The organism is Corynebacterium sp. HMSC036E10 (genome assembly GCF_001836265.1).
Classification (GTDB): domain Bacteria; phylum Actinomycetota; class Actinomycetes; order Mycobacteriales; family Mycobacteriaceae; genus Corynebacterium; species Corynebacterium coyleae.
In genome coordinates this window covers 435,809-478,502 of record NZ_KV827977.1, presented here as the reverse complement: position 1 = coordinate 478,502, position 42,694 = coordinate 435,809, and the positions used below count along the sequence as shown (strand labels likewise).

The following is a 42,694-nucleotide window of genomic DNA, read 5'->3' as shown; positions in this document are numbered from 1 at the left end:
GGAGACCTCGAGCAGCGGCTCGTCGACCTCAACCGTGTCGCCGACTTCCTTCAGCCACGTCGTGATCGTGCCTTCGGTGACTGACTCGCCCAGCTCGGGCATCTCAACAGAGTGCGCCATGTTTAAAGTCTCCTCATTGAAACGTTGGAAGCTATACGGCACAAAGCGTACCTGCATCCACACACGTTCGTTGCCCAAGGGGTGACCTAATTGCTTAGACAGGCCCGTATGATGTGGGGCGTGTTCAACCTGTTCGGCAAAGGCAAGAAGTCCACGACGTTCAAACCGCCACGGGCACCGGGCGAGACAATCCGCCCCGACGACGCACAATACTTGCGCGATTGGGTCGCCGGCCGCACGTTCGTGGAAGGCTTTGTCGAGCCAGAAACCATGGTCAACGAGATGTCCGTCGTTCTTGTCGACGAGCACGGCAACTACACCCGACGCCGCATCGGCGGGCCCAAAGGCATCGACGCCGTCTCCGACATGTTGGGCATTCTGCTCTACGACGTCGAAGAGACCGGCTACCCCGACCGTATGCGCAAGAAAATGGAGCAAGAACGCATTCTGCGCAAGCGCGAGGAACAAAAAGAGCGCCGCGCCCGGTTCGAGCGCGGCGAAAACCCGTACAGCTAGACGGCTGGTGCCCCCCGCCCGGCCCATACGGCTAAACGGCACATCAAAGACGGTACATTTCACCGAAAAATAGCGAAATGTACCGTGTACGGTGTGCCGTTTAGGTGGGGAGGCCTAGCAGAACTATGCAGCGGCATAGTCCTGTCGGCTCGAGAGCGGGGGACTATGCAGCGGCATAGTGGCCGTATTGCCTCAAACGCCTACTTCGCAGCCAGGCGGTTGAGCGCCTCGAGGATTGTGCGGACCGGGGCGCCGGTTGCGCGCTTCGGGGTGTAGCCCCAGGCGCCGCCGCCGTTCCAGGCCGGACCGGCGATGTCGATGTGAGCCCACTCGACGTTCTCCGGCACGAAGCGGGAGAGGTAGAGGCCGGCGAAGAGCATGCCGCCGGTGCGGGCGTTGTGGGTGTTGCGGATGTCAGCGATGGGGGACTTCAGCTCGTCTTCCTGCTCCTCGAGAAGCGGCATAGCCCAAGCCTGCTCACCGACGGCACGGCCTGTCTCGGCGATGAGGTCGCGCAGGTCGTCGGACCCCATCACGCCGGAGGTGCGGTTGCCCAGGGCGACCAGCTGTGCGCCGGTGAGGGTTGCGGTTTCGATGAGGTAATCGGGGTTGTCCTCGCAGGCGCGGGCGATGGCGTCGGCAAGGACGAGGCGGCCTTCGGCGTCGGTGTTGATGACCTCGCTGGTGATGCCGCCGTAGTGGGTGATCACGTCGCCCGGGCGGGTGGCGGTGCCGGATGGCATGTTCTCGGCCAGGGGCAGCCAGGCGTCGATACGCACTGGCAGCTCAAGGCGGGCGGCAGCGGCGATGACGCCGAGCTGTGCTGCGGAGCCGCCCATGTCGGAGATCATGTCCTCCATGCCGGAGCCCGGCTTCAGCGAGATGCCACCAGTGTCGAAGGTGATGCCCTTGCCCACAAGCGCGACCTTCTTCGTCGCCCCGGACGGCGCCCACGTCAGGTGGACCAGGCGCGGGGTACGTGCGGAGCCGCGACCGACGGAGAGGATGCCGCCGAAGCCTTGATCTTCAAGCGCCTTGTCGTCGAGCACCTCGATGTCCAGGCCGGCCGCCGAAGCAACCTCGCCCATGACAGCGGCGTAGGACTCGGGGTAGAGGAAGTTTGACGGGGTGTTGACCAGGTCGCGGGCCAGGTTGACCGACTCGGCGACGATGACGGCCTGCTCGAACGCCTTCTCGTCTGCGCCGACCACGGTGACTTCGGTGGTCTGGGGGAGTTCGGCGTCGGTGTTGTCGTCGTCAAGCGTGTTGGCGGTGGACTTCAGACCGTTGTAAACGTAGCCGCCGAGCAGGAGGCCCTCGACGACCGGCTGGACGCCGAACTCGGCGGAGATAGCTGCCTTTTCCACCCCATTGAGGGTGCGGGTGGCGGCGCCGACGGCGCGGCGCACGGCTTCGTCGTCAATGTCGTTCGCGTCGCCGAGGCCGTACGCGATGACCAGCGTGCCGTCGACGACAACGCGGGTGACCTCGTTAGCCGTACCCTTCGCGCCGACCGCAACGAGGGCTTCAAGCAGGCCCTTCGGGGCAAGTTGGGTGACAGGAAGCTCGACTCCGTCATTGCCCTGCGCGACCGGAACCAGCAGCACAGCGCCCTCCGGGGCAGCAGATCCGGCTACCGCGCGCACCGTCGTACCGCGGGCAGGAAGTGTGACATCGAACGACATAAACAACACCTTTCTGACAATTGAACAGGATTGCCTCCCGAGGGTACATAGCCACGGAGTAACGTGGGCCACATGTCTAACCTCGAATTCGCAGTTACCCCGTCAGACCACCCCGCAACCGATGCTGAGCGTGAAAAGATCCTCGCTAACCCGGCGTTCGGCCAGGAGTTCACCGACCACATGGTTTCCATCGACTGGACCGAAGACAAAGGCTGGCACAACGCCCAGGTGCGCGCGTACGAACCGATCGCGCTCGACCCGGCCGCCAACGTCTTCCACTACGGCCAGGCGATCTTCGAGGGCCTGAAGGCGTACCGCCACACCGATGGGCGCATCACCGCGTTCCGTCCGGAGCAAAACGCTGAGCGTATGCGCAGCTCCGCGCGTCGTATGGCAATGCCGGAACTGCCGGATGAGGACTTCTTGGAGGCCGTGCGCCAGTTGGTCACCATCGACCAGAAGTGGGTACCTGAAGCTGGCGGCGAGGCGTCGCTGTACCTGCGTCCATTCATGATCGGCACGGAGAAGACCCTGGGTGTGAAGCCGTCCTCGTCGTACTCCTTCTACATCATCGCCTCCCCGGCAGGCGCCTACTTCAAGGGTGGCGTCAAGCCGGTCAGCGTGTGGATCTCCGAAGACTACGTCCGTGCAGCACCGGGTGGCACCGGCGATGCGAAGTTCGCCGGCAACTACGCGGCGTCCCTGCTTGCGCAGCAGCAGGCTGCGGACAAGGGCTGCGACCAGGTTGTGTGGCTCGACGCGATCGAGCGCAAGTACATCGAGGAAATGGGCGGCATGAACCTCATGTTCGTCGAAGGCTCCGGCAAGGACGCGAAGATCATCACCCCGTCCCTGTCCGGTTCGCTCCTGCCGGGCATTACGCGTAAGTCGCTGCTGCAGGTCGCAGAAGACTTGGGTTACACCAGCGAGGAGCGCAAGATCACCGTCGAGCAGTGGCGTGCTGGTGCCGAGGACGGCACCATCTCCGAGACCATGGCGTGCGGCACCGCAGCTGTGATCACCCCGGTTGGCCGCGTGCTCAGCAACGAGGGCGAGTTCACGGTGAATAACAACGAGGCCGGCGAGATCACCCTGGCAATGCGCGAGCGTCTGCGCGGCATCCAGACCGGCGAGGTCGAGGACACCCACGGTTGGAACCTCACGCTCGTCGAGGGCTAGTCGCTTATCGACGATCCCCCGGCGAGCACCTCGCCAACCATCTCCGCCGCCAGGTTTAACTGCGGCAACGCGGCCAGGGCCCCAGCGCCCTGGCCCGTTTTCATATCCAGGTGTTGCAACGGTCGAAGCCCGAGCGCTTCGAAGCAGCCAGCCTGCGCCGGCTCGTTCGCCTCCTGCGCTGCCATGAGCCAGTCTTTGGTGTCGGGTGCGAGGCGTTCGGCGACGTATGCGGCGACGGCGGGGTAGACGCCGTCGATAAGCAACGGCGTGCGGCGCGCGGCGGCCTGGGCGATGAAGCCGACCAGGCAGGCGAAATCCGGGCCGGTGAGTTCCGCGCAGACACGTTCGGTGTCGTCGCGGAATCTGCGCACGCGGAACATCGCGTCGCGAATAGCGGCGACCTTGATCTTCCAGACCTCATCGTTGATGCCGGAGCCACGCCCGATCGCCTTTGCGGGCTCAGTGCGCGTAAACGTGCCGTACACCGCCGCGGCGACGGTGGTGTTGCCAACGCCGATGTCTCCGGGGATCAGCAGGTCAGCACCGCCGTCGATTTCACTATCGGCGATCTCTGCACCCGCAGCCAACGCCGCATCCCACACGTCTTGCGACACGGCGGGTTCCACGTCGATGGCGCCGGTGGGGGTGTCCAGGTAGTCGTCGATAAGCCTGATGCTCGCTCCCGCAACCCGCGCCGTCGTGGAGGCAGGGCCGACACCGGCGCGCAGCTGCTCAACCTGAGCGGCGCCGGCATCCGATGTCCACGCCGACAAACCTCGCGTAGCAATGCCGTGATTGCCAGCGACGATCACGGCACGCGGGCGCAGAAACGGTGTGGGCACGTCACGGCCTTGTACGGAGGCAACCCACGCACCGATCGCCCCCAGCCTTCCAAGGGCAACGCCACTCGTGCCACCTGCCAACGCATCCGCCACCGCACGGGCATGCGCGCGTTTCGGCGGCTCAACCGGGGGAAACTGCATGGGCTATACCTTCGCGCCCAACGCCACCCGTGGCTTGGGGGAGCGCCAGTTACGCGGCTGAGTAGCGCGGGAGAACGCGTACATACCCAGGCTGAAACCAGTGTTCGCCTCTGGGAACTTTGCACGGACCGCACGGTTGGCGCGGATGCCGATGATGATGCCCTCGATGAAGATGGTGACGATAAACAACAGGCTCACCAAAGACAATGCCGCCGCGACGCGAGGCAGCCACGTGCCGATCAACATCACGATTAGCAGCACCAGCGCCATCGGCATGACGTAGTTGTTGAAGAAGCGCTGCGAGTCCACCCAGTCACGGATGAAGCGACGCTCCTCGCCCTTGTCGCGCTCCATGAGGTAGCGCTCGTCGCCCGAGTCGATCTTGGCCTGCATCTCGCGGTTGCGGGCCCGATTCTCCTCGCGCACCTCCTTCTTGTGCGCCTTCCACTCCTCTTTGGTCATGGACTTCTTCAGCTCTTTTTCGCGCTGACGGATCTGGGCCGGGGTAGCTGCATTCGGATCGCGCACGACACCGCGCTTGATTTCCTGATCAATGCGCTTCGGTGTCGGCTTGCCCTTCGGAGGGGTGTAGCCCTTCGGAAGTTTCGGCTCTGCGGGCGTATCTGCCGCGGGCGTGGTGTCGGTCTGAGGCAGTTCGGCCTTGGTCGAACCAGCCTTATCTGTCTGCTCGGATTTTTCCCAGGGTAGTTTCACGCCACCTAGGCTACAAGGCCACCGCGACATTCCTGTAACCAGTGGGAATAGATTGCGGGGGAGAACCGTTACACCGGCTATGAAGGGGCGCGCGTAGCATGGGCGCCACTCGAACGCGTAGCACGAAGGAGTACCCAATGACTGCACCTACTTCCGCAACTGGCGTGAACCTCACCGAGGCAGCGGCGGCGAAGGCGAAGGCCCTGCTTGATCAGGAGGGCCGCAACGACCTGTCCCTGCGCATCGCTGTTCAGCCTGGTGGCTGCGCTGGTCTGCGCTACCAGCTCTACTTCGACGACCGCGACCTGGACGGCGACAAGGCCGATGAGGTTGGTGGCGTGCGTCTTGTCGTGGACAAGATGAGCGTGCCGTACCTCACGGGTGCGACGATCGATTTCGCGGACACCATCGAGCAGCAGGGCTTCACCATCGATAACCCGAACGCAGGTTCCGCCTGCGCTTGTGGCGACAGCTTCAACTAAGCCGCTACTTAACGACGAAAGCTCCGCACCACCGACGGTGCGGAGCTTTTCGCGCCTTAGCTGCAGCCGTGTTCCTCGGCGAGCCACCGTTTGGCGGCGGGAAGTGCCTCGCTCAGACGGGCATCCACGTCTGGCGGGACGGACACGTACTCGAATGTCTCGCCGGTGCGGGCGACGAAATACCCGTCGGTGATGACAAGCGCGGAGCCGTCGGGGAAGTCGAAGATGGCGTTCGAGGAGGCGAGCCCGCTAGTGGGGGCGCCGAAGCTTTGCGAACGCTCAAGTCCGCGAAACGCCATCATCGCAAGCTCTCCCGCGGACGCGGTAGCCCCGTCCACAAGCACGGCTACGGGCGCGTCCCACTTGCCGGCGATGTTGTTTTCAACTTCCAGCGGTTCCCGGTCGAAGGTACTGTCCCACCAAATCACCGGGCCTTCCGGTAGGAGAGGGGACAGTCCCTGCATCATCGGGCTCGGGTCGCCGCCGTAGTTGCCCCGTAGATCCACAATGGCGCCGCATGCGCCACCGTCGCGGGCGTCGGCAAGGCCGCCCGCCAGCGCCTCCGCGTAGGATTTTCCGTCCATGTTCCGGCTGATCGCCGGGACGGTCGCGAGGGCGATCCCGCCGTCGCGAATCACCTCAGGCTGCGCTGGGGCGGCGGGGGAGGCGTCCCGGCTGGCTTCCGCACCCGGGCGCAACAGCCCGGAGTGCCTGCCGCCGGCTGCGCGCGCCGCCTCGTGGATCAGCGGGTAGAGCTCCTCGCGGCTGGATGCACCTTTTGCAGCGTCCTCAGCGGCTGCTCGCGCCGCGGCGTAGCGCTCCGTATCCGCGTAGACGCCATTGTCGGTCAGCTCGAGGGCCGTCTTGGCGTAGCGCGCGGGGGTGTCGGTGCCGAAAAATCGGGCCTGGCCGTCGAGTTTCGCCGTGTACGTCGGGCCCCACACGTACGCCACAGCAAGGACGGCGATGAGCACCACCGCCGTAACCGCCGCGAGGATCTTCCGCATGATGGCCTAGAGCTCGACCGGGTAATCCTTGTGCTCGATCTGGGGATCGATGCGCTTCTCCACGAAGATGCCGTGCCAAACCATGAACGCCAGCACCGTCCAGAGACGACGCGAGTGGTCGGACACACCATCGCGGTGCTCCTTGAGCATCTCCAGGACCTGGTCCTTGGCAAAGATGTCGTCGGTCTGCGACTCGCGGATCGTGTCCTGCGCCCAACCAAAGAGTTCGTCGCCGGCCAGCCAGTGGCGCATCGGCACCGGGAAGCCCAACTTCTTGCGGTGCAGCACGTGCGCCGGAACGATCTGCTCCATTGCTTTGCGCAGCGCGTACTTCGTGGTGCCGTTGGCAATCTTCTGGTCGTACGGGATCGTCTGCGCGACCTCGAAAACTTCCTTGTCCAGGAACGGAACGCGCAGCTCCAGGGAGTTCGCCATGTTCATCTTGTCGGCCTTGACCAGAATGTCGCCGCGCATCCAGGTGAACAGGTCCAGGTTCTGCATACGTGCCACCGGATCCATCTCGGTCGACGTTGCATAAATCGGTGCGGTGACCTCGCGGTGGTCCCACTCGCGCTTCGCCCACGGTAGGACGCGCTGGAGCTGCTCAAAGTTAAACGAGCGCGCATTGCCGTAGTAACGGTCCTCCATCGGGGTAGTGCCGCGCTCAAGCAGGCTCTTGCCCTTCATGCCCTCCGGCAACACGCGGCTGAGGCGGTTCAGCCCCTTGTTCAGTGCGCTCGGCAGTTTCTCAAACGGCGCGAGCGACAGTGGTTCCTTGTAGATGGTGTACCCACCGAACAGCTCATCCGCGCCCTCACCGGACAGCACAACCTTGACGTGCTTTCGGGCTTCCTGTGCCACGAAGAACAGTGGCACCAGGGAAGGGTCAGCCACCGGATCGTCGAGGTACCACATGATCTTCGGAATCGCGTCGGCGTACTCCTCCGGGGAGACAATCTTCACGATGTGCTCCACACCAATCGCCGCAGCAGACTCTGCAGCGACGTCCACCTCGGAATAGCCCTCCCGCTCAAAACCAGTGGTGAAGGTCAACAGGTTCGGATTGTGACGCTTCGCCAGCGCCGCGATCGCCGTGGAGTCGATTCCGCCAGACAAGAAGGAACCAACCGTCACGTCAGCGCGCATATGCTTTTCGACGGAATCCTCCAACGCCCGGGCAATCCTGTCGTACAGGTCCTGCTCCTTGCCCTTTGGCACAGGCTGGGAATTGAAGTGTGGCTTGAAGTAGCGGTCCGAGTGGACCTCGCCACCAGGCTTGATAGTCACGGTGCAGCCCGACTCCACGCGACGGATCTCGCGGTGCAGGCTCTCCGGCTCCGGGACGTATTGCAGATCCACGTAGTGCTCGATTGCACGGCGATCAAGGTCGAGGCCTAGACCCATCTCGTCTGCCATCTCCAGGATGGACTTCTTTTCGGAGGCGAAAACGGTGCCCTTGTCGGTCGTCGCATAGAACAGTGGCTTGATGCCAAACTGGTCGCGCGCTGCGAACATCGTCTTGGTCTCGGTGTCCCAAATAGCGAAGGCGAACATGCCGCGCAGATGCTCAACCACGTTGGCGCCCCAGTGGTGGAAACCGACCACGATCGGTTCGCCATCACCTGCGGTGTTGAAGGTGTATCCGGCCTTGGTGAGTTCCTCGCGCAACTCCACGTAGTTGTAAATCTCGCCGTTAAACGTCAGGGCGTAACGTTCGGGGTTTTCTGCCGGCCCCCAGCGCAGTGGCTGGTGGGAGTGCTCGATGTCGATGATCGCCAGGCGGTTAAAGCCGAAAACAGCGTCATCGTCGTTCCATGTTCCCGCAGCGTCAGGGCCGCGGTGATACATGCAGGAAAGCGAGCGACCGACCGCGTCGGTAAACACTGGGGCATCGCCGCGGGCAGTCAACAGTGCAACAAGACCGCACATCGTTGTGAAACCTCTCCTATATATAAGGTGCGCCGCCTCGAACCGTGCGGCACCGTCATGACGCATTCCACAATAGGGTTTTCAACGGCGAACTCGTGAACCGAACGCGTCGCGGAGTGTCCACCTTTTGCGGTGCCCCATAAGGGGGCCAACTAATGGTTGAGGGGTCAAAGCGAAGATTTCGACTGATCTTCGCAACGCCTTGCTTATGAACTTAATGCCCAGCACTGCGGGTTAATTTGCGGGGGAGAGGTGGTTTTGTTCGGAGGGGCGATCGTCGAAAAGCGTGAGGCTCGACAAGATTCCGTAGCGACGATCTGTTTGAACTATTCTGGCTCCGTAGGAATGTTCTGCCATCGGCATGTGCATTCGATGGTTCTAGTGTGGACAGGAAGGCAAACACACGTGGAAAAGGAAGTTAAGCGCGGATTCGCCAAGAAGGCTGCCGTCGCCGGTTCGCTGCTCCTCGGAAGCTTTGCGCTGACGGGCTGTGATGTAGCTCCGCCGGAGTCAGTCGCGCGCATCCTCGACATGGGCTGGCCGGACCCGGTCACCCCTGAAGGTACCCAGATGTACAACTTCTGGGTTTGGGTCTGGGTAGCAGCCTGGACAATCGGCATCATTATGTGGGGTCTGTTCCTCTGGTCCATCGTTCGGTGGAACCACAAGGCCCGCGAAAAGCAGGGTGCCGGCGAGTTCCCGAAGCAGCTGCAGTACAACGTGCCGCTCGAGCTCGGTCTGACGATCCTCCCGATCGTCATCGTTATGGTCCTGTTCTTCTTCACGGTTCAGGCACAGACCCGCACGACCGCCCTGGATAAGGATCCGAAGGTTACCGTTGACGTCACCGGCTACCAGTGGAACTGGAAGTTCGGCTACGCAGAGGTCGCAGGCGATCTGACTGCAGACGGTCGCGACTACGACGGTCTTGACGCTGAGCGCCAGGCTCTTGCAGAGGCAACGAAGTACGACGACGAGGACATGCACAACGCGAACCCGATCCACGGCACCTCGATGGGCGACCTGTCCTACCTCAACTTCAACGAGATCGAGACCGTTGGCTCCACCGAGGAAGTTCCGGTCCTGGTTCTGCCGACCGACACCCCGATCGCGTTCCGTCTCGCATCTGGCGACGTGAACCACGCATTCTGGGTTCCGGAGTTCCTCTTCAAGCGCGACGTCTACGCGCACCCGGAGTCGAACCAGCAGCAGCGTGAGTTCCAGATTGAGCGCATCGACAAGGAAGGTGCATTCGTCGGCCGCTGTGCTGAGATGTGCGGTACCTACCACGCAATGATGAACTTCGAGATCCGTGCAGTCACGCCCGAGAAGTTCCAGCAGTACATCGAATTCCGTCGCCAGAACCCGGAGGCACCGAACTCCGAGGCACTGCGCTCCATCGGTGAAGCACCGTACGCAACCAGCACCCGTCCGTTTGTGTCCGAGCGCGAGGGTTCTCGTGACGGCGTCAACACTGTCGATCCGAACGCGACCGTTTAAGAAAGAGAGAACGTAGCCATGGGAACCGGTTCAAAAGTTTTCTACGCCATTGGCACATTTCTTGCCCTGATGGCAGTGTTCTACATCCTCGCAACGGCGTGGATCGGCGAAGATGCATACCTCTTCGGTGTTGAGTGGATCGGCGCAGTGGGCCTCGTGCTTGCTACCGCACTCTGCTTCATGCTCGGCGGTTACCTCCACATTGCGGAGTCCCGCTCTGACGTCCTCCCGGAAGACTGGGAAGAGGCAGAGATTGAAGACGGCGCTGGCGTGCTGGGCTTCTTCTCGCCGGGCTCGATCTGGCCGTTTACGATGTCTGCATCGATTCTGTTCCTCGGTCTCGGCATTGCCTTCTGGCAGTTCTGGCTGATCGCCTTTGGTGCGGTCATGCTGATCTGGGCTACCGCCCAGCTGAACCTGCAGTACGGCATTCCGCGCGAGAAGCACTAGCGCAGAAAGAGTGGGTCGCGGCCTTCCCGGCCCACGACAATGCCCCTTCCGGGTTATCGGAAGGGGCATTTTTGTTGTTAAAGAGATTTCAATCAATCGAAAGTTTAGGCACGAAGCGGGGGTGTGCCACAATGTGATGTCGGGCACACTTGGGAACTATCTGGAACTCCAGTCCGACTCCTATTTGCTCGAGTAATTGGGGGAACTATCCTGCGGGGAAGCCGGCGACTTTGGGTGGCGGCGCAATGACCTGCGTTGATGTGCGTCGGATAGACGCTATAAAAAGTTCCCGAACTTCTAAAAATTATTTTTGCAACCAAAATGTTTTTAAATGCTGCTGGTTGGCCCCTGTCTCACAGGGAAATCGTGGGGGTGAATGAGATGAATATCAGGAAGAAATAGGGGATAATCGCATGCGTGACGACCGCAACTACTAACCCAAATATGGCGACTCCGCAGAATCGTCTTCCGGCGCTGAACCGGCCGAACATGGTCAGCGTTGGCACGATCGCGTTCCTCGCCCAAGAGCTCATGTTCTTTGCCGGCTTGTTCGCGATGTACTTCACATCGCGTGCAAACGGCCTCGCCGCAGGTGACTGGAGCAACCAGACGGACCACCTCAACGTCCTTTTCGGCGGAATCATTACCGTCGTGCTGATTGGTTCCTCTTTCACCTCTCAGTTCGGCGTGTTCGCTGCAGAACGAGGTGACGTATACGGCTTGCGCAAGTGGTTCACCGTAACCGTTGTGCTTGGCGTCATCTTCCTCGGTCTGGTGGCATTCGAATGGACCGAGATGGTCATGCACGGCGTGACCCCGCAGTCCAGCGTTTATGGATCGGTGTTCTACATCATCACCGGTTTCCACATGGCGCACGTGACTGCAGGCATCATCGCGTTCATCGTTGTGCTGATGCGAGTAGCCAAGTCGAAGTTCACCCCGGCACAGGCAACTGCTGCCATGGTGGTTTCGTACTACTGGCACTTCGTCGACGCCATTTGGATCGGCGTGTTCATCACCCTGTACCTCGTCCAGTAGCCGTGCCCTGGGTATAACCCGGGCTGCAGACGTGTTCTGAAAACTCGTTAATAAGGAACAAAATGGAAAACTCACCCAACAAGAAGCGTCGCGCACGCAAGGCGCAGCGCACCTTCGCAGGTGCTGCTGCGTTGACGCTGGGCTTGTCCGGCGCGGGTCTTCTCGCATCGGCGTTGGCCCCTAATGCACAGGTGGCCACCGCCCAGCGTGACGACCAGGCCCTTATCCAGGAGGGTAAGGAAATCTACGATGTCGCTTGCATCACCTGCCACGGTGCGAACCTGCAGGGCGTTGCCGACCGTGGTCCGTCTCTGATCGGTACCGGCGAAGGCGCCGTGTACTTCCAGGTCAACTCTGGCCGTATGCCGATGATGTCGAACGACGCGCAGGCTGAGCGTAAGAAGCCGCGCTACACGGAGAACCAGGCTCTCGCCTTGGCTGCATATGTCGCAGCCAACGGTGGAGGCCCGGAGCTCGTGTACAACCCGGACGGCACCCTGGCTAAGGAAGAGCTGCGCGGCAAGAACTACGACGGCAAGGTTCAGGAAGCAGACGTCGCACGTGGCGGCGAACTCTTCCGTTTGAACTGCGCCTCCTGCCACAACTTCACCGGTCGTGGTGGCGCATTGTCTTCTGGTAAGTACGCCCCGGTGCTCGACCCTGCGAACGAGCAGGAGATCTACCAGGCGATGCTCACTGGTCCGCAGAACATGCCGAAGTTCTCTGACCGTCAGCTCAGCGCTGATGAGAAGAAGGACATCATTGCCTTCATTAAGTCGACCAAGGAGACCCCGTCCCCGGGTGGCTGGTCCCTCGGTGGCCTCGGCCCGGTTTCTGAAGGTATTGCGATGTGGATGATCGGCATCTCGCTGGTCGCCGCTGGTGCTATGTGGATTGGATCCCGCTCATGAGTGATGTGAAGAAGAATTACACGAAGGAAGAGCTTGACCGCATGAGCAATGCGGAGCTCGCTGCTCTCGGCACGGAGCTTGACGACGTAACGGTTGCTTACCGTAAGGAGCGCTTCCCGGTCGAGGGTGACCCTCGCGAGAAGTCCTCTGAGCGTGGCATCAAGATTTGGTTGGCCATCTCGGTTCTCGCCGCGATTGCTTTCCTCGGTGTTTACCTGTTCTGGCCGTGGGAGCCGAAGTTCCACGGCGACGAAGGTCTCTGGATCTACACCTTCTACACGCCACTGCTTGGTCTGACTGCAGGCCTGGCCTTTCTCGGCCTGGGTGTTGCAATCATCCAGTACGTGAAGAAGTTCGTCCCTGAAGAGATCGCTGTACAGCGTCGCCACGACGGCCCGTCCAGCGAGCTGGATCGTCGCACTACGACCGCACTGCTGAACGATGCTTGGGAGACCTCGACGCTTGGTCGTCGCAAGGCGCTCAAGGGTCTGCTCGGCACCGCTGGTGTCCTCGCCGGTCTGATGGTCATCGCTCCGCTTGGCGGCATGATCAAGAACCCGTGGAAGGTCCGCCACGAGCTGAACTACTTCGGCGACGGCACCCTGTGGACCCACGGCTGGACCGTCCAGGATCAAGGCGTGAAGGTTTACCTCGGCCGCGACACCGGTGCGATTGCAGAACTTCACAAGGGTGAGGTCGGCTCGCACTACACCACCGCCGGCGTGTCCCGCCTGGTGCGTATGCGTCCGGAGGACCTTGCCGCCGCTGCGATGGAGACCGTGTTCCCGCTCTACCCAGAGGACGTCAATGACGGCAAGGAATACGACCCGAAGCGCGATGTGTATGAGAACCACATGCACTCCATCCACGGTCCGCGCAACGCTGTCATGCTGATCCGTCTGCGTTCTGAGGACGCGAAGCGCGTCATCGAACGTGAGGGTCAGGAAGACTTCCACTACGGCGATTACTACGCCTACTCCAAGATTTGCACGCACATTGGTTGCCCGACCTCGCTGTACGAGGCTCAGACCAACCGCATCCTGTGCCCGTGCCACCAGTCACAGTTCGATGCGTTGCAGCACGGTAAGCCGATCTTCGGTCCCGCCGCTCGTGCACTGCCGCAGCTTCCTGTGACGGTTGACGAAGACGGTTACCTCATCGCCAACGGGAACTTCATTGAGCCCGTCGGCCCGGCATTCTGGGAGCGTCAGTCCTAATGAGTACGAAACTTCAGCAAGCCGCAAACAATGCGGATTCCCGCTTTACCGTTGCGGGCGTCCTGCGCCCGCAGCTCAACAAGGTCTTCCCGACGCACTGGTCCTTCATGCTCGGCGAGATGGCGCTCTACAGCTTCATCATCCTGCTGCTGACTGGTATCTACCTGGCCTTGTTCTTCGACCCGTCGATCACCAAGGTGATCTACGACGGTGCATACCTGCCGCTCAACGGCGTCGAAATGTCCCGTGCATACGCAACCGCGCTTGACATTTCCTTTGACGTCCGCGGTGGCCTGTTTGTTCGTCAGATGCACCACTGGGCTGCACTGATGTTCATGATGGCAATGTTCGCCCACATGATGCGTGTCTTCTTCACCGGTGCGTTCCGTCGCCCGCGTGAGGCAAACTGGCTCATCGGTGTAACCCTTGTCCTCCTCGGCATGATTGAGGGCTTCATGGGCTACTCCCTGCCGGACGATCTGCTCTCCGGTGTTGGTCTGCGCATTATGTCCGCGATCATCCTGGGCCTGCCGATCATCGGCACCTGGATGCACTGGGCTATCTTCGGCGGCGACTTCCCGTCCGATCTGATGCTGGACCGCTTCTACATCCTGCACGTGCTGATCCTGCCGGGCATCATCCTGGCGCTGATCGCAGCTCACCTGCTGCTCGTGTGGTTCCAGAAGCACACCCAGTTCCCGGGACCGGGTCGCACCGAGAACAACGTTGTTGGTGTCCGCATCATGCCGGTGTTTGCAACGCACGCAATCGGCTACATGATGATCGTGTTCGCAGTGCTGGCTGCAATGGCTGGTCTGACCACCATCAACGGTATTTGGAACATCGGCCCGTACAACCCGTCGCAGGTGTCTGCTGGTTCGCAGCCTGACGTCTACATGCTGTGGACTGATGGTGCCGCCCGTGTCATGCCGGCTTGGGAGCTCTACATCGGTAGCTACACCATCCCGGGTGCATTCTGGGTCGCACTGCTCTGTGGTCTGATGGTTGCGCTGCTCATCGCCTACCCCTTTATCGAGAAGAAGGTCACCGGCGACGACGCACACCACAACTTGCTGCAGCGTCCGCGTGACGTTCCGGTACGTACCGGCATCGGCGTGATGGGTCTGACCTTCTTCCTGCTGATGACCATCTCCGGTGGTAACGACCACGTTGCTCACTTCTTCCAGATCTCGCTGAACGCGATGACCTGGGTGGGACGTATCGGCATCATTGTTCTGCCGCCGCTGGCATTCTTCATCACCTACCGTCTGTGCATCGGCCTGCAGCGCTCCGACCGCGCTGTGCTGGAGCACGGTATCGAGACCGGCATCATCAAGCGTTTGCCGAACGGTGCCTTCATCGAGATCCACCAGCCGCTTGGCCCAGTGGACGAGAATGGTCACCCGGTTCCGCTCGAGTACGCAGGTGCTCGTGTGCCGAAGCAGATGAACCAGCTTGGCTTCGCTGACTCTGAGACCATCGGTAAGTTCTCGCCCGCCGAGATCGGCGTGTCTGAGCGTGTACGCGATGCAGAGAAGCAGAAGCACGAGGAGGCTGTCGAGACGCTGCGTGCTCTCGAGGCCAACAAGGATCGCGACGACCGCGACGTATCGCCTCGCTAGCATGTAAGTAGTTGCGTGAATCGCCCCTCACCACACTGTGGTGCGGGGCGATTTTCTTTGTAACAATGAGGTTAACAAGCAAGTGTGAGTAAGATCACACAATCCGTTTTAATTGGATTGTCTTTAACTTTGCGGAGATCAACTTGCTTCTTGGTTTGGCGGATAAATGCGCAGCGTATGGCTGTGTTTTGAGGTTGTTGGACCGTTCTTAGTTTTCATTTAGAAACGCAGACTTCGACGCTGTTTCGCATCAAATCTTTTGATAACGGAACTGTAACGGCGTGTTGGCTGGACACTCTTGTTGCCGTTTCGTAACCTGTTCGAGACATTGCGACAACAGCCGTTGGAAGCATGGATCGAAAACAACATATGAGCCGTAACTCTGAAGTGGAGATCGGAAAAGCCGATCGAAGCCGAAGGGGACCGGGGAACCAGAGTGGAGCACCTGCTCCCGTGGGGCGTAGGTCGTTCGGACCGAGGGTCATTTCTCAACACCCCGCCCGACAGCTAACCCGGTTGGCGAAGAGAAGATATGGAGAAAATCTAAAGTGGCAAAGCACCGTCGCCAGACCAACACCGCAGCCCGCGCAGCAGCGGCCACCACCGCTCTCGCAGCAGGCGCTGCACTCATTGCGCCGGCCGCCGCCTCCGCAGCAGAGGTCCGCGTCCCCAACTCGCCGATCGCAGTACAGGTCCCGGGTATTGAGACCATTCCAGGCGTAGCGGCAATCCCGGGCATTGACGCCTGGATCCCGTCGCTGAAGGGCGCAGCCGCTACGGGCGACGCTCAGGCTGCTATCGCTCGCGTGAAGGCTCTGCCGGGCGTGAACAACGTTCCGGGCTTCAGCGCCTTCATCGCGAACGTCGAGAAGCAGGTTCTGCCGGCTCAGGCCGCAACCAACTACTCGGCACCGGCCGCTGCGCCGCAGCCGGCTCCGGCCCCGCAGCCGTCCTTCGCTGAGCGCGTCGTGTCCATCGCGCAGTCCAAGGTTGGTTCCCCGTACGTTTACGGTGCAGCTGGCCCGAACGCATTCGACTGCTCCGGTTTCACCTCCTGGGTTTACGCTCAGGCTGGCAAGTCCATCCCGCGTACCTCCCAGGCTCAGGCTGCTGCTGGCCAGCAGGTTGCGCTGAGCAACATCCAGCCGGGTGACATCGTTGTTTACTACGGTGGTGCATCCCACGTTGGCATCTACGTTGGCAACGGCCAGATCATCGATGCGCTGAACTCCGGTATCCCGGTGGGCTACCGCGATCTGCACCTCATGCCGATCCACTCTGTGGTTCGCTTCTAACGGCACGTTTTCAAGCCCCGACTCTGTTTTGGAGTTGGGGCTTTCGTGCGTTTTGGGGACCTTGACACCTCGTGCGTCACACCAGTGCTCTTGATTCACAATATGCTGTGTGGCCATGTTTTTTGCTTGGACGGTGGGGCCGATGTCGCTATAGTTTTTGTGTTCTCACAAGTATTGCGAAAAGGTTTTGGTCGTGGGTAAGCACTCTTTTCAGTCTCGTCGTCCTTCTGCTCAGAAGACTGCGGTGTCCGCGCTCGTCGGCGCCATTCTCGCCGGCGGCGTCGCGGCCCCTGTGAAGGCCGATGATGTCGATGCTCTCATCGATGAGATGGAGCAGATCTCCCACGACGCCACTGCGAAGTCGGAAGAAATTAAGGGACTCGAAGAGAAAATCGCCGATTCAGAGCGCAAGGTTGAGGAAGCCAATGGCCGCGCTGCAGAGGCGAAACAGGAACTTGCCGCTATTCAAGAGGTAAGCAACGAGCATCGCAGGAATGTCGGTGACATTGCGCAGTCCCGTTACCGTATCCCGAAATCTGACGCGATCCTGACCACCCTGGATTCGGGCAACCCGCAAGAGGCGATCGACCGTTCTGCTTATTTGGCGGCGCTCACTCGCAAGTCTCAACGCGCGTTGACCGAGTTGGAGGATGCCAACCGGATGGCGGCAGAGAAGTCCAACTCGGCCAATATTGCGGTGGCTGAGGCACGCCATGCGCGCAATGAGCTGGAGATTCAGCGTAAGAAGCTGGAGCGTGAACGTGAAGAGCTGGATGACAAGGTTCGTGACATCGAACACCGCGTAGACAACTTGAGCGAGGCCGATCGCCTGCGCTGGATCAATAAGGACAACCCGATCAGCGGCGCGTCGCTTCCGGGCGTGGACTCCGGAATCGTTGGTGCGGCGTTGGCGCAAGTGGGTAAGCCATATGGCTGGGGCTCTGCTGGACCGGATGCGTTCGATTGCTCTGGTTTGATGGTGTGGGCGTATGGGCAGAACGGCATTAGCATTCCGCGTACCTCCCAAGCGCAGCTTGCGGGTGGCACGCCGGTGTCACTGGATGCGTTGCAGCCGGGTGACATCATTGGTTACTACCCGGGCGTGACTCACGTGGGTATGTACATCGGTAACGGCATGGTCGTGCACTCGTCTGACTACGGCATTCCGATCCAGGTAGTGCCGGCGAACTCCATGCCGATTCAGGGGGCTGTGCGCTACTAGCGCGATTATGACCACGTTGTTGGTAACGAATGATTTCCCGCCCACTGTCGGCGGGATTCAGTCGTACTTGCGGGATTACGTCGACGAGCTCGTCAAGCGCGAAGGCCCGGAATCAATCATCGTGCTCGCCTCCGTCCAGGAAGCAGATGCTGCGCGCGAGTGGGACGCCGAGCAGAGTTTCGCGGTGATTCGTTGGCCTCGCAACATCATGTTGCCTACCCCGGGGCTTGCTCGGGAGATGGCTCGAATTATCAGAACGCACAGCATCGACACTGTGTGGTTCGGTGCGGCTGCACCGTTGGCAATTCTCGGTGCCCAGGCGAAACGTGCTGGAGCAAAACGTGTGGTGGCTACTACCCACGGCCACGAGGTGGGCTGGGCGATGATTCCTGTGGCCCGTCAGGTGTTGCGCCGGATTGGTCGTAGCGCGGATGTGGTGACGTACATTTCGCGGTTCACGATAGAGCGCTTGCAGGCGGTGTTCGGCGATGACGTCGACTATGTTGCGCTGCCGTCGGGGGTGGACACGGATTTCTTCGCGCCAGCGAGCGCGCACAAGCGGGATGAAACGCGGCGCTGGCTCGGCGTGGGTGATGCGCCACTTGTGGTGTGTTCGTCGCGGTTGGTCCCGCGCAAGGGACAGGATGTGTTGATCCGTGCGTTGCCGGAGATTCGTCGATACGCGCCGAATGCGAGATTGGTGATTGTGGGGGAGGGGCCGTACGAGCAGCGGCTGCGCAAGCTCGCCGCGTCTTCGCCGGGCGTGGAATTCACGGGCCGGGTGTCGCGCGAGCGGTTGCGCGACATTGTGGCTGCCGCCGATGTGTTTGCCATGCCCGCGCGGACGCGGTGGGGTGGTCTTGATGTGGAAGGTCTGGGGATTGTGTATCTCGAGGCGCAGGCGTGTGGGGTTGCGGTAGTCGCTGGCGATTCCGGTGGTGCGCCGGAGACGGTGGTGCCGGAAAGCGGTGTCGTCGTCAATGGTCGCGATGTGAATGAGGTCGCGCGGTCCATTGGGCAATTGCTTTGCGACGACCACCGCACCGCCATGGGCACCGCCGGGCGCAAGCATGTACAACGGGAGTTTTCGTGGGGCACTCTGGGGGAGCGCCTGCGCGACGTGTTGGCGGGTTAGGGCTGACCGCTGTCAGGGGCATAAACTGTCCGGCTATGACTTCACAACGAGGAGACCAGGCGCTGACAGTCGGCTTTGACATTGGCGGGACGAACGCTCGTGCATCTGTGGTCGCGCCGGATGGGTCGATCCTCGACACGGTGAGTACGCGGACCCCGCAGGACGCTGACGGGCTGACCCGCACGATCGTGCAGATGGTCGAGCAGCTCCAGGACAAACACGAGATCGGGGCAGTTGGCGCTGCCGTTGCGGGCTTCCTCGACCCGGAGTGTGAAATCGTGCGTTTTGCGCCCCATTTGCCGTGGCGTGATGATCAGCCGGTGCGCAAAGATTTGGAGAATGCGCTGGGGCTGCCGGTCCGGCTCGAGCACGATGCGAATGCGGCAGCCTGGGGTGAGTATCGGTTCGGTGCCGCTCGTGACGCAGAGACGTGGGTGTTTTTCGCCGTCGGCACAGGGATCGGCGCAACGCTGATGCACCGTGGCGAGATTTACCGTGGTGCGTTCGGCACCGCGCCTGAGTTTGGCCACATCACGGTGGTGCCGGGAGGTCGGGTGTGCTCGTGTGGCAAGCAGGGCTGTCTTGAGCGATACGCTTCTGGCACCTCGCTGGTCGATTGTGCGATCGAGATTGCCAGCAGGGGAGGGTATCGAGGTTCCGATTTGTACCGGGAGGTCGTCGAAAAGCGAGCAAGCGGGCACGACATTATGGCCGCAGCACGCGCAGGCGATGGGCTGGGTGTGGCGGCTCTGGAGAGTTTCTCCATCTGGCTGGGACGAGGCCTGGCAATGGTGTCCGACATTTTGGATCCATCGCTGATCGTCCTCGGCGGTGGTGTGAGCGAAGACGCTGATCTTTTCCTTGACGCTGCCAAAGCGTCCATGGCGTCGAACATCGTCGGCGCTGGATACCGTCCGCTGCCGGAGATCCTCTGTGCTGAGCTCGGAGCGAAGGCGGGTATGATTGGCGTTGCTGATTTGGCCCGCCAGCTGCGATAAAAAGGGGAGAAACAATGGCAAACAAGTGGTATTCCCTGTTCAAGGCTATTTTCGGGCCGCCGCTGTTGGTGTGGAACCGCCCGCGCATTTACGGTGTGGAGAACATCCCGGAGGAAGGTCCGGCCCTGTTGGTTTCTAACCATCAGGCTGTGCTGGATTCCTTTTACTTGCCGTTGATGGTTCGCCGACAGCTGAAGTTCCCGGCCAAAATGGAGTACTTCACTGGCACGGGGCTCAGTGGACGTTTGCAGCGGTTTTTCTTCACCGCCGTAGGCCAAGTTCCCATTGACCGAAGCTCCGACACCGCCGGGGACGTCTTGCTGGAAACGGTGAAGAAGATTTTCGACGACGGCGAGCTCTTCGGCATTTATGCCGAGGGAACCCGTTCGCCGGATGGGCGTGTGTACAAGGGGCGCACTGGCATGGCGCGCATTGCTATGCCAACCGGCGTGCCTGTGATTTTGGTCGGCATGATTGGATCTGGTCGCGCGAACCCGATCGGCACCAAGCTCATCCGGCCGGTCAAGGTGCAGATCAAGATTTCGGAGCCGATTGATCCGCGAGCTTGGGCGGTTGAAAATGGCTACGACCCTGACTCGCGCGAGGCCGTGCGTCCCTTTACGGACTACTGCATGCATCGCATTGCAGAGATGATCGGTGAGGAATACGCGGATGTCTACGCGACCGATGTGAAGAAGTCCCTCGAGCAGACGGGGAAGTACCCCGAAGGTGCTGAACCGAAAACTGGGCCGAAAGGTGTGCAGTAATGAATAAACCACTTGTTACCCGAATCGCGTTGGTATGCGTCGTTGTTGTGATGTTCCTGATTGCGTCTGAGCAGGGCTGGTACCCGAAACTGTCGGGCCCGCTTGCTGTCGTTGCGGTGGCTGCAGTGATGTTTTGGCCGAGGCGTGTTGAGGGTGAGAAGGGCCCTTCGCGACGCGAGGTGTTGGGGGATATTCGATCGGAGCAACGGAAGTAGTTCGACGCAGTGAGATTCTTCTACGACACCGAATTCATTGAGGACGGCGAAACCATCGAGCTGGTGTCCATCGGCATTGTTGCTGAGGATGGCCGCGAATACTATGCGGTGTCCGATGAGTTCGACCCAGCACGCGCCAACGCTTGGGTCAAAGCGCACGTGTTGTCGAAGCTCCCTCCGAAGAACCAACCAGTGTGGAAGTCGCTGGAGCGCATCCGTAACGAGGTCTATGAGTTTCTCACCTCGGGTGACACCAGGCCAGAACTGTGGGCTTGGGTTGGCGCCTATGACCACGTGGTGCTCGCGCAACTATGGGGTGACATGTCTGGTCTGCCGCGTTCGCTGCCGCGCTACACCTGCGAGCTGAAGCAGTATTGGCAGATGGCGGGCAAGCCGCGTCTGCCACGGGTGCCGGAGGGCAACCACGATGCTCTCGTTGATGCGCGCCATAATCTGCGGAAGTTTCGTGTGTGTGCGGAGCATTTGCCGTTGAACCGCGACGGCGCCGTATCCAAAATGTGAGACGATAAAACCGCCTTGTGAGAAGTTGCAGGCTGTACCGCCTGTACTGGGGCAGTAATCCGTGCTAAATATAGAACGGTGAGCTGGACTATTGATATCCCCAAAGAGGTACTGCCCGATCTGCCGCCGCTGCCGGGAGATTTAAACGCGCAGTTTGAAGATGTTATTTCCCGCGATGCGAAGCAGCAGCCGTCGTGGGACCCTGCCCAGGCTGAGTATGTTCGCAAGATTTTGGAGTCCGTCCCGCCGGTCGTGCTCGCGCCCGAGGTTGAGGGGCTCAAGTCGCATCTAGCGGACGTCGCCAACGGCAAGGCGTTCATGCTGCAGGGTGGCGATTGTGCTGAGACGTTCGAGTCCAACACCGAGCCACACATCCGTGCCAACGTGCAGACCCTGCTGCAGATGGCTGCGGTGTTGACCTACGGTGCGTCGATGCCGGTGGTCAAACTTGCTCGTATTGCTGGCCAGTACGCGAAGCCGCGCTCGTCTGATCTTGATGAGAATGGTTTGCCGAATTACCGCGGTGACATCGTCAACGGTGTGGATCCGACCGAGGAGTCTCGTCGCCACGATCCGGCCCGCATGGTGCGTGCGTACGCGAACTCGTCGGCGGCGATGAACTTGGTGCGTGCCCTGACGGCGTCCGGTACTGCGGACCTGCACAACATCAACAACTGGAACCGAGAGTTCGTGACTAACTCGCCGGCGGGTGCGCGTTACGAAGCACTTGCTCGCGAGATTTCGCGTTCGCTTGCGTTCATGGATGCTTGTGGCGTCAGCGACACGAACCTGCGTACGTCCAGCGTGTACGCATCCCACGAGGCGCTGTTGGTGGATTACGAACGTGCGATGCTGCGTTTGGCCACGGATTCGAAGGGTGAGACGAAGCTTTACGATCTGTCCGCCCACCAGCTCTGGATCGGTGAGCGCACCCGCGGTATCGACGATTTCCACGTCAACTTCGCCGCGATGATCAGCAACCCGATCGGTATCAAGTTGGGCCCGACCACCACTCCAGAAGAGGCTGTCGCTTACGCAGATAAGCTTGATCCGAACCGCGAGCCGGGTCGTTTGACCATGGTGATCCGCATGGGGCAGGACCGGATCCGCGAAGTACTGCCTGGCATTGTCAAGGCGGTTGAGGCCTCCGGCCACAAGGTCATTTGGCAGTCGGACCCGATGCACGGCAATACGTTCACGTCGAGCAATGGCTACAAGACGCGTCACTTTGACAAGATCATCGACGAAGTTCAGGGCTTCTTCGAGGTCCACCGCGAACTCGGCAGCCACCCGGGTGGTATTCACATCGAGCTCACGGGTGAAGACGTCACTGAGTGCCTCGGCGGTGCGCAGGACATCACTGATGTGGATCTGCCGGGCCGTTACGAGTCCGCTTGCGACCCGCGTCTGAACACCGAGCAGGCACTCGAGCTGTCCTTCCTCGTTGCAGAGATGCTGCGCTACTAAGACAGCGCTACTCGGCCAGCGCTACTCGGCCAGCGCTACCGCGGGATGACGATCTCCGGGATGTCGCCATACATCCCGGAGCCGAACCACCACGCGCCCAGACCAACCGCAGCTACCACGGCGATTGCAACAGCGGTGTAGAGCACGACACCGATCAGAGAGCGGTTAGTTACCGGCTTGACAGCGGGGCGCTTTGCCGGATTGGGAGCGGCAGGCCGGGGTGCACGTGGTGGCACGGGTGCGGGCACGGGGGCGGCTGCAGGCGGAACGGGGGCCGGAACCGGAGCCGCCTGTGCAGCGGGCCATTGGCTGCGTGACGGCAGTTCTGGGGACGCCTGCTTAGTTGGCCTCTCAACTGCAGGGGCGACTCGCGTTGGAGCCTCGTCATCGGGGAAGAGGCGTCGCTGTGCGGCGTTGTTGACCAGTCCGAAGTTAGTCGGGTGTGCTGCGGCTCGCGTGGCTGCGGCATTGCGCGGGGCAGGCACGGTGTAATCCGGCAGTGCAAGTTCGGCTGCTACGTCGTCGAGTGCGGCGAGGAATTCTCCCGCATCGCGGAAGCGCGCTTCGGGGGTGCGGGCGGTTGCGGTGGCGACGAGCTCGTCGAAAAGCATTGGCACCCCGGCAATGAGTGAGGACGGCGCGGGCACATCTCCATGGAGGCGTGCGTACGCGTGCGCGATGGGGGTGTCGCCGTGAAATGGCGTGCGGCCGGTGAGGAGTTCGAACAACACGATGCCGGCGGAGTACACATCCGACGCGGCTGTGATGGGGCTGCCGTCGACTTGTTCGGGGGAGAGGTAGGCGACGGTGCCCACGATTTGGTCGGTCGAATGTGTGTTTTCGGCGGCTGCGCGCACGAGGCCGAAGTCGGAGAGTTTGACGCGGCTGGAGGCGTCGATAAGCACGTTGTCCGGCTTAATATCGCGGTGCACCATGCCTTTCTCATGCGCGACAGAAAGTCCCGTGAGCATGCCGCGCATCACCTCCGCGGCTGCGTGGGGAGGCATCGGACCACGCTCGGCGAGCAATTCGCGCAGCGTGCCGCCGGTGATGAGTTCCATGATGAGAAACACGTTGTTGCCGGACGCGGAGAAGTCGTACACGTTGACCAAGTTAGGGTGGCTGAGCTGCGCCATCGCGCGGGCTTCGCGCCGGAAGCGGTCGCGAAACACAGCGTCGTGGACGTATTGCTCGTGCATGACTTTCGCAGCGACTTCCCGGCCCAGGCGGGAATCGATGCAGCGATACACCGTGGCCATGCCACCACGGGCGATGGCGCGGTCCACGACGTAGCGTTCGTCGAGAGTTGTGCCTGGAGCGAGTGTTGCCATGTACCCCAGGGTAGAATCGTGCGCCGTGAGCACACAAACGAATCTCGAGCAATTGCTTAGCGACGAAACCTTGCTGGCCTTTCCCGACGCCGCCGAAGCGTTGGGCGTTCCGGTCACTCGTGTGCACGACTATGTCGGTGCCCGCAAACTTGTCATGTACATCCGGGATGGTAAAAAATTCATCCCGGCTGGGCTGATCGGTGAGGATGGGTTGTCGAAGTTCGTCTCAGGCGCGATCACCGTGCTTGCCGATGGCGGCTACAACGACGAGGAGATCCTCACATTCCTCTACACCGAAGAGGATTCGCTGCCGGGGCGCCCGATTGACGCCTTGCATGGTCAGAAAGCGCGCGAGGTTATTCGTCGTGCGCAAGCGATGGCGTTCTAAACACCCAGCGAGTCGCTACCACGGCGACGATGAAGGCTGCGGCGAGGAACCACACGTCGTAGAGCCTGTGGTTGCCGCTGCCTGTAAACGCGAGTGCCACGACGATGGATGCGCCGGTGGTAATTCTAGCTACCCAGGCCGGTGCCCGGAACGTGCCCACGAGCGCCAAGATGGAGGCGTAGTACCACGGCAGCGTTACCGCGTTGGTGACAAACGCTGCCGTATACGCCACGGTGGTGCCCGCCAGCATCCGCGGCGCGTAGGCCTTGCCGCGCGCCGGGCGGAACCACCACCACGTGATCACGAGCGCGAGGAGCATTGCGAAGCTGAACACCGTGCGGGTGGCTGCAAGCGTTGTGTTGTAGCTGAAGTCGTCGTTGACCAACTGCACGAGCGGGGTAATCAGTTCTGCGGCGAACGTCGGACCGGCCAGCGGATTGATCACCTTCGAGTTACCGGTGATTTCCTCGAGCCAACCCCACGTTGAGCCGCAGACCCACGTCACCACCTGGATGACGGCGACCGAGACCGCCAGCGCCCAGGCTCCAGAGACGGCAAGCGCGGCGAGGTGGTGGGGCACATCGTGGACGCGGGCGCGACGCGTGACCATCAGCCACACCACAAACGGCAACGCGAACGCAGCCGTGGCCTTGAGCGACACCGCGCATGCGATGAGCACGATTCCGGGGGTGCACCACGAGTGTCGCATGCACAGGTACAGGCCCGCGCACACCAGGCCGACCATGACCGCCTCGTTGTGCATGCCGCCAATCAGATGCAGCAGCATGACAGGGTTGGCTACACCTACCCACAGTGCAAACCCGGGGCTAGCACCTGCGAGGCGCGCGATGCGCGGTACCGACCAGACAATGAGCGCGAAACCTGCCAGCGCGATCAGCCGGTAGGCAACGACGCCAAACGCGACGTGGTCGCCGACAATCGTGGTCACCGCTTTGCCAATGCCCAAGTGCAGTGGCCCGTACGGCGTTGTGGTGTTGCGCCAGTCGTGGGAGACCTCCCACAAATACGGGCCGGGGTTGATAGCGGCGCCTTCGGAGTAGGGGTCGAAGCCGTCGCGAAGCATTGCCCCCTGCATGAGGTAGGAGTACACGTCGCGCGACATGATTGGTGCGCTCAAGGCGAGTGGAGCGGCCCACGACCACACCGCACGGAGCACGGTCTGCTCGCCTGGGCGGGTGCGCCACAGCCACAGCCAGGCAAACACGAGAAGACCAGTGCCCGCCATCAGGAGGCCGTCCATCATGCCGCGGCCGTGGCCGTACGTGAGGAACTCAAGGCCTATCGAGCGCATGAGGCCGTCACGGTAACGCGTCGCTCCGGCACCAAAGGAACCGATCGCGATGAGAACGGCTGCGACAACGCCGAGGGGGATCGGCCGGATTTTACCGGCCATCACATACGCCGGTCTGTGGCCTTGTGGGCCAACTCGGACAGTGCCTGGCGAGCCTCAGCAGTAATACCGGCGGTATCCAGGTGAGCAATGCCGGACGCGGTGAGACGGTTAATGCGCTCTTCGACCGCATCCTCCGCACCACTTTGGCGGATGAGATCGGCGAGGCGCTGAAGCACCTTTGGGTCGGTGGCGGTACCTACACCGGCGCGGAGCTCGTCGGCATCGTTGGCGTCGAGAAGCTCAAGCGCCGTCGCGTAAAGGACAGTGCGCTTTCCTTCGCGCAGGTCATCGCCCGCAGGTTTTCCGGTGATTGCTGGGTCGCCGAAGACACCGAGGAGGTCGTCGCGAAGCTGGAATGCGATGCCAATATCGCGTCCGTAACCACGGAATGCCGCAATGGTCTCATCGTCGGCACCAGCAATAGTCGCACCAAGATGAAGCGGACGCTCGATCGTGTACGCGGCGGTCTTAAACCGGTTCACCCGATCCGCCATGTCCGCAGACTCGCTGCCACGGCTTTCCAACGAAATATCAAGGATCTGCCCACCGATGACTTCCGTGCGCATGCCCACCCACGGTTCCGCGGCGCGTTGCAGCGCCTCCAACGAAACACCGGAGTAGCGCCACATATCTTCCGCCCAGACTAAGGCGAGATCGCCGAGCAAAATCGCGGTGTTCACGCCAAACGTCGCAGCGTCGCCCAGCCAATGGTTTTCGAGGTGCTGGGCCTCCACACTGCGGTGCACCGTGGGGTTTCCGCGACGGGTATCGGAGGCGTCCACGATGTCGTCGTGGACCAACGCACACGCCTGGATGAACTCAAGCGCACTCATCGCGCGCAAGACCGCGTTTGGGTCCTCGCCGCTAGTTTCCAAACCACCGGCGCCGACAAAACCGGCCCAGCCGTACAGCGGACGCACTCGCTTGCCACCACCCAGTGTGAACGCGCGCAAGTGCGCGACTGCTTCCGAGACAGGCTCACCGATCGCGGAAATTGCCGGCCCGTGTTCGTCGAAAAACTGCTCCAAATGCTTTTCGACGACACCAGGCACCGCACTTAAGTTCCCAATCCCCAATTCGTGTGTAGCCACGCTGCTCCTCACCGTCGTCTACGAAAATCTCTCTGGAACGTACCCTAGTCAGCCTCGCCGACATGAGGTGTGCCCGCCATGTCGAGTGCGAGAATCGCAAACGGGCGAGGGTCGCTTCCGTAATAAAAATTGCGAGCAACGTCCTGGAACCCAAACTTGCGGTAAAGCCCAAATGCGTTATTAGCTTCGCCGTCTACCTCGGGAGTAGATAGGACAGCCCAACGAGCTGATGTCGATGCGAGCAGTTCCCTGAGCATCGCCGCACCAATGCCACGGCCCTGGTGCCTCGGATCCACATGCACTTCGGCGATTTCGAAGTAGTTGGCCAGTAGCGCACGGTCGTCGTCAAAAAGCATGCCGTCTGGACGTTGCTGAGTGAGTGCTTTGACGAGTTGTTGGTCCCACCAGCGCTCCCGCGCGCCGAGAAAACCGTAGGCCACTCCGATGACGCTGTTGTCCGAGATTGCGGCCACGGCGCAAAAGCCTGGCCAGGTGACCTCTCCACGCCACACGCGTAAACGCTGCGCGCGCATGGTTTGGGGGTACCCCATAGCTTCCATGTAGATGTCCACCAACCGTGGCACGAGGAAAGAAAACTCCGCCTTGGTCAGCCTTTGGATCTCAATGTGCACCCCACTATCGAACCACTTATGTGCCTGTTGCGGGGCTTGACCACACATCCTCGTTCGAACAGTCGAACAAACGTGCTAATTTTTGGTTGTGGTGTCGTGGGTGACTTCTAAGGTCATGGGCAATCAAGAGGCGACATGCACTGGTAACAGCGAAAGGGGAAAGTGTCATGGGAAGCGTAGTTTCAGCCACAACGGGCAGGGCGTACGGGGATATGGGGGCGCCGCGAAAGTTTGACTCGTTCATCTTCTCTGCGGAGGCACTGCTTGCACAGGCTCATGCTGACTTTGCGGCAAGGCGCTACGACCTTGCGATGGAAAACGCATACCGGGCTGCACTGCGCATCGCTGGCGCATGCAACGCTCGCAGCATTGTGCTCCGGAAGCGGAAGCGGCTGCCAACTAATGCGTGGGACAAGCTCGCGCTCACCGGGGAAAGTGGCCAGCACTGGGCGACGGTATTTTCTGCATACTCGGCGCGCCGGGCGAGGGTGGCGTCTGGGATCGACGACAACCCGTCGCCGGTCGTGGTCTCAAGCCTTATCGGTTCGGCTGAGGACTTTCTCCTGGACACCACTGGGGGTGATGCGCCAATGGCGGCGTAATAAGGCGCGGGAACAATGTGGGTACGATGTTCGTTGTATCCATACATTGTTCATTCATAGCTGGGATCTGGAGAGAAAGTAGTGTCTCTTTCTGAGCAGGAAATGCGCGCACTGCGCGAGATCGAGCAGTCGCTCCTTGCGGACGACCCGAAGTTCGGTTCCTCGGTCGCTCCGTCCTCTGAGTATGGTGCTTCGCGCCCGTCGGGCCGGCTGACTATGCGTAGCCTCGCCCTCATTGTGCTGGGCCTTGTCCTTCTTCTTGGGGGAGTGGCGCTGGCGTCGTGGAGTCTGTGGACTGTGGTGTTGAGCATCGTCGGCTTCGGTGTGATGTTCTATGGGGGGATCATGGCGCTCCGTACCCCGGCTGCCGCTGGTGTTTCGCTGCAGCGAGCGCAGGCTCAGTCCAAGTCGCGCTCGCCGCGCAGTGTTAGCCTGGAGGAGAGCTTCCGTCGACGGTTTGAGGATCGTCAGTAGCTTTTAGCTTTCCCTTCGCCCTCCCGGTCTCTTCGGGAGGGCGATTTTTTATCCCCACTTCGCCCCACATTCCCCACTTTGCCCCACCCGTTGGTTTGATCCGGCCATTTTGCCTGTTAAAGGACGTTCGGAGCGGGTTGCGTCTCGTGTGCCTGTAGGTGATTGATGGGGTTGTAGTGGGGGATGTGGCGGTAAGTGGGGGACATTGGCGGGTAATTGCCCCACGGGGATTGTGGCCGTTGACCTGCGTGTTCTTCTTGTTGTGGGAACTAAGTTGCTCAGAGTGTGGCGTTTGTGGGGGGAAGTGGGTTAAAGTGGGGCACAGCGGAGCACCGTGGTGCGCATCTTGACTACGTGCGTAATGCGGAGCGAAGCCGAGAAAACTGCAAATGCCAATCTCTGAAGGTGAAGGAAGGTAGGTCGCCGGATGTTTCTGGGAACCTACACTCCCAAGCTCGACGACAAAGGGCGCCTGACGCTGCCTGCGAAGTTCCGTGAGGACTTGGCAGACGGCCTGATGGTGACCAAAGGGCAGGACCACTCCCTCGCGGTGTACCCGCGGGACGAGTTTGCTGCACGCGCCCGCAAGGCCGCTGCAGCATCAAGGACGAACCCGAAGGCGCGCGCGTTTATCCGCAATCTGGCTGCCAGTGCGGATGAGCAAACGCTCGATGGGTCCGGACGTATCACCCTGTCGCCGGCACACCGTGAGTACGCAGGCCTTTCCAAGGAATGCGTAGTTATCGGTTCTGTGGATTTTCTCGAGATCTGGGATCTTGAATCCTGGAATAAGTATCAAGAAGAGACTGAAGCCGCGTTCTCCGCGGCGGATGACGACGACATTCTCTCCGGTCTGCTGTAGGACTGACTACCCAACAGCGGGCAACCAATTCGGAGAGTGTGTACGGACTCTGTCCGGGGCGTGAAGCATTCTGGTGTACTTCCCCGACATCAGAACAGCCGCCCCGGACAGGGCTCTACATACTCCCCGGCTTAGAAGGAGCCGACGACTAACTGACCGCGAGGGGTGAGCCCGGATGGTGTACCGCACACACGCTGCAGACCCTCATGGGCATGTGCCGGTCATGCGCGACCGCATGGCCGAACTCCTGGCCCCAGCTGTAGAGGCGTTCGGCGCCAACGCCGTCATTGTCGATGGAACTCTTGGCGCTGGTGGCCACACCGAATACTTTCTCAACGTATTTCCGCAAGCGCGCGTGATCGGTGTGGATCGCGACCCGAATGCGCTGCAGCAGGCGACTGAGCGCCTGGCTCAGTTCGGTGAGCGTTTCACTCCGGTGCAATGCCGGTTCGACTACATCGGCGACGAGATCGCATCGGGGGAGGGCGAGACCTTCGACCTTGTGAGGCAGCACGGTGTGGCTGGTGCGCTGTTCGACCTCGGTGTTTCATCGATGCAGTTGGACCAGGAGGAGCGTGGCTTTTCCTACCGCGGTGACGCACCGCTGGATATGCGCATGGATCCGACCACCGGCATCACTGCGGCCGAGGTACTTAACACGTACTCGCATGGAGACCTGGCGAGGATTCTGAAGTCCTACGGCGATGAACGTTTCGCAGGCAAGATTGCGTCGGCTGTGCTGAAGGAGCGCGAGCGTGCGCCGTTTGACCGTGCGGACCGGCTCGTGGAACTGCTGTACAGCACCATCCCGGCCGCCACGCGACGTACTGGCGGTCACCCGGCGAAGCGCACCTTCCAGGCGCTGCGGATTGAGGTCAACCGCGAGCTTGAGGCTGTCGAGCGAGTGGTTCCGGTGATTACGGATTTGCTCGGCGTCGGCGGGCGGGCAGTGTTCATGAGTTACCAGTCGCTCGAGGACAAGATCGTCAAATCTGCCTTCGCTGAACTGACAGCTTCAAAGACGCCGGCGGGACTTCCGATGGATCTGCCGGGCACCGAGCCAACGTTCAAACTCATCACCCGCGGGGCGGAAAAGGCTCCGCAGGAAGAGATTGAGCGCAACTCGCGTGCAGCACCGGTGAGGGTGCGCGGCGTCGAGAAGCTTAAGCACTCAACGACAACCACATAACCCACAACAAACCACGTACGACACACAACCATCTGAGGACGGACACCATGGCAGCACGAGACACACGAGGTGGCTCCCGCGCGATGACGCTGACGCGCGATGGCAGTGCCCGCACCAGCCGTACAAGCGCTCCGGCACGTCGTCGCACGATGCCGGGTGTGAAGCCGCATGTGCCGCACTCCCGTGGGCGGGGGCGCCTCGGCTCGCAGCAGGTTGTGTCTGTGCGTGGGCGTCGGGTTGGCACGGTCGCGGCGCCGTCGCGTTTTTCCGCAGTGTCCGCACTTGCGGTGCCTCTGCTGGTGATCGGTATTGCTATAGCGATGCTGCTGTCCGGCGTGGCCACGACACAAACCTTCACCATCCAGCAGCTGCAGTCGAAGGAGCGTGAACTTGCCAACGAGGTCGAGTCGCTCAACCGTGACTTAGAGGATCGTCGTTCTGCTGCGGAGATCGCACAGCGCGCTGCAGGCGCAGGCATGGTGGTCGCTGGAGAACCTGGCCTCGTGGAGGTCATGGAAGATGGTCGTGCTGAAGAGCGCCGGCCTTTCAACCCAGAAAAGGTTGCCAAGATTGTCGACGTTAACGGCGAAGCGTTGCGTCAGGGGCGTGCAAGCAGTGATGACCGTGCAACCCGCGAGCTGGCGGATGCGCTGACTCAGGTTCCAGGTGGCAATCAAGCTCCGCCTCGTCCGCAGCAAGCACCGCAGGTTGCCAACGTGGCGCCGTATCAGGCAAATGTGCCCGCCGGCGAATAGACGTTAACGGTGGGGGTTGTGCCGCAGGCGTGTGGCGCAACCTCGTTTCGCATTTGTGCGGGGCATGATAAACGAGTCAATGAGCAGTTTTGGTAGGTGAGGAGGGCACGTGACATCCACGGGCACACCCCGGAAGCGTCCGGCGCCACGGAAGAGTCAGCGTCACATCACCAACCACCGTGTATTCCTTTTGACGCTTGTGTTCCTCAGCGTCGCAGCCTTGCTGATCGCACGCCTGTTTTGGGTCCAAGTGATCATCGGCGGCGAGTTGCGTGAAGTTGCCAAGGTGCAACGCCAGCGCGAGTATGTTGAGCCAGCACGTCGCGGTGAGATCGTGGACCGTGACGGCAAGCAGTTGGCGTACACGATGCAGGCAAGGTCGTTGACGGTCTCGCCGAAGCAGTTGCGTGAGGAACTGCGACAGCAGCAAGAGCTGCAGATGCGTATCGACGGCGTCCCCAAGGCAGATATCGACGCGCAGCTCGACGCCCGCGTTGAAGACGTGCTGCGCACAATGGCGAATGAGATCCCCGGCATGATCGGTGGCGAAACTGATCCACAGCCTACGGGTACAGACACAGAGCAGTTGCGCACTGTGGGCAGTGTCAGTGCCAAGGAGATTTTGGACAAGCTCCACGCCGACACGTCGTACGAAGTTTTAGTGCGCAACGTTGACCCGGATGTCGCTGCGAAGGTGGCGGCGAAGTTCCACGGTGTGGCTGCTGACCAGCAGGACATCCGCCAGTACCCGAACGGTGCTGTGGGGGAGAACATCATTGGCAAGGTTTCCATGGACGGGCACGGTCAGTTCGGCCTTGAGGCCTCTAGCGATGCGGTGCTTACCGGTATCGACGGCCGCTCGACCGAGGACGTCTCGGGAGGTGGGCAGTCCATTCCGGGCTCCCTGCGCGATGTGGTGCCAGCGGTACCTGGTGCGCGCATTGAGCTCACGGTGGACCTCGACCTGCAGACGTATGTGCAGCAAGTGCTTGAGCAGGCAAAGGCAAACTCTTTGGCAAAGTCGGCTGAGGCTGTCGTCCTTGACGCTCACACGGGTGAGGTGTTGGCGATGGCCAATACGGACACCATCAACCCGAACGGGGATATTGAAAAGCAGATCAAGCAGGGTAAGGATTTTGAGAACCCAGCGATCTCGCACCCGTTCGAGCCAGGCTCGGTGGCAAAGGTCATCGCTGCAGCGGCTTCAATCGATCAGGGGGTGACTGACCCGTTCGAGGTGCACCAGGTGCCGGGCTCGATCGACATGGCCGGTGTGACAGTGAGCGACGCCTGGCAGCACGATGTTCTGCCGTACACCACCGCAGGCATCTTCGGTAAGTCCTCCAACGTGGGCACATTGCAGTTGGCGCAGCGCCTCGGCGAGGAGCGCTACTGGGATTACCTCAACCGTTTCGGTATCGGTGCTCCGACCGGCATTGAGTTGCCCAATGAGTCGCCGGGTCTGCTGCCGGTGCTTGAACAGTGGTCGGGCGGTACCTTTGCCAACTTGCCAATCGGTCAGGGCATGAGCTGGACTGCGCTGCAGATGGCGAGTGTGTACCAGGCGTTGGCCAACGACGGCGAGCGCATCCAGCCACGCATCATCGAGCGCATCGTCGGACCGGACGGGCAAGATATCCCGCAGGATGAGCCGCAGCGCAACCAAGTGGTGAGCAAGGAGGCGGCGCGTACAACGGTGGATATGTTCCGTGCCGCATTCCAAGAAGACCCGACCGGCAACCAGTCGGGTACTGCACAAGGAAATGCGCTAGAGGGCTACCAGTTCTCTGGCAAGACAGGTACTGCACAGAAGGTGAACCAGGAAACGGGCGCATACTCACAGAGCCAGTATTGGATTACGTTTGCGGGTATTGCCCCGGCGAACGATCCGAGATTTGTTGTGGCGGTCATGCTGGACGAGCCGCAGCGCGGTGTACTCGACGGCGGTGCCGGTGGCCAGTCTGCGGCGCCGGTGTTCCGCCAGATTGCGAGCTGGATGTTGGATAAGGAAAATATCCCGCCGAGTCCGCCCGCGGAACCGTTTGTTCTGCAAGCCCAGTAACGGCCCTGAAAGGAAGGAATTATCATGTCCTCAGCGCCCACGCTGACATCCCTCGCTGAGATTGCGGGGGCACGCATCGTCAATGCGCCGCAGGCACCGTTTGAGGTGTCGTTTATTGGTCTTGATTCCCAAAACGTGGAGCCCGGTGGCTTGTTTGCTGCGCTGCCTGGCACGCGGGTGCATGGCGCGTCGTACGCGTTCGATTCGGCCGCAGGTGCGGTTCTGACTGACGAGGAAGGTCTTGCGATCATCCAGCAGACGTCGGATCGCCGGCCGGTGTTGGTCGTCGATAATGTGCGCGCGATTCTTGGCCATGTTGCCGCGGAGGTGTACGGGCATCCGTCGAAGGACTTCACGCTGCTGGGCGTGACTGGGACGTCGGGCAAGACCACCACGACGTACATGCTGGAGCGTGGACTGACACAGGCTGGTTGCAAGGTCGGCCTGATTGGTACGACGGGCACGAAGATCATGGGCCGCGATGTGGCCACCGAGTTGACTACGCCTGAGGCGCCGACGTTGCAGGCACTGTTTGCCCGTATGCGCGACGAGGGCGTTACGCATGTGGTGATGGAGGTTTCCTCCCACGCGCTCATGCTTGGGCGCGTCACGGGTGCCCAGTTCGACGTCGCTGGTTTTACCAATCTGTCGCAGGATCACCTTGATTTCCACCCGACGATGGAGGACTACTTCGAGGCGAAAGCCTTGTTCTTTGACCCGTCGAGCGACCTCCACGCGAAGCGCAGCGTGATCTGTGTCGACGATTCTTGGGGTCAGAAGATGGCCGCGCGCGCGGAGCACCCGGTGACGGTGGCAACCCGCGGTGAGCATGCAGATGTCACTGCGGAGCTATTGCGTATCGACGACACCGGAACCCAGCACATTCGACTTCACACTCCAGAGCGTCAGGTGGAGTTTGCTCTGCCGATGCCGGGTGCGTTTAACGTCGCCAATGCCGCCCTTGCCACCACGCTTGCGGCGCAGGTTGGTGTCGATGTAGCAGCGTTTGTCGCAGGCCTAGAGCAGGCGGCGGTGCCGGGGCGCATGGAGCGAATTGATGAAGGCCAGGATTTTGTCGCTGTTGTGGATTACGCCCACAAGCCGGCCGCTGTCGCAGCAGTGCTTCAGACGCTGCGTGGACAGGTCGATGGCCGGATTGGTGTGGCGATCGGCGCTGGTGGTGACAGAGATTCCTCGAAACGCCCGCTCATGGGAGCGGAAGCAGCGAAGGGCGCAGACTTTGTTGTGGTGACTGATGACAACCCGCGCACCGAAGACCCGGCAGCGATCCGCGCAGCGGTGCTGCAAGGCGCACGCGACGCAGAAACGGCAGCCGAGGTCATCGAGGCAGACTCCCGCGCGAGGGCGATCGACGCGCTCGTCGAGTGGGCAAAGCCCGGCGATGCCATCATTGTCGTGGGTAAAGGCCACGAGGTTGGACAGATCATCGGCGACACCAAGCACCATTTTGATGACCGCGAAGAGATGCGGCGCGCACTTCGCGCCCGCCGAGAGAAGAGGAACGCATGATTGCACTGACGCTTCGCCAGATCGCGGAGATCACCGGAGGACACTTGAGCCCGGAGGCTGATCCGGACAACTCGGTGACCGGGTTTGTGGAGTTTGATTCCCGCAAGATTGGCCCCGGCGGGCTATTCGTTGCGTTCCCGGGTGCGAACGTGGATGGCCACGATTTTGTGGGTAAGGCGGCTGCGGCGGGTGCCACGGCGTCGTTGACCACGAGGGAGGTCGGTCGGCCGGCTGTGGTCGTCGAGAAGCGACCGCCCAGTGCCGACGACAACTCGGACCTGGCGGTCAACGATCCAACTGGCTCCGCAGCAGGCGTTGTGGATGGGATGTCAAAGTTGGCCACCTATGTGGCCCGCGAACTGATGGAGAACCACGGGTTGCGGATCATCGGCGTGACTGGTTCTGCCGGCAAGACCTCGACGAAGGACCTGATCGCGGCGGTCCTGCAGCGTGCGGGCGAGACGGTGGCTCCTCCGGGGTCGTTTAATAACGAGATCGGCCACCCATACACGGTGCTGCGCTGCACGGAGGAGACGAAGTTCCTGGTCGCGGAGATGTCGGCGCGCGGTATCGGCCACATTGCGCACTTGGCCACGATTGCACCACCGCAGATCGGTGTGGTGCTTAACGTGGGCTCGGCGCACCTGGGGGAGTTCGGCTCCCGCGAGAACATCGCGCAGGCCAAGGGCGAACTCGTTGAGGCGCTGCCTGCCGATGGCATCGCGGTGCTCAACGCCGACGACGACCTGGTCAACGCGATGGCTCCGCGGACGAAGGCACACGTGGTGCGCTTTTCCGCCAACGGCAATACGGCAGCGGATTACTACGCCACCGATGTGGAACTGGATGCGGTGGCGCGTGCGTCGTTTATCATGCACACCCCGAAGAGCGATCCGCAGCGCGTAACCCTCAACGTGTTCGGTGCGCACCAGGTGGGCAATGCGCTGGCTGCAGCTGCAGTCGGCATTGAATCGGGCATGGATGCCGCAACTGTCGCGCAGGCGTTGTCTGATGCACATTCCGTGTCGGTCAACCGCATGGACGTCAACACCCGCGCCGATGGCGTGACCGTGATCAACGATGCCTACAACGCCAACCCTGAATCGATGCGGGCTGCCATTGCCGCGTTGGGTTACACCGCCGCGGCGCGCCCAGGTGTGCGCTCCGTTGCGGTGCTGGGGGAGATGGGCGAACTTGGCGCCGGTGCGGAACACGAGCACGCGGCGCTTGCCGATGAGTTGGCGCGCTACAGCGTCACCGACCTCATCACTGTCGGGAATAATGCGTCGATGGAAGCGCTGGCCGAGCGTGCTGAGCAATTCGGCATCCGCACCAGCAGCGTCGCCGATGCTGCCGAAGCCAGCGAGGTAGTGCGCGAACTGTTGGCCATGCCGCCAGCGGGTATCGACGACTGGCAGTCGCGCACCGACCGCGATGTCGTGCTGGTAAAAGCATCAAACGTTGCGCGACTGTGGGCAGTGGCCGAGGCGCTACTGCAAGGGCATACGCTTAGATAGTTCAACATGAATAACGAAACAGCAGCGAGGTAACACTTCATGGTTCAAGTCATTTGCGCCGGGATTCTTAGTTTCCTGGTCTCGATTTTTGTGACCCCGCTGCTCATTAGATATTTCCATCGCCGCGAGATGGGGCAGGAGATCCGCGAGGACGGCCCGAAGTCGCACGCCCGCAAGCGTGGCACGCCAACAATGGGCGGCATCGCTATTTTGTTAGCAATCGCGCTTGGCTACGTCGGCGGCAGTCTCTCAGCGTTGGCTACGGGCCACACCGCGTTTACTGCCTCGGGCCTGATCGTGCTGGGGCTTACGCTGTCGCTCGGCCTCGTAGGTTTTGCCGATGATGGCATTAAGTTGTTCATGCACCGCAACCTTGGCCTCAATAAGACAGCGAAGCTTGTGGCGCAGTTTGTCATTTCGATCGCCTTCGGGCTGCTTATCTTGCAGTTCCCGGACGAGAACGGTCTGACACCTGGCTCGACGTTCTTGTCGTTCGTGCGCGACATCGACACGATCAACCTCGCCATCGGCGGGGGTGTGGTGGGCACCATCATCTTCCTGGTGTTCATCTACATCCTGCTGGCCGCGTGGTCGAATGCAGTGAACCTGACTGACGGTCTCGACGGGTTGGCCGCTGGTACGACGGCACTTGTGATGGCTGCCTACTCGGGCATTACGTTCTGGCAGTTCCGTAACTCTTGTGACGCTGTCGCGACCGCTGGCTGTTACTCGGTGCGCGACCCGTTGGACCTGGCTATCCTCGCGGCGGCCGGTTTTGGTGCCTGCGTGGGTTTCCTGTGGTGGAACGCCGCACCCGCGAAGATCTTTATGGGGGATACTGGCTCGCTGGCACTCGGTGGCCTTGTTGCGGGCCTGTCGGTTGCTTCGCGCACCGAGTTGCTGATGGTTGTCATCGGCGCGTTGTTCGTCCTGGAGGCCGCCTCCGTGGTGATTCAGGTTGCGTCCTTCAAGACCACCGGCAAGCGAGTGTTCCGCATGGCGCCGTTCCACCACCACTTTGAAAACGGCGGCTGGCCAGAGACTGCCGTAGTGGTGCGTTTCTGGATCATCTCCGGGATGTCGGTCATGCTTGGCCTCGCCGCGTTTTATGGTGAGTGGCTCTCGCTGAACGGAGCGGGCCTGTGACGCTGCCAGATCATGTTTTAGTCGCCGGTGCCGGTGTTTCTGGCCTCGGCGCAGCGCACTTGCTGACGAAGGCGGGTGCGAATTTCACGGTTGTCGACGACAACCCGGATGGGCGCGCAGCCGCTACCGCAAAAGGCTTCGCGGTGTGTTCCAGCGCTGAAGCGCGCGAGCGCTTCGCTGACACCGGCCTTGTGGTCACCTCGCCCGGGTGGCGACCTGATACGCCATTGCTTGTCGACGCCACCGCCGCCGGCATCGACGTCATCGGAGATGTTGAACTGTGCTTCCGCCTTGACCGCGCAGGCGTGTTTGGCGCACCGAGGACGTGGCTCGTCGTCACGGGCACCAACGGCAAAACCACGACTACGGGCATGCTGGCGGCGATGATGACCGAAGCCGGCGCCGACACCGGCCGTATCGCACGTGCCTGCGGCAACATCGGCACCGCGGTCGGAGAGGTGCTGCTTCTCGACGAACACGTCGATGTCCTCGTCGCCGAACTGTCGAGTTTCCAGCTGCACTGGTCCTCCGAGCTCGTGCCGGATGCTGGCGTGCTGCTGAACCTGGCTGAAGACCACATTGACTGGCACGGCTCGTTTGCGGAATACGCCGCGTCGAAGGCGAAGGTATTGCAAGCAACGCATGCGGTTGCAGGTATCGACGATACGGAGGTGCAGCGTTTAGCTGAGCAGACTGGTCGCGACGACATCATCGGGTTCACACTTCAAGAGCCTGGCGACAACCAGGTCGGTGTTTCGGGCGGCAGGATCGTGGCCAAACTCGGCGGCGAAACTATCGACGTTGCAAGTGCCGACGGCATCGAGCCCGCCGGAGCCGCCGGTCTGCTTGACGCACTCGCGGCCGCTGCGGTGGCGTTGACCCAGGGGGCCAAGCCGCATCACATCCAGCGGGCGCTGGAGAAGTACCGCGTGGCCGGTCACCGTGGGGCGGTGGTGCACTCCGGCGGCGGTGTGGATTGGGTGGATAACTCCAAGGCCACGAACCCGCACGCGGCGGATTCTGCGCTCACCGGTGCGGGCACGGTGGTGTGGGTCGCGGGAGGACAGCTCAAAGGCGCTGCCGTCGACGGTGTCGTCAAAGCACACGCTGATCAGTTCCGCGCCGTTGCTCTGCTCGGTGTGGATCGTGAGCTCATCCGCGCGTCTGTCAACGCGGCCGCCCCGGACGTTCCGGTGTTTGTCTCCGACTCCACGGATCCGGAACAAGCCATGGATGAGGTTGTTGCGTGGGCGGCGACCCAGGCGCAGCCGGGCGATACGGTGCTGTTGGCGCCGGCTGCTGCGAGCTTGGATATGTTTTCGGGCATGTCAGCGCGTGGCGACGCCTTCGCAGCGGCAGCGATGCGACACTGGAGCCCGGATAACAAGTAAGCTCAACTTCACGTTGAGACTTCTCGAATGAAAGGGCAGCTGCATGGCGGTGCAACAGGGGACAACGCGGCGTGCCCCGCGATCGACCGAGCCAACCTCAAAATTGGCGCTTAAGGTGCGCAAATTCGAGGAGTTTCTGGATTCCCGGCCGCTCATCGACTACACCATGATCCGCAGCATTGTCCTGGTGCTTGCAGGTCTTGGTGTGGTCATGGTGATGTCGTCGTCAATGGCGACGTCGTTCGCAGATTCCGAGAGCGTCTGGGGCGTGGCCATCCGTCAAACCGTCATGGTCATCGGTGGCCTGATCGCGTTTTGGGTGGCGCTGAAAACGCCGCCTGAGCGGCTGCGCAGCTTCTCCGCTGTCCTGATGGCCGCTTCCGTTATTTTGCTGATCTTGGTGCTCACGCCCTTGGGCACCGGCCGCGAAGAGGTAGGTTCCCAGTCGTGGATTGTGCTGGGCCCGCTGCGCCTGCAGCCATCGGAGGTGGCCCGTGTGGCTATCGCGATGTGGGGCGCGAAGGTGCTCGAACACAGAAATCCGCAACGTTTGTTCCAGGCCAACAACGGTTTCCTCGCGTTCTTTATCGTGGCTGCAATCTGTGTCGCGCTGATTGCCGCACAGGGCGACATGGGTATGGCTTTGTCGTTCGCGGTTGTGGTCGCCTTCATCCTGATCTTCGCGGGTGTGCCAAAGAAGGCAATCGTTTACCTGGGAATTGGTGGCGCGTTCTCACTGATTGTGGCGTTCTTGTCCGGAGGTTTCCGCTCTGCGCGTTTCCACGTGTATTTCGACGCACTGCGCGGCCACTTCGATGACACGCAAGGTATTGCGTTCCAATCCCACCAGGGCTTTTTGTCGCTCGCAGACGGCCACATTTTCGGTGTCGGTCTTGGCCAGTCCCGCGCGAAGTGGTTCTACCTGCCTGAGGCACGCAACGACTTTATTTTCGCGATCATCGGCGAAGAGCTCGGCCTGTGGGGCGGCACCTTGGTTATTTCCCTGTTCGCGTTGCTGGGCTTTTTCGGTTTTCGTACCGCTCGGCGTGCGCAGTCGCAGTACCAGACGCTGATGGCGGCGGCGCTGACGGCAGCGGTTGTTTCGCAGGCGTTTGTCAACATCGGCTACGTCATCGGTCTGCTGCCGGTGACCGGCATTCAGCTGCCGATGCTCTCTGCTGGCGGTACCTCGGCTGTGATCACCCTGGGGGCGATGGGTGTGTTGGCAAACGTGGCTCGCCACGAGCCGGATGCGATTTCCGCGATGCAGAACTACGGCCGCCCAGTGTTCGACCGCATGCTTGGCGTCCAGGAGCCCCGTCCGATCACACAGCAACGCCAGCCTCGCCAGCACCCACGTGAGCAGGTACAGCGCAATCACCGCCCGACGGCGCCGGTGCGTCAAGCCACTGGTGGGCCGCGCCGTGTGCGTAGATAGCAGGAGGATTACATGAGTGAACTCAACGTCGTCTTGGCAGGCGGCGGCACCGCAGGCCATATTGAGCCAGCGCTTGCCGTGGGGGAGGTGTTGCGCGATCGGTTCGGTGCGAACGTCGTTGCGTTAGGCACCGAGCGGGGTTTGGAAACCACGATCGTTCCCGCCCGCGGGTTCGAGCTGGCGTTGATTGACCCGGTTCCCATCCCGCGCAAGAAGCCGTGGAAGCTGGCCACGGTGCCGGCGAAGTTGCTTCGTTCCGTGAATCAGGCGAAGCAAGCGATGAAATCTTCGGGTGCTCAGGTGGTGCTCGGTACCGGCGGGTATGTGTCGGCGCCGGCGTACTTGGCGGCGAAGTCGCTGCGGCTGCCGTTTTTCGTGCTGGAAACCAACGCGCTTGCGGGGATGGCAAACAAGCTTGGGGTCAAGCTCGGTGGCGTTGGCCTGAATGCGGTGGCGAACTCGGGGATGGCCGGCGACGTCGTCGGCATTCCGGTGCGTCCCGGTGTCGGGGTCGACCCGGATGGGGCAAAGCGTGAGCGTGGCTTGCGCACGTGGGGGCTGGATCCGGAGAAGACGACTGTCCTCGTCACTGGTGGTTCTCAGGGTGCGGTGAGTATCAATACGGCACTCGCTGGCGCGGTTGAGCGTATTACCGCTGCGGGTCACCAGGTGTTGCACGCCTATGGGCGCAAAAATGATGCCCCTGCACCCCACGAGGGTTATACGGCAGTGCCGTACATCGACGACATGGAGGCGGCGTACGCGGTCGCAGATGTTGTTGTGTGTCGCTCCGGTGCGATGACGGTTGCGGAGAACTCTGCGGCTGGTGTGCCGGCGATCTACATCCCGTTGCCGCATGGCAATGGCGAGCAGGGGTTGAACTCGGCACATTTGGTTGCCACAGGGGCGGCATTGCGTATCGACGACGCCGAGCTCAACGGCGACGTACTCGTCGAGAAGCTGCTGCCTTTGCTCAATAACGACGATGCGCGTGCCGAGATGCGTCGCGCAATTGCTCAATCCGGTGCCGGCAATGTTGCCGAGGACCTCGCGCGCCGCATTGCTGATGCGGCTGGAAAGGAAAACTGATGACGGATCTCTCACGCGTGCACCTCATTGGCATCGGCGGTGCCGGCATGTCGGGCGTGGCGCATATCTTGTTGGACCGAGGCGCAACCGTGACTGGCTCTGACGCGAAGGACTCCCGTCCGGTTCGCGCACTGAAGGCCAAGGGCGCGAAGGTGGCGCTTGGCCACGACGAGGCCAACCTGCAGCTCTCAGGCGAGCTGCCCACCGCGGTGGTGACGAGCTTTGCTGCTATCCCGCAGGACAACCCCGAACTCGTCCGCGCCAAGCGGGAGGGTGTTCCGCTGCTGCGCCGCTCGGACCTGCTGGCCGAGTTGATGGAGGGCCGTACTCAGCTGTTGCTCGCTGGCACGCACGGCAAGACTTCGACGACGTCGATGGCGGTCGTGGCGTTGCAAGCAGCAGGGAAAGACCCGTCGTTCGCGATCGGCGGGCAGCTCAACCGTGCCGGCACGAACGCTCATCACGGCCAGGGCGAGGTTTTTGTCGCGGAGGCCGACGAGTCGGACGCGTCGCTGTTGCGTTACTCCCCAGATGTCGCCGTGATTACGAACATTGAGCCGGATCACCTGGACTTCTACGGCACGCGTGAGGCGTATTTCAAGGTGTTCGATGATTTTGCGGACATTGCGAAGAACATCGTGGTGTGCCTAGATGACGAACACGCCGCAGCTTGCGGTGAGCGCGCAATCGAGCGTGGTCTGACGGTTTACGGATACGGCACTGAAGAAGCTGCGAAGCGCCACCCGAGCGTGCCGGCAGCGGCGGTGATTACCGAAGAGCGCCAGGAAGGCGAGCACACCGCAGTCGGT

General features: G+C 61.4%; 41 protein-coding genes and 1 riboswitch (1 of these 42 only partly in view). Of the genes, 31 read left to right on the top strand and 10 right to left on the bottom strand.

Annotation, left to right across the window (positions count from 1 at the left end):
• Window positions 1-120, bottom strand: a 120-nt coding sequence (locus HMPREF2736_RS06185) for a biotin/lipoyl-containing protein (RefSeq protein WP_141741381.1), incomplete at its 3' end; no start/stop codon positions are given.
• A gap of 120 nt (window positions 121-240) precedes the next feature.
• Here HMPREF2736_RS06185 and HMPREF2736_RS06180 point away from each other — a divergent pair.
• Window positions 241-636, top strand: a complete 396-nt coding sequence (locus tag HMPREF2736_RS06180; RefSeq protein ID WP_070422376.1) for an oxidoreductase — start codon at window positions 241-243, stop codon at window positions 634-636.
• A 200-nt stretch (window positions 637-836) separates the two neighbouring features.
• Here the strand turns inward: HMPREF2736_RS06180 and HMPREF2736_RS06175 are convergent, their stop codons facing one another.
• Complete coding sequence (locus HMPREF2736_RS06175; protein ID WP_070484026.1) at window positions 837-2,321, bottom strand: leucyl aminopeptidase; 1,485 nt, start codon at window positions 2,319-2,321, stop codon at window positions 837-839.
• Window positions 2,322-2,393: 72 nt separating this feature from the next.
• Here HMPREF2736_RS06175 and HMPREF2736_RS06170 point away from each other — a divergent pair, with 72 nt between their 5' ends.
• Window positions 2,394-3,500: a branched-chain amino acid aminotransferase gene (locus HMPREF2736_RS06170; RefSeq protein WP_070422159.1), complete on the top strand. Its 1,107-nt coding sequence runs from the start codon at window positions 2,394-2,396 to the stop codon at window positions 3,498-3,500.
• Here the strand turns inward: HMPREF2736_RS06170 and HMPREF2736_RS06165 are convergent.
• Both HMPREF2736_RS06165 and HMPREF2736_RS06160 read right to left on the bottom strand, forming a co-directional pair.
• Window positions 3,497-4,483 (bottom strand): nicotinate-nucleotide--dimethylbenzimidazole phosphoribosyltransferase, encoded by a 987-nt coding sequence (locus tag HMPREF2736_RS06165; RefSeq protein WP_070829121.1) that lies wholly within the window; start codon window positions 4,481-4,483, stop codon window positions 3,497-3,499. The two genes, HMPREF2736_RS06170 and HMPREF2736_RS06165, sit on opposite strands and share 4 nt — an antisense overlap.
• 3 nt (window positions 4,484-4,486) lie before the next feature.
• On the bottom strand, window positions 4,487-5,197 hold the full coding sequence (locus HMPREF2736_RS06160) for a DUF3043 domain-containing protein (RefSeq protein ID WP_070829119.1): 711 nt from the start codon (window positions 5,195-5,197) through the stop codon (window positions 4,487-4,489).
• A gap of 137 nt (window positions 5,198-5,334) precedes the next feature.
• Here HMPREF2736_RS06160 and HMPREF2736_RS06155 point away from each other — a divergent pair, with 137 nt between their 5' ends.
• Window positions 5,335-5,679: a HesB/IscA family protein gene (locus tag HMPREF2736_RS06155; protein ID WP_070450850.1), complete on the top strand. Its 345-nt coding sequence runs from the start codon at window positions 5,335-5,337 to the stop codon at window positions 5,677-5,679.
• 56 nt (window positions 5,680-5,735) lie between these two features.
• Here HMPREF2736_RS06155 and HMPREF2736_RS12655 read toward each other — a convergent pair whose 3' ends face one another.
• Both HMPREF2736_RS12655 and asnB read right to left on the bottom strand, forming a co-directional pair.
• Entirely contained in the window at window positions 5,736-6,686 is a 951-nt protein-coding gene (locus HMPREF2736_RS12655; RefSeq protein WP_083322990.1) for a S41 family peptidase, read from the bottom strand.
• A 6-nt stretch (window positions 6,687-6,692) separates the two neighbouring features.
• Window positions 6,693-8,615: an asparagine synthase (glutamine-hydrolyzing) gene (asnB, locus tag HMPREF2736_RS06145; RefSeq protein ID WP_070829117.1), complete on the bottom strand. Its 1,923-nt coding sequence runs from the start codon at window positions 8,613-8,615 to the stop codon at window positions 6,693-6,695.
• 405 nt (window positions 8,616-9,020) lie between these two features.
• Here asnB and HMPREF2736_RS06140 point away from each other — a divergent pair, with 405 nt between their 5' ends.
• From HMPREF2736_RS06140 to HMPREF2736_RS06070, 14 genes are all read left to right on the top strand, one after another.
• Window positions 9,021-10,115, top strand: coding sequence for an aa3-type cytochrome oxidase subunit II (locus tag HMPREF2736_RS06140; RefSeq protein WP_070422165.1), 1,095 nt, complete (start codon window positions 9,021-9,023; stop codon window positions 10,113-10,115).
• A gap of 18 nt (window positions 10,116-10,133) precedes the next feature.
• Entirely contained in the window at window positions 10,134-10,565 is a 432-nt protein-coding gene (locus tag HMPREF2736_RS06135) for an aa3-type cytochrome oxidase subunit IV (protein ID WP_070422166.1), read from the top strand.
• Between the two features lie 417 nt (window positions 10,566-10,982).
• Complete coding sequence (locus tag HMPREF2736_RS06125) at window positions 10,983-11,603, top strand: aa3-type cytochrome oxidase subunit III (RefSeq protein ID WP_180950032.1); 621 nt, start codon at window positions 10,983-10,985, stop codon at window positions 11,601-11,603.
• Window positions 11,604-11,665: 62 nt separating this feature from the next.
• Complete coding sequence (locus tag HMPREF2736_RS06120) at window positions 11,666-12,514, top strand: cytochrome bc1 complex diheme cytochrome c subunit (protein WP_070422169.1); 849 nt, start codon at window positions 11,666-11,668, stop codon at window positions 12,512-12,514.
• Window positions 12,511-13,731 (top strand): cytochrome bc1 complex Rieske iron-sulfur subunit, encoded by a 1,221-nt coding sequence (locus HMPREF2736_RS06115; protein WP_070422170.1) that lies wholly within the window; start codon window positions 12,511-12,513, stop codon window positions 13,729-13,731. Before HMPREF2736_RS06120 ends, HMPREF2736_RS06115 begins: the two co-directional genes overlap by 4 nt.
• On the top strand, window positions 13,731-15,353 hold the full coding sequence (locus HMPREF2736_RS06110; RefSeq protein WP_070422171.1) for a cytochrome bc1 complex cytochrome b subunit: 1,623 nt from the start codon (window positions 13,731-13,733) through the stop codon (window positions 15,351-15,353). Before HMPREF2736_RS06115 ends, HMPREF2736_RS06110 begins: the two co-directional genes overlap by 1 nt.
• Before the next feature lie 391 nt (window positions 15,354-15,744).
• Window positions 15,745-15,887, top strand: a riboswitch (cyclic di-AMP (ydaO/yuaA leader).
• A 14-nt stretch (window positions 15,888-15,901) separates the two neighbouring features.
• Window positions 15,902-16,648 (top strand): C40 family peptidase, encoded by a 747-nt coding sequence (locus HMPREF2736_RS06105; RefSeq protein WP_070422172.1) that lies wholly within the window; start codon window positions 15,902-15,904, stop codon window positions 16,646-16,648.
• Window positions 16,649-16,841: 193 nt separating this feature from the next.
• Window positions 16,842-17,870 (top strand): C40 family peptidase, encoded by a 1,029-nt coding sequence (locus tag HMPREF2736_RS06100; RefSeq protein ID WP_083316777.1) that lies wholly within the window; start codon window positions 16,842-16,844, stop codon window positions 17,868-17,870.
• A gap of 7 nt (window positions 17,871-17,877) precedes the next feature.
• A complete protein-coding gene (locus tag HMPREF2736_RS06095; RefSeq protein ID WP_070829115.1) occupies window positions 17,878-19,005 on the top strand; it encodes a glycosyltransferase family 4 protein in 1,128 nt (375 codons plus the stop codon).
• Window positions 19,006-19,040: 35 nt separating this feature from the next.
• Entirely contained in the window at window positions 19,041-20,003 is a 963-nt protein-coding gene (locus HMPREF2736_RS06090) for an ROK family protein (RefSeq protein WP_070484010.1), read from the top strand.
• Window positions 20,004-20,017: 14 nt separating this feature from the next.
• Window positions 20,018-20,770 (top strand): lysophospholipid acyltransferase family protein, encoded by a 753-nt coding sequence (locus HMPREF2736_RS06085; RefSeq protein WP_070829113.1) that lies wholly within the window; start codon window positions 20,018-20,020, stop codon window positions 20,768-20,770.
• Window positions 20,770-20,985, top strand: a complete 216-nt coding sequence (locus HMPREF2736_RS06080) for a hypothetical protein (RefSeq protein WP_070422177.1) — start codon at window positions 20,770-20,772, stop codon at window positions 20,983-20,985. The genes HMPREF2736_RS06085 and HMPREF2736_RS06080 overlap by 1 nt, the downstream gene beginning before the upstream one ends.
• A 9-nt stretch (window positions 20,986-20,994) precedes the next feature.
• Window positions 20,995-21,507: a polyadenylate-specific 3'-exoribonuclease AS gene (locus HMPREF2736_RS06075; protein ID WP_070484004.1), complete on the top strand. Its 513-nt coding sequence runs from the start codon at window positions 20,995-20,997 to the stop codon at window positions 21,505-21,507.
• A gap of 78 nt (window positions 21,508-21,585) precedes the next feature.
• Window positions 21,586-22,974, top strand: a complete 1,389-nt coding sequence (locus HMPREF2736_RS06070) for a class II 3-deoxy-7-phosphoheptulonate synthase (RefSeq protein ID WP_070422179.1) — start codon at window positions 21,586-21,588, stop codon at window positions 22,972-22,974.
• A gap of 35 nt (window positions 22,975-23,009) precedes the next feature.
• On the opposite strand, the gene HMPREF2736_RS06065 is transcribed toward HMPREF2736_RS06070, so the two are convergent.
• The gene (locus HMPREF2736_RS06065; RefSeq protein ID WP_070829111.1) at window positions 23,010-24,305 is read right to left on the bottom strand and encodes a protein kinase domain-containing protein; all 1,296 of its coding nucleotides are present in this window, start codon (window positions 24,303-24,305) and stop codon (window positions 23,010-23,012) included.
• Window positions 24,306-24,330: 25 nt separating this feature from the next.
• Here HMPREF2736_RS06065 and HMPREF2736_RS06060 point away from each other — a divergent pair, with 25 nt between their 5' ends.
• Window positions 24,331-24,693, top strand: a complete 363-nt coding sequence (locus HMPREF2736_RS06060) for an Rv2175c family DNA-binding protein (protein WP_224213699.1) — start codon at window positions 24,331-24,333, stop codon at window positions 24,691-24,693.
• Here HMPREF2736_RS06060 and HMPREF2736_RS06055 read toward each other — a convergent pair.
• From HMPREF2736_RS06055 to HMPREF2736_RS06045, 3 genes are read right to left on the bottom strand one after another with little or no spacing between them, the layout of a single operon-like run.
• Entirely contained in the window at window positions 24,662-26,107 is a 1,446-nt protein-coding gene (locus HMPREF2736_RS06055) for an alpha-(1->6)-mannopyranosyltransferase A (RefSeq protein ID WP_070829110.1), read from the bottom strand. The two genes, HMPREF2736_RS06060 and HMPREF2736_RS06055, sit on opposite strands and share 32 nt — an antisense overlap.
• The gene (locus tag HMPREF2736_RS06050; protein WP_070450867.1) at window positions 26,107-27,198 is read right to left on the bottom strand and encodes a polyprenyl synthetase family protein; all 1,092 of its coding nucleotides are present in this window, start codon (window positions 27,196-27,198) and stop codon (window positions 26,107-26,109) included. Before HMPREF2736_RS06050 ends, HMPREF2736_RS06055 begins: the two co-directional genes overlap by 1 nt.
• 44 nt (window positions 27,199-27,242) lie before the next feature.
• Window positions 27,243-27,830, bottom strand: a complete 588-nt coding sequence (locus HMPREF2736_RS06045) for a GNAT family N-acetyltransferase (RefSeq protein WP_070829197.1) — start codon at window positions 27,828-27,830, stop codon at window positions 27,243-27,245.
• 167 nt (window positions 27,831-27,997) lie between these two features.
• Here HMPREF2736_RS06045 and HMPREF2736_RS06040 point away from each other — a divergent pair, with 167 nt between their 5' ends.
• The 13 genes from HMPREF2736_RS06040 to murC form a co-directional block, all read left to right on the top strand.
• Complete coding sequence (locus tag HMPREF2736_RS06040; protein WP_070422184.1) at window positions 27,998-28,432, top strand: SAV_6107 family HEPN domain-containing protein; 435 nt, start codon at window positions 27,998-28,000, stop codon at window positions 28,430-28,432.
• An 81-nt stretch (window positions 28,433-28,513) separates the two neighbouring features.
• Complete coding sequence (locus tag HMPREF2736_RS06035) at window positions 28,514-28,906, top strand: DUF3040 domain-containing protein (protein ID WP_070450870.1); 393 nt, start codon at window positions 28,514-28,516, stop codon at window positions 28,904-28,906.
• A gap of 427 nt (window positions 28,907-29,333) precedes the next feature.
• Window positions 29,334-29,768 carry a division/cell wall cluster transcriptional repressor MraZ gene (gene mraZ / locus HMPREF2736_RS06030; protein ID WP_070422186.1) on the top strand — a complete coding sequence of 145 codons (435 nt, stop codon included), beginning with the start codon at window positions 29,334-29,336 and terminating at the stop codon, window positions 29,766-29,768.
• A gap of 175 nt (window positions 29,769-29,943) precedes the next feature.
• Entirely contained in the window at window positions 29,944-30,957 is a 1,014-nt protein-coding gene (rsmH, locus tag HMPREF2736_RS06025) for a 16S rRNA (cytosine(1402)-N(4))-methyltransferase RsmH (protein ID WP_070422187.1), read from the top strand.
• Between the two features lie 47 nt (window positions 30,958-31,004).
• The gene (locus HMPREF2736_RS06020; RefSeq protein ID WP_141739360.1) at window positions 31,005-31,712 is read left to right on the top strand and encodes a cell division protein FtsL; all 708 of its coding nucleotides are present in this window, start codon (window positions 31,005-31,007) and stop codon (window positions 31,710-31,712) included.
• A gap of 109 nt (window positions 31,713-31,821) precedes the next feature.
• Window positions 31,822-33,774: a peptidoglycan D,D-transpeptidase FtsI family protein gene (locus tag HMPREF2736_RS06015; protein WP_083322989.1), complete on the top strand. Its 1,953-nt coding sequence runs from the start codon at window positions 31,822-31,824 to the stop codon at window positions 33,772-33,774.
• A gap of 24 nt (window positions 33,775-33,798) precedes the next feature.
• Window positions 33,799-35,304 (top strand): UDP-N-acetylmuramoyl-L-alanyl-D-glutamate--2,6-diaminopimelate ligase, encoded by a 1,506-nt coding sequence (locus HMPREF2736_RS06010; RefSeq protein ID WP_070829108.1) that lies wholly within the window; start codon window positions 33,799-33,801, stop codon window positions 35,302-35,304.
• Window positions 35,301-36,821, top strand: a complete 1,521-nt coding sequence (gene murF, locus HMPREF2736_RS06005) for a UDP-N-acetylmuramoyl-tripeptide--D-alanyl-D-alanine ligase (protein WP_070829107.1) — start codon at window positions 35,301-35,303, stop codon at window positions 36,819-36,821. The genes HMPREF2736_RS06010 and murF overlap by 4 nt, the downstream gene beginning before the upstream one ends.
• A gap of 39 nt (window positions 36,822-36,860) precedes the next feature.
• Window positions 36,861-37,967, top strand: a complete 1,107-nt coding sequence (gene mraY / locus HMPREF2736_RS06000) for a phospho-N-acetylmuramoyl-pentapeptide-transferase (RefSeq protein ID WP_070450875.1) — start codon at window positions 36,861-36,863, stop codon at window positions 37,965-37,967.
• Window positions 37,964-39,358: a UDP-N-acetylmuramoyl-L-alanine--D-glutamate ligase gene (gene murD, locus HMPREF2736_RS05995; protein ID WP_246822068.1), complete on the top strand. Its 1,395-nt coding sequence runs from the start codon at window positions 37,964-37,966 to the stop codon at window positions 39,356-39,358. The genes mraY and murD overlap by 4 nt, the downstream gene beginning before the upstream one ends.
• A 43-nt stretch (window positions 39,359-39,401) precedes the next feature.
• A complete protein-coding gene (locus tag HMPREF2736_RS05990; RefSeq protein WP_070450878.1) occupies window positions 39,402-40,796 on the top strand; it encodes an FtsW/RodA/SpoVE family cell cycle protein in 1,395 nt (464 codons plus the stop codon).
• 12 nt (window positions 40,797-40,808) lie between these two features.
• A complete protein-coding gene (locus HMPREF2736_RS05985) occupies window positions 40,809-41,885 on the top strand; it encodes a UDP-N-acetylglucosamine--N-acetylmuramyl-(pentapeptide) pyrophosphoryl-undecaprenol N-acetylglucosamine transferase (RefSeq protein WP_070829103.1) in 1,077 nt (358 codons plus the stop codon).
• Window positions 41,885-42,694 carry the 5' portion of a UDP-N-acetylmuramate--L-alanine ligase gene (gene murC / locus HMPREF2736_RS05980; protein ID WP_070829101.1) on the top strand. Its footprint extends 612 nt past the window's final position, so the window shows 810 of its 1,422 coding nt (coding positions 1-810); its start codon is at window positions 41,885-41,887; the stop codon falls past the right edge of the window. The genes HMPREF2736_RS05985 and murC overlap by 1 nt, the downstream gene beginning before the upstream one ends.

What these genes read in the sequence shown, in the direction of transcription:
- HMPREF2736_RS06175 (WP_070484026.1), bottom strand. Translation starts at nt 2,321, where the DNA reads ATGTCGTTCGATGTCACACTTCCTGCCCGCGGTACGACGGTGCGCGCG.
- HMPREF2736_RS06170 (WP_070422159.1), top strand. Translation starts at nt 2,394, where the DNA reads ATGTCTAACCTCGAATTCGCAGTTACCCCGTCAGACCACCCCGCAACC.
- HMPREF2736_RS06165 (WP_070829121.1), bottom strand. Translation starts at nt 4,483, where the DNA reads ATGCAGTTTCCCCCGGTTGAGCCGCCGAAACGCGCGCATGCCCGTGCG.
- HMPREF2736_RS06155 (WP_070450850.1), top strand. Translation starts at nt 5,335, where the DNA reads ATGACTGCACCTACTTCCGCAACTGGCGTGAACCTCACCGAGGCAGCG.
- HMPREF2736_RS12655 (WP_083322990.1), bottom strand. Translation starts at nt 6,686, where the DNA reads ATGCGGAAGATCCTCGCGGCGGTTACGGCGGTGGTGCTCATCGCCGTC.
- asnB (WP_070829117.1), bottom strand. Translation starts at nt 8,615, where the DNA reads ATGTGCGGTCTTGTTGCACTGTTGACTGCCCGCGGCGATGCCCCAGTG.
- HMPREF2736_RS06135 (WP_070422166.1), top strand. Translation starts at nt 10,134, where the DNA reads ATGGGAACCGGTTCAAAAGTTTTCTACGCCATTGGCACATTTCTTGCC.
- HMPREF2736_RS06120 (WP_070422169.1), top strand. Translation starts at nt 11,666, where the DNA reads ATGGAAAACTCACCCAACAAGAAGCGTCGCGCACGCAAGGCGCAGCGC.
- HMPREF2736_RS06115 (WP_070422170.1), top strand. Translation starts at nt 12,511, where the DNA reads ATGAGTGATGTGAAGAAGAATTACACGAAGGAAGAGCTTGACCGCATG.
- HMPREF2736_RS06110 (WP_070422171.1), top strand. Translation starts at nt 13,731, where the DNA reads ATGAGTACGAAACTTCAGCAAGCCGCAAACAATGCGGATTCCCGCTTT.
- HMPREF2736_RS06095 (WP_070829115.1), top strand. Translation starts at nt 17,878, where the DNA reads ATGACCACGTTGTTGGTAACGAATGATTTCCCGCCCACTGTCGGCGGG.
- HMPREF2736_RS06090 (WP_070484010.1), top strand. Translation starts at nt 19,041, where the DNA reads ATGACTTCACAACGAGGAGACCAGGCGCTGACAGTCGGCTTTGACATT.
- HMPREF2736_RS06085 (WP_070829113.1), top strand. Translation starts at nt 20,018, where the DNA reads ATGGCAAACAAGTGGTATTCCCTGTTCAAGGCTATTTTCGGGCCGCCG.
- HMPREF2736_RS06080 (WP_070422177.1), top strand. Translation starts at nt 20,770, where the DNA reads ATGAATAAACCACTTGTTACCCGAATCGCGTTGGTATGCGTCGTTGTT.
- HMPREF2736_RS06065 (WP_070829111.1), bottom strand. Translation starts at nt 24,305, where the DNA reads ATGGCAACACTCGCTCCAGGCACAACTCTCGACGAACGCTACGTCGTG.
- HMPREF2736_RS06055 (WP_070829110.1), bottom strand. Translation starts at nt 26,107, where the DNA reads ATGGCCGGTAAAATCCGGCCGATCCCCCTCGGCGTTGTCGCAGCCGTT.
- HMPREF2736_RS06040 (WP_070422184.1), top strand. Translation starts at nt 27,998, where the DNA reads ATGGGAAGCGTAGTTTCAGCCACAACGGGCAGGGCGTACGGGGATATG.
- mraZ (WP_070422186.1), top strand. Translation starts at nt 29,334, where the DNA reads ATGTTTCTGGGAACCTACACTCCCAAGCTCGACGACAAAGGGCGCCTG.
- rsmH (WP_070422187.1), top strand. Translation starts at nt 29,944, where the DNA reads ATGGTGTACCGCACACACGCTGCAGACCCTCATGGGCATGTGCCGGTC.
- HMPREF2736_RS06020 (WP_141739360.1), top strand. Translation starts at nt 31,005, where the DNA reads ATGGCAGCACGAGACACACGAGGTGGCTCCCGCGCGATGACGCTGACG.
- HMPREF2736_RS06010 (WP_070829108.1), top strand. Translation starts at nt 33,799, where the DNA reads ATGTCCTCAGCGCCCACGCTGACATCCCTCGCTGAGATTGCGGGGGCA.
- murF (WP_070829107.1), top strand. Translation starts at nt 35,301, where the DNA reads ATGATTGCACTGACGCTTCGCCAGATCGCGGAGATCACCGGAGGACAC.
- mraY (WP_070450875.1), top strand. Translation starts at nt 36,861, where the DNA reads ATGGTTCAAGTCATTTGCGCCGGGATTCTTAGTTTCCTGGTCTCGATT.
- HMPREF2736_RS05990 (WP_070450878.1), top strand. Translation starts at nt 39,402, where the DNA reads ATGGCGGTGCAACAGGGGACAACGCGGCGTGCCCCGCGATCGACCGAG.
- HMPREF2736_RS05985 (WP_070829103.1), top strand. Translation starts at nt 40,809, where the DNA reads ATGAGTGAACTCAACGTCGTCTTGGCAGGCGGCGGCACCGCAGGCCAT.